21 protein-coding genes and 5 pseudogenes are annotated in these 43,918 nt (G+C 67.8%); 16 read left to right on the forward strand and 10 right to left on the reverse strand.

Features of this window, described 5'->3' with window-relative positions; genetic code table 11:
• The 5 genes and pseudogenes from ACFV3E_RS42025 to ACFV3E_RS42045 all read left to right on the forward strand — a co-directional run.
• Window positions 1–213: pseudogene (locus ACFV3E_RS42025) on the forward strand (glutamate--tRNA ligase); the annotation flags it as partial.
• 145 nt (window positions 214–358) lie between these two features.
• Window positions 359–1,492 carry a macro domain-containing protein gene (locus tag ACFV3E_RS42030; protein WP_500541137.1) on the forward strand — a complete coding sequence of 378 codons (1,134 nt, stop codon included), beginning with the start codon at window positions 359–361 and terminating at the stop codon, window positions 1,490–1,492.
• On the forward strand, window positions 1,489–2,133 hold the full coding sequence (locus tag ACFV3E_RS42035; protein WP_500541139.1) for a hypothetical protein: 645 nt from the start codon (window positions 1,489–1,491) through the stop codon (window positions 2,131–2,133). The genes ACFV3E_RS42030 and ACFV3E_RS42035 overlap by 4 nt, the downstream gene beginning before the upstream one ends.
• A gap of 2 nt (window positions 2,134–2,135) precedes the next feature.
• Window positions 2,136–2,810, forward strand: a complete 675-nt coding sequence (locus tag ACFV3E_RS42040) for an RES family NAD+ phosphorylase (RefSeq protein ID WP_500541141.1) — start codon at window positions 2,136–2,138, stop codon at window positions 2,808–2,810.
• Between the two features lies 1 nt (window position 2,811).
• Window positions 2,812–5,682: a CHAT domain-containing protein gene (locus tag ACFV3E_RS42045; RefSeq protein ID WP_500541143.1), complete on the forward strand. Its 2,871-nt coding sequence runs from the start codon at window positions 2,812–2,814 to the stop codon at window positions 5,680–5,682.
• Window positions 5,683–5,703: 21 nt separating this feature from the next.
• On the opposite strand, the gene ACFV3E_RS42050 is transcribed toward ACFV3E_RS42045, so the two are convergent.
• Window positions 5,704–7,545 (reverse strand): caspase family protein, encoded by a 1,842-nt coding sequence (locus tag ACFV3E_RS42050; RefSeq protein ID WP_500541145.1) that lies wholly within the window; start codon window positions 7,543–7,545, stop codon window positions 5,704–5,706.
• Window positions 7,546–8,135: 590 nt separating this feature from the next.
• Here ACFV3E_RS42050 and ACFV3E_RS42055 point away from each other — a divergent pair.
• From ACFV3E_RS42055 to ACFV3E_RS42065, 3 genes are all read left to right on the forward strand, one after another.
• Window positions 8,136–8,747, forward strand: a complete 612-nt coding sequence (locus tag ACFV3E_RS42055; RefSeq protein ID WP_500541147.1) for a hypothetical protein — start codon at window positions 8,136–8,138, stop codon at window positions 8,745–8,747.
• A gap of 158 nt (window positions 8,748–8,905) precedes the next feature.
• Entirely contained in the window at window positions 8,906–9,868 is a 963-nt protein-coding gene (locus tag ACFV3E_RS42060) for a pentapeptide repeat-containing protein (protein ID WP_500541149.1), read from the forward strand.
• 1,267 nt (window positions 9,869–11,135) lie between these two features.
• Entirely contained in the window at window positions 11,136–13,094 is a 1,959-nt protein-coding gene (locus tag ACFV3E_RS42065; protein WP_500541151.1) for an NACHT domain-containing protein, read from the forward strand.
• A gap of 136 nt (window positions 13,095–13,230) precedes the next feature.
• Here ACFV3E_RS42065 and ACFV3E_RS42070 read toward each other — a convergent pair whose 3' ends face one another.
• Window positions 13,231–14,301 carry an IS110 family RNA-guided transposase gene (locus tag ACFV3E_RS42070; protein ID WP_500541153.1) on the reverse strand — a complete coding sequence of 357 codons (1,071 nt, stop codon included), beginning with the start codon at window positions 14,299–14,301 and terminating at the stop codon, window positions 13,231–13,233.
• Between the two features lie 1,568 nt (window positions 14,302–15,869).
• Here ACFV3E_RS42070 and ACFV3E_RS42075 point away from each other — a divergent pair.
• Complete coding sequence (locus ACFV3E_RS42075) at window positions 15,870–16,856, forward strand: DUF6624 domain-containing protein (RefSeq protein WP_500541155.1); 987 nt, start codon at window positions 15,870–15,872, stop codon at window positions 16,854–16,856.
• A 1,934-nt stretch (window positions 16,857–18,790) separates the two neighbouring features.
• Here the strand turns inward: ACFV3E_RS42075 and ACFV3E_RS42080 are convergent.
• A pseudogene (locus ACFV3E_RS42080) lies at window positions 18,791–19,810 on the reverse strand (IS256 family transposase); the annotation flags it as partial.
• A 67-nt stretch (window positions 19,811–19,877) separates the two neighbouring features.
• On the opposite strand from ACFV3E_RS42080, the gene ACFV3E_RS42085 reads away from it, so the two are divergent.
• On the forward strand, window positions 19,878–21,707 hold the full coding sequence (locus ACFV3E_RS42085; RefSeq protein ID WP_500541157.1) for a transposase: 1,830 nt from the start codon (window positions 19,878–19,880) through the stop codon (window positions 21,705–21,707).
• A 138-nt stretch (window positions 21,708–21,845) separates the two neighbouring features.
• Here ACFV3E_RS42085 and ACFV3E_RS42090 read toward each other — a convergent pair.
• A pseudogene (locus ACFV3E_RS42090) lies at window positions 21,846–22,079 on the reverse strand (transposase); the annotation flags it as partial.
• A gap of 685 nt (window positions 22,080–22,764) precedes the next feature.
• Between ACFV3E_RS42090 and ACFV3E_RS42095 the strand changes: the two are divergent.
• Entirely contained in the window at window positions 22,765–23,967 is a 1,203-nt protein-coding gene (locus ACFV3E_RS42095; protein WP_500541159.1) for an IS110 family RNA-guided transposase, read from the forward strand.
• Between the two features lie 27 nt (window positions 23,968–23,994).
• Here the strand turns inward: ACFV3E_RS42095 and ACFV3E_RS42100 are convergent, their stop codons facing one another.
• The 5 genes from ACFV3E_RS42100 to ACFV3E_RS42120 all read right to left on the reverse strand — a co-directional run bounded on the left by ACFV3E_RS42100 (window position 23,995) and on the right by ACFV3E_RS42120 (window position 34,152).
• Window positions 23,995–24,138, reverse strand: a complete 144-nt coding sequence (locus tag ACFV3E_RS42100) for a CU044_2847 family protein (protein ID WP_500541161.1) — start codon at window positions 24,136–24,138, stop codon at window positions 23,995–23,997.
• Entirely contained in the window at window positions 24,072–24,305 is a 234-nt protein-coding gene (locus ACFV3E_RS42105) for a hypothetical protein (protein WP_500541177.1), read from the reverse strand. Before ACFV3E_RS42105 ends, ACFV3E_RS42100 begins: the two co-directional genes overlap by 67 nt.
• Window positions 24,306–24,479: 174 nt before the next feature.
• Window positions 24,480–25,856, reverse strand: a complete 1,377-nt coding sequence (locus ACFV3E_RS42110; RefSeq protein ID WP_500541163.1) for an IS1380 family transposase — start codon at window positions 25,854–25,856, stop codon at window positions 24,480–24,482.
• Between the two features lie 296 nt (window positions 25,857–26,152).
• On the reverse strand, window positions 26,153–29,023 hold the full coding sequence (locus ACFV3E_RS42115) for an NACHT domain-containing protein (RefSeq protein ID WP_500541165.1): 2,871 nt from the start codon (window positions 29,021–29,023) through the stop codon (window positions 26,153–26,155).
• Between the two features lie 224 nt (window positions 29,024–29,247).
• Window positions 29,248–34,152: a DUF3320 domain-containing protein gene (locus tag ACFV3E_RS42120; protein ID WP_500541167.1), complete on the reverse strand. Its 4,905-nt coding sequence runs from the start codon at window positions 34,150–34,152 to the stop codon at window positions 29,248–29,250.
• Window positions 34,153–34,361: 209 nt separating this feature from the next.
• On the opposite strand from ACFV3E_RS42120, the gene ACFV3E_RS42125 reads away from it, so the two are divergent.
• Entirely contained in the window at window positions 34,362–35,267 is a 906-nt protein-coding gene (locus ACFV3E_RS42125; protein WP_500541169.1) for a PIN domain-containing protein, read from the forward strand.
• An 84-nt stretch (window positions 35,268–35,351) separates the two neighbouring features.
• Here ACFV3E_RS42125 and ACFV3E_RS42130 read toward each other — a convergent pair whose 3' ends face one another.
• Window positions 35,352–35,711 carry a hypothetical protein gene (locus ACFV3E_RS42130; protein WP_500541171.1) on the reverse strand — a complete coding sequence of 120 codons (360 nt, stop codon included), beginning with the start codon at window positions 35,709–35,711 and terminating at the stop codon, window positions 35,352–35,354.
• Between the two features lie 335 nt (window positions 35,712–36,046).
• Between ACFV3E_RS42130 and ACFV3E_RS42135 the strand changes: the two are divergent.
• The 4 genes and pseudogenes from ACFV3E_RS42135 to ACFV3E_RS42150 form a co-directional block, all read left to right on the forward strand.
• A pseudogene (locus tag ACFV3E_RS42135) lies at window positions 36,047–36,301 on the forward strand (transposase); the annotation flags it as partial.
• Window positions 36,300–36,755: pseudogene (locus tag ACFV3E_RS42140) on the forward strand (helix-turn-helix transcriptional regulator); the annotation flags it as partial. The pseudogenes ACFV3E_RS42135 and ACFV3E_RS42140, both read left to right, overlap by 2 nt.
• An 11-nt stretch (window positions 36,756–36,766) precedes the next feature.
• The gene (locus ACFV3E_RS42145) at window positions 36,767–37,837 is read left to right on the forward strand and encodes an ornithine cyclodeaminase family protein (protein ID WP_500541173.1); all 1,071 of its coding nucleotides are present in this window, start codon (window positions 36,767–36,769) and stop codon (window positions 37,835–37,837) included.
• Window positions 37,838–38,294: 457 nt separating this feature from the next.
• Window positions 38,295–43,886: a GH92 family glycosyl hydrolase gene (locus ACFV3E_RS42150; protein ID WP_500541175.1), complete on the forward strand. Its 5,592-nt coding sequence runs from the start codon at window positions 38,295–38,297 to the stop codon at window positions 43,884–43,886.
• Window positions 43,887–43,918: the final 32 nt, after the last annotated feature.

Here is a 43,918-nt window from a genome sequence, read left to right on the forward strand (position 1 = left end):
AAGGCGTTCGCCGAGGCCTGCGGCCCGTGGCTGAAGGCCCCGTTCGCCCCCTGGGCGCCCGAGGCGTTCGACCAGGCCGCCTTCGAGGCGATCGCCCCCCACGCGCAGACCCGTCTGACCGTGCTCTCCGACATCACCGACAACGTCGACTTCCTCTTCCTCGACACACCGGTGGAGGACGAGGCGTCCTGGCAGAAGGCGATGAAGGACCCGGCCCCTGTTGGGTCCGGCGGAATGCGACCTTGCGACGACCTGGAAACGACCACCGATCCGGCACCGCAGCGAGGCTGCACCCCTATAACGTGGGCTGTGGCCAGCGGCCTTGTGAGCAGGGACACAAGCGCACGATCATTGAGCCATGTCGCCTGACACTGCGCACTTCGACATGAAGTCCGTGCTCCAGGAGGTGAAGATGATCCGCGCCGAAGGACTGGTGCGCATCCGCGACCTCCACCTGCCCCTGCTGCGCCGGGCAGCGGCGCAGCGGTCCACCGCTGTGGCGGACGCGTGGCCGCTGGAAGTGGAGATGTTGTTGCGTGCAGCGGTGTCGCTGCTGGGTGGGGGCACTTTGCAGGAGGCTGCCGCGTACACGCTGGGCCTGGCGCCGGGTACGCGTGACCTGCCCGCCGGCGAGCGGCGTGCCCGTGCCGCGAAGGTATACAGCATCAGCGTCGAGCGTTTCCGCAAGAGTCACGAGGAGATGGTCCTGGCCCAGGTGGCCGAGCACATCTGCTGGATCACCGGCAGCAGCGGCACGTCGCACGGGTCCGTGTCCGGGCTCGCCCTGCTGCCGCCACACCTGCAGCACCACCGGCTCCGCGTCGGCACCCTCGACCTGGTCCTCCATGTCCACCCCGTCGAACTGCTACACGACGTCGACGTGATCGTCTCACCGACCAACACACACCTCGGCCTCCCCGCGATGTTCAAATCATCGGTCTCCGCATCACTCCGCCGGGCAGCAGCAATCCGCGACCCCACAGGCGACGTCATCCATGACCCCCTGCACCACTCCCTACACACCTGGCGAACCGACAACGGCATCAAAGGACACCCCGTACCACCCGGAACCGTCGCCCCCACCGAACCAGGCGCCCTCAACACACAAGGCATCCGCCGCATCTACCACGCAGCCATCGCAACCCCGAAACCCGGGACGAACCACTACGACGTCATGCCCGGGGACGTCGCCAGAGCCGCCAGCCGGGCGGTGGCCCTCATGGCCGAGGAGCGCGACAATTTCGCGCCACCGCTGCGGTCGATCTGTTTCACTCTGCTCGGCGCAGGGCGCGGCGGTCTGCGACCGGAGACCAGCCTGATCGCCTTGTGGGGCGCGCTGGCCGCGGGACCCGTCATGGAGCGCCAGGTGCACCTCGTCGTCAGGCGCCCCATGCTTTCGGACCTGGTCATCGACACGCTCGGCGCACAGCGTATGCCACCAGCGCCGTCGACGGGTACGAGCCACGAGAGGAAGGAACCTACCTGCGGATGAACGCGCATCTCACGCTCGCCGCCGCGGCGGCCGAATGGGGACGGCTGTCGCAGCTGCTCGCACCCGACGCACAACGGCTCCTAGGGGAGCGACTCGCGGAGCTGCGGGCCGCCGGAACCTGCGCTGAGCCGCCAGCGAACCACGCGGCACGAACACTTCTGGACGCGTTACCCGTCGATGAGGCCGCACGGTTGGGGCAGCGGGTCGAGGCGGGGCGGTTCACGAACACCCTCCCGGCGACCGTCCACGGGGGTTTTGCTGCGGCAGACCTGTGCATGCTCGTGCTCGACGGCAATCCGATGGTCGGCCCAGTCCTGGGGCCGATCCGGGAACGCCTGCTCTCGGAGCCGGCACTGACTGAGACGTACGACGCCGACCCGCGCCTGATCACGCTCTCCGGCAAAGACGGCCGCAAGCAGATCCCGCTCTTCCAGTTCGAGGCCGGCACCATGCCGTGGCCGATCGTCCTGGAGATCAACTCCCTGCTGAGGGCCGACACTGACCCATGGGGCACAGCAGACTGGTGGCTCGCCCCCACCACATGGTGGGACGGCACACCCGCGTCTGTCCTGGGTCGCGACCGCGACCAGGAACTGCTCGGTGCAGCACGGTCTCTGCTCGTACAGGAAGAGGACAGCTAGCCATGGGCAAGTACCCGCCGCCCTCCGTCTGCCCGGGCGAACCCTCTCGAACTCTGCTGCGCGCCGGAACGCCTGTGTACCGAGTGCATGCCACCCACCGGGAATCGACCGCATACAATTCACGGCCCTCTCATCCGTTCTACTTCGGCGGTCGCTTCGACAGCACTCCTCTTGAGCCCTACGACTACGCGTATGTCGGCTTCAGTGCCGCAGCAGCAGTATGCGAAGTCCTTCTGCGCTCCGTGCCGTTCGACGACGACGGAAGTCCTAGGCTGCTGCCCCGCGCCGTGTTCGAGCAGCGCAGCCTGTCCTTTCTGCGGCTGAGCGAGGACATCGAGGTCGTCTCCCTCATGTCAGGCAAGGATCTCGCGGCAGTGGCGCAGGACACGTGGCTGGTGCACACCGAGGGCGGGGACTATCCGCAGACCCGCGACTGGGGCCACTGGATCCGCCGGCAGACCAGCACCTGGGCGGCGGGCTTCGTCTGGCCGTCAAAACGCGAACCCGCCGACCGCGTCGCGGTGCTCTTCGCCGACGACACAACAGCACCGGCGCTGGAGCAGACCGGTGCGCCTCCGGTTGATTTCGCCACGGAAGACGGCGAGCTCTGGCTGAACGGCGTCCTGACTCCATACCAGGCTCAGGCCGCACCACTACGTCCGGGACGAGGCAGGTGACATGTCGCACCAGCAGTACGACCTGGATGCGCTGATGCGCGAATTCAGCCAGGCCGCGCCACAAGGGACCATCGCGTCCGAGGACCTGCCACGGCTCACCGCGCTGGTCTTGGAGCACCTGGGGTGCACCACGGGTGCCGAGGCGTACGACATGGTGTACGCCGACTGGAAGGCCCTGCCGAGAGGGAGCACGCGGTCTGGTCTGTGGGCGGGACAGATCCTCCTCCTGCTTCAGGTGCTCCGCCTCGACGAGCGTCTGACCGATCCGCGACGCAAAGACGAACTTCTGCGCGAAGCCCGGGCGCATGGCCCGTCCGGACAAGATTGGCAGCACACTGTTCTGATCGCCAGCACTTCCTCAGGGGTGCAACAGATCGAGAGCGTCGAAGAGATGGAGGCGGCCCTTGCCCAACTCGAGCAGGCTCGTTCCAAGGTGGCCGCCGATGGTCCCCAACGCCTCGGGCTGGAACTGAACCGCGCGGGCTTGCGCATCCATCTCGCCCAGATGACCGGAGCGGAGGACGACTTCGACTCCGCGGTGGACGACTACGCCCGTCTTGTCGATTCAGCGTCGTTCCCCGCAGATCAGCGGCTCGCCGCGTCCGGACAACTCGCGGGGTTCCGTGCCCGTCAAGCTGCACGGCGCGAGGACGAGCCTGAACTGGCCCGGCACATCGGCTCGCTCGAGTCGGTACTCGCGCGGCTTCCTGCGGACCACCCCGAACGCCTGTCTCTTCAGTCGTACTTAGACAACACCAGTCACCGTTTAGCGCTGCTCGAGGGGCGCCGCACAGGCCGTCCTCCAAGCCCCCGCCGCACCACAGCGCAACCGACCATGGACGACCTGCGTCAGGCGTTGTCCACCCTGCCACGCGGCCCACGCGCCGACAAACTGTTCGAACAGGGCGTCAGTCGCAGCGGAAACGCGGTGGTGTCGCGAGACTACGCTGCGGCCATCGAGGCACAACAGCTCCTCGAGGAGGCACTGGAGCTGTTCGACCCGGATGACGGGCGGTGGCTCCGCGTCGAATACACCCTTGGCCTCAGTCACTCCAGTCTGGCAACGCTGTCCATCGCCCCGAACGAAATCCGCATGCGTCACCTGGACCAGGGCATCTCCTGGCTCAGGCACGCGCTACGGCTCGCCCAAGGCCCCGAGAACACCGTCTGGGGAGTGACGGCCATGGCCCTGGCCCGTGCCTGCCGGTTCCGCGGGGACGTCCTCCACCCCACCGACCCTCGTGGGAGGCGACGCAACCACGACGAGGCACGGCGCCTCGGGCTCGCGTCCCTCGGGGCCGTCGCATGGACAGTCATGCTCCAGTCAGGTACCACGCACGCCGCGGACACGGCCCGGCGTGCCGGTGAACAGGCAGTTGAGGTCGCCCGCTGGGCTCTGGCCGATAACGCTCTCACCGACGCCGTTCGCGCACTGGACGCGGGTAGGGGTCTCACCCTGCACGCGGCCACGGTAGCGACCACCGTCCCCGACATGCTGACGACGCTCGGACGGCGAGAACTCGCCGACGAATGGCGCAACACCGGTCACCTCGTCATGCGCGAATCCGGTGATGACTTCGGAACAGGTCCGGGACAGGCTCCTCCCAGCCGCTTGCGACGCCAGGTCATGCAGGCCCTGGCCGCCTCACCGCTGCGGCGACGCCTGCTCGACACTCCCGCTCCCGAGCAGATCGCACGGTCGCTGCAAGCCATGGGCACCACAGCCCTGGTCTATCTGATCCCCGCCGATCAGGACCAGCCCAGCCTGGCCGACCGCTTCTTCTTCGGCCGCCCGGTCAACCGCGGAACGGCCGTTCTCGTCCTGTCCAACGGCACCACCAGCGCTCTGGAATTGCCCCAGTTGTCGCTCGACGCGCCCGTGTTGCTGGCGTACAGGACCTGGCGGACCGCGGGCCGCGATGCAGGCGGCCCACCGCTGTCCGACACACCAGAGGCGACCCCCCGCACGGACACCAGCCGCGCCTCCTTGAACCGCCTTTCCCAATGGGCGGGCTCCGCCGTAATGGAACCGCTCCTGAAACATCTCCCGAAGCAGGGCGGCCACCGGCCCTCCATCGCCCTAATCCCCATGGCGGAACTCGCCGCCGTCCCCTGGCACGCCGCGCTCCTGCCGGGACCCCGCGGAACACGCCGCTACGCCTTCCACGAGGCGGACATCTCGTACACACCCTCCTCCCGGTTGCTGTGCGAGGTGGCAGAACGAACCCCAACGGGAATCCACCAAGCACTGGTCATCGGAAACCCGAATCGCGACCTGTACCACGCTGGTGAGGAAGCCGAAGCCATTCACCGCACGTTCCACTCCGCGGGAGAACTCCTCGGGCCGGGCACCGCGACGCCCGGTGCAGTGGCGGAGTGGCTGCTGCGGCAGCGCGGCGGGCTTCTGCATCTCGCGTGCCACGGCGTGGTGGAGCCCGGAGCGCGGCACAGCGCCAGTCTGCACCTGTCCGGAGGACGACTGGCGGCCGAGGAACTGACCGAGGGCACGGCCCGCTACAAGCATCTGGAACTCGTGGTCCTGGCAGCTTGCAGAACCAACGTTTCCGGTCATGGCTACGACGAGGCCTACAGCCTGTCCACAGCTTTCCTCGTCGCGGGTTCTCGCACGGTTATCGGCTCGCTGTGGCCTGTACCGGACGACGCAACATCCCTGCTGATGTACATGACACACCACTTCATCGCCCGCGACCGGCTTGCGCCTGGACAGGCCCTCCGCGCGGCGCAGTCGTGGATGCTCGACGACCGGCGTCAGCCGCCACCGGACATGCCGCTCCACCTTCGCGCACGGGTGGACCACATTCGCGGTGACGACCTGACCGCCTGGGCCGGGTTCATGCACCTCGGATGGTGAATCACCGAGGTGCCCGTCCGATCAGGGCACCTCGGTGCGCACCACCACGTGCGTGGTCCCCCAACGGCCCGGCGCCGCAGCAGGGCCAGGCCCACCCGCGTCCCGGCCGTCCGCCAGCGCGGTGAAGCGCAGCAGCCCGTCTCCCGCATCCCCCAGACCACGTGGCGAAGCGGCCGTATCGGGGGACCAGGGCGGCAGTTTGAACGGAGCCGGGTTCAGTTCGTTCTCCGTCACGATGACCTTGAACCAGTCGCGGGTGTGTGCCCCGCGCGTCACGGTGCGGCCAGGCGGGAGCCTCAGCCAGACGGGCTCGCCGCGACGCGCCATCCCGGCATGGCCGTGCGAAACGAAATCACCCTCGTACAGGTGCGGTGACGATCCATAGCTGTCTGTCAGGTCCAGGAGCATGACCCACAGGTCGCGGCCGGACTGGTTGTGAACCCGCACCATAACCTGCGGCTCCCGGCCGTCCGGTGCGTACTCGCAAACGATCTCGCCGTCCGCGCGGTGGCGGACGCTGCCCACGGCGGTTCCTTCGACGCTCACCCGGATCAGCGCCGACAGCCACGGGTCGGGATTCACCAGGTCTCGAATCCGGTGCCAGCGAACGATATGCGTGAGGCAGTCGACAAGGCGTTCCGTGTCCCTCACCGACCGGAGCGGGAGGTCGGGGAGGGGGTGGCCGCCACCGCCGAGGACACGCGCCCGTCCTCGGGCCGCGGTAACCGAAAGCTGCACGCCGCCCCCAGTACCCGACAGTGCCGGCTCGCCCGCGATCGCGTTCGAGATCAGCTCGACGGAGGCCGGATCGCCGGTGACCGCAACAGACGCCGGCGGGAAAGCCAGCGCAGAGGGTGTCACGGCATACACCTGATCCATGTCGTCGCGCGTGGTACACCAGTCGACCGGTTCCACCCGCGCGGACTCCGGGCGTACTTCTCGCACGACGACCGCTCGTGCGGCGTCACCGTCGTCGAGCACGATGAATTCCGTGCCGGCAGCCTGCAGACCGTGTGCGTAGCCGCAGTTGATCTCCCAGCCAGACGCCGTGTGACGCAGCAGGAAGGGAGACGCCGCGGCCGGTCGTCCATCCAGGAACCGTTCCTGGTCCGCGCCGCGCAGCTCGGGATGCTGCGCCGGATTGAGACTGCGGACCCGTTCCTCGGCGAGGGCATGGACGGCGCTGTACGTGGTCGAGGGATACAGCCGGTCCAAAGCGCCCAGCACCGCGTGGCTGAACAAGCCGCGCATGTGCCCGTCGATGACGTCCTCACGGGCAACTTCCTGGGGCCGGCACGCGGCGAGCAACACGTGCCGGCGCGGTTCGGGGCCCTGCCCGCCGCCGTCGCGTGTGCCGCCCGGGGTGTCCGTTTCCCACCACGGCCGCCACGCCACCTGGCGTGCAGTGGCGACAGGAGCCTCTTCACGCGTCGCACCACCGGAGAAGCAGCAGTCGAGCACGGCAACCACATGGGTTCCCCGCGCCGCAACAGCGTCCAGCAGAGCCCCCAGTTCGCCATCGTGGAGCAGCGCCTGCCCGCCCTCCTCCAGGCTGTCATGGCACACCAGCGCCTGGGACTTCCCGGTGCCCTCACGGGGGTCGGCCGTGGGCCTCGAGCTTCCGTGTCCGCTGAACCACAAGAGGGCGGTGTCCTGCGGCCTTGCCCTCCCGAGGTGGCACTTGACACCGGCGAGCACGGCCGCCCGGGTGGCTTCGGCGTTGTGCAACCTTCTGATCTCGTGCGGGACACCGCTCCTGTCCCGCAACCACTCCTCTGCCGCGCTTACATCTCTGACGCAGCCACTCAGCCGCTGGACTGGATATTCGTCGATGCCCACGAACAGGGCGTGAACGGTTCGCATGGGGTGATCCTGCCACTCCGACTGGGGCGGATTCAGGGCGTCTCCTGGGCGTGTGCCGGGCACATCGCATAAAGCCCGTGTCCCGGAGGCTGCACGCCAGTTGACTGGAGTGGTCAGCGTGTTCACATCAGAAAGGAATCCCCGTGAGCTTCGGCGGTCCCAACCCCTACCAGCAGCCGTGGCCGCCCGCCGCCGGCCATCCGAACCCGCCTCGAGCACCCCATCCGCAGTGGGGACACGTCCCTCCTCAGCCGGCTCAGGCCCCTCAGGTCCCCTACCACTTCCCGCCAGGCCCCCCGCACACACCGCCCCCGCCGCCCGTCTCTCCGTGGCGGCGGCTACGCGACGACGAGTGGCCCACACTGGGCGAGCTGCTACGCGGAAGGCGTCAACGAATTCACGGCTGCGTGTGGGCCCTACTGCTTCTGCCGTGCTTCTGGGGTCTGTCCCTGCCGCTGGTGACGTCCTATCCGCTGGCCCGCACGGCACGCCGTCAGGCTCGTCGGGTCTTCCCCGTGCGCGGCCACCACCGCATCGAGGACCCCGTCGTGACGCGCATACAACGAACACGGGCGTGGACCGCGGCTGTCATGTCGGTACTCATCCTGATGGTGTACGGCAAGCCGGGTGCCATGGCCGAAGCGCAGAATCAGTACTTCATGAGGCTCGCCATCACCCCCTGGCTGCTGCTCCTCACGGCACCCGCCGTGATCGCAGTGCTGTACTACGTCGCCTCACCGGAGACACGTGCGCGCATGCGGCCGCATCTGGGGCCCGCAGGACTTTCGGCCCTCTGGTACTTCGGGGCCTTCACCCTGCTGCCACTGCTCGCCATGGTCGGAGGCGCCACCATGCAACTGTGGGACAAAACGTCCGCCAGTTGGATCTTGATGTTTCCGCTGATCATGTGCGTCGGGTACCTCCCCATGCTGTGGGTGCTGTTCTTCGTCCTGTTCTCAACCGGCCCAGCCATCCGCAGCGCCTTCAACACCGCCAACGTGCACGCGACGCTTCCCGCCCTTCTCACTGGGGTTCTGGTGTGGGAGTTCGCGGCCATCGGTCCAGTCATGGGCGGGCTGCCGCCGGGCCCGTCACTCATCCAGTTCGGCGCCCTCATCTGCGGCCCGTTGTCGGTAACGGCGGTGGCGTGGTGGGAGATCCACCGGCTCCGGTCCCTTCACGGCGTCCGGTTGCGGCATTGACCCGGTACATGTCCAAGTCCAGCACGGGCACGACCTGGCAGCGATCTGAACCCGGGCTCCGCCGTGTGAATCCAAGACGAAATTCACTCAACTCGACTACACATTGCACCACATTCCGACACAGGAAACATCCGACAGGGAAATAGGAAGCAGGCATCATGACCCACACTCATCCTACCGGCACAATTCCGCCTCCAGTATCCGGCACAGGAACGCCACATGCCTCCGGTGCAGCATCGCGGGCCGAGAGAATCACCACCATCTCGACCGTCGTCGGTTCGCTCGCCACTTTCGGAGCACTGCTGTTCACCGGAATGTCGCTACACTACCTCTCCGATCAAACAAAATATGCAGCCGAGCAAGCAGCGGCAACACGAAGGCAAGTACAGCTCGCCCAGGAACAAAACGTTTCCGCGATCACCGGGCAGGCAATTGAACAGCTCGATTCGGACAAAATGGGCATCAGAATCCTGGGAATCAATACTCTTGGCCGAGTCATCAAGCCGTCATCCGCAGACCAAGCGGCCGTTCTCCACGGCCTGGCCGGGTTCTTGCGCGAACAGCGCCACATCCCGAATGTCGGCAGCCCCCAGAGCATGGAGAAGACTTGCGAGACGGCAGCAACCTCTCAGGTACAGGCAGATACGCAAGCGGGACTGACACTCATGAAACGTCTCGGCAACCCGATTGACGATTCACATCTCGATCTATCCCGCTCCTGCCTCACGGGAGCAAATCTACAGGACGCCAGGCTTTCGGGCATCAACATGGAGTTCTCCCGACTGGCTTACTCCAACCTGAAGGGCGCAGATCTCAATAATTCCAACCTGTCGTCCGCATGGTTCTTCGACGCCGACCTTCGAAATGCCGACCTCAGCGGCGAAAATTCCGATTTCACTGCGACAGAATTCAGACACACAGACCTCAGGAAGGCAAATCTTTCCAACGCACCCTACGCGGCGGCCAATTTTGATGACGCGAAAATGGAAGGCACCAATCTCAAAGGGGCGGATCTCAGCCTCGCGGAGAATTTGACCGTCAAGCAACTCAATTCGGCCGTGATCGACTCCAGAACAAAATTGCCCGACTACATGAAGGGTAAGGTGAGGATCGACCAATAAGTTGCCCAACGCACCATCTGCCGGAGTTACAGGGCATGGGACCGGTTCAACGAGAGTTCCGGTCGACGTTGCGCACCGTATGGAGCCGACGCCTGGTCGACACAGCGAACGCCGCCAGCGACGTACGCCATGTCGCAAGAGCCGGGATACCGAGTCTCACACAAGTCCTCAGCCCACAGGCTCCCCGAGGGCGGGGCACCGTTGCCGACCAGGCCGCGATACCGACCCGACCGCGCTTCTTCCCCGGCTTCCGACATGTGCCGTTTGTCCTCACCCACGCCAGCCCGGACGCACTCTCCGCAGCGCCCGCATCAGCGAAACTGCGGGCGATCGCGGTGGCCGATCTTCGGTGCCTTCAGCTCCATTCATGAGCGGCATACCAGCGGGCGCCCGGCAGTTCGTCGCGCTACCGGGATCGAGCATGTCGTCGGCCCAGTTGTCCGCGACAATGACGCAATACCTTCAGCGAGCGGAACGCCGACGCCGCTCACGGCGACACGCGGCGCACTGGCCTGACCGACGGCGATCACACCGCAGAGCAACCCGCTTGGAAACTGACATACCAGATGAACCCCGCGCGGGCGACGATCCGGCAGGTCGCTGCCGATCTGGGGATCAACCCCGAGACCCTGCGCAACTGGGTTCGGGCGGCTGGAGCGAGCCGGCCGCCGGGGCACCGGGCGGAAGTACCGAGGTCCGCGAGTTGGAGGAGAAACGCGAGATCCTGCGGAAAGCGGCCAGCTCAGGCCCCTCGACGGAGTGATGGGCCCCCAGTCAAGGCGTTGGCGACGTTGCGGCTCCCCTCGGGCAGGACGCTGCTCGCCGCGGGCGGCAAAAGCAGCACGGGAAAGGTCTTGGACGCCGAATCGCTGGACGTTGTCACCGTGGTGCACGGGCAGGGCAGGCATTCGCACAGCTCGGGTAGGTCCTGGTGCCGGTAGTTCTGGTACAGCGTGGGCAGGACGCCCTCGATCAGTCTCCGCAACCGCGGTAGATCCACCTGCTCAGCCATCACACGATGATGAGCCAGACCCGGTCCTGGTTCCAGAGAGCTCGGTATTCGACCAAGTGGCGGCTGCTCGTGGTGGTGATCACGACCTGTGCCTTGTCAGGGCGGCATGCTGTGCAGCGTGAGACGCGCGCAGCGAGGTAATGGTGGGCGGCGATCGGCGGGACTACTCGTCATCGCGGGTTGTGTGGCGGTTGCCATCTGGGCTGTGACCGAGCTGATCGGTGGCCGACTGAGACCGGTGACCGGGTGGGCGTGTTGGGTCTGCTGTTCGGTCTATTGCCAGTGGTCGGAGTGGGTGCGAAGCTCCTCAAGCCCTTGGAAGGCATCGATCTAACACAGGCGGCCCAGAAGCTGGCGGAGGCAGAGCAGGCTGACGAACTGGCGCAGCGCACACAGTTGCTCGGTGGGGACAACCAGCCTCTTGACGTAGGCTTTGTCCTATGCCCTGTCCCCTTCCGTATGGCGGCCGGTGCCGGGCTGGCCGGAAACCTGGGTGAAATCACCGATTACTACCTCCGTCTGCAACCGCGGCGGCTGCTGATCACCGGGGCCGCCGGGGCAGGAAAGACTGTGCTGGCGCTGGAACTCCTGCTGGGCCTGCTCGAAAAGCGTGAGGCTGACGACCCGGTGCCCGTGCGTTTGTCTCTGAACAGCTGGGACACGACCCGGCCGCTGGAGGACTGGCTGACCGACGAGATTGCCGAGACCTACCAGCTCAACAGGACGACCGCGAGGCGCCTGGTGGAGCAGCGCCGTGTTCTTCCGATCCTGGACGGGCTGGACGAAATGGACCCTCCTGGCGCTGCGGCGGCCCCCTCCCGCGCTGCCGAGGCGCTGACAGCCCTCAACCGGTATCAGGCTGGCCGCCAGAAGGCAGCCCTGGTGGTCACCTGCCGCACCGCCACCTACGAAGCCCTGGCCACGCAGACCCGGTTGCTGGATGCCGCCCGCATCGAGGTCGCACCCGTCACGCCCGACCAAGCAGTGACCTTCATCAACGCTCGGGCACTTGACCCCGCGCAGTGGCAACCCGTGCTCGATCACGCCGCGCGCAGTCCACGAGCAGCTGTCACGCACATGCTCTCCACCCCCTGGCTGCTCACCTTGGCCCTGATCGTTTACGAGCCCGATGGGAACCCCACTGAACTGCTGGCCTTCGCCGAGCCCGACGCACTGCGCGATCACCTGCTGCACCGCTTCGTACCGGCCGCAACCGCGCTGCACAGCACCCTCGTCAACAACCCTTACCGTCTCGAACAGGTCGAACACTGGCTGACGGTCCTCGCTCGCTACCTCGACGGCAACATCCGTACACCCCGCAATCTGGGTGGCCAACTGCTGTCCGGCACCGACATGGTCCTGCACCGGCTGTGGCCACTGGCCGGAACCCGAACCCGGGTCGTCGATACCCTCGTCAGCAGCACCGGCGCCATCCTCGTGCTTATGTGGGTGGCCTGGATCTCCGTGCAAGATCGCGCGCAGATCCCTTCCGGCGTGGTCCTCGCCCTGCTAGCAATCGCCTGGATCATCGCGGCTGCCAAACTAGCCTGGCCGGTCCCGAAGAGCATCGATCTTTCCCGGATCCGCACCACCGACGGGCGGCGCGCCATCATCGGACCTGCAGCGTTCGGCTGTGTCGCGGCACTGTTCCTTTCACTGGCAGTCGCCCTTCCGAGCGTCGCTCAGTACGACGCGAATCTCGCGACCACCCTTGCGGCGAGTATGGCACTGTTCCTACCCATCGGACTGGTGGGTGGCTTGGCCTTCGGACTGCGGCGCAACCTCGAAACGACCGCCCCCAGTAGCAGAAAACGAGGCCCGACCGACCTCGTCCACGCCGACCTACGGGCAGGCCTGCTGATGGGCTTCAGCGCGGGAGCCCTTGCAAGCCTCGGCCTGACGTTCCCCAACATCATCGATTACGGCTCGGAGGCTGGCCTCTTGAACAACATCGCAGAAGTCTTGCTCGTGGCAGTCCTTTCGGGAGTTGTACTCGCGATCGTCTGCAGCTCGATCTGGGCAGGCGCCTGGCGCCGCTACGTCGCCACCATCCTGTGCACCCGAGGACGTCTCCCATGGCGACTCGGGCGTTTCCTGAGCTGGGCCCACGCCGCAGGCATGCTCCGCATCGCCGGCACTGCCTATCAATTCCGCCATCGAGAGCTGCAAGACCACCTCGCGCACTGCCGCCACCCCGGTCAAACGACCTGTTAGGACCTCTTACCGGTCGGCGTGAGAATGACACGGCCTTTCGTCACTCAAGTCAGCGACAGATGAGCACCATCCGTCAGTGCCAACCACCAGGTCACCGATCATGCAGGGTCTGTCCATTGAACGGCACCTCTCTGTGTCAAGCGGGGGCGATCAGAGAGGTATCCCGGTCGCGGAGCATCGTGCGGTAGACGACATCGGCCAGGCGGCGCTTGAGGCAGCGGAGGGCTTCTTTGTGGCCTTTTCCTTCTGCGCGTTTGCGCTGGTAGTAGGCCTGCCCCGGGGTGGGGTGGCGGATCTGGGTGATAGCCATGACGTGCAGGGCGGAGTTCAGCTGCCGGTCTCCTGCTCGTGAGAGTCGGTGTCGTTTCACGTCTCCGGAGGACACTTCCAGGGGTGCGACGCCGCAGTAGGAGGCGAATGCGGCCTCCGACCGGAAACGGCCGACGCCGGCGGTGCGGGTAAGGATCTTCGCTGCCAGCAGGTCCCCGATGCCGTGGAGTTCGGTGAGGGTGGTGCTGGACTCGGCTACTGCTGCAGTGATCTGCCCGGTGACGGTGGTGATCCGCCGGTCCAGGCGGCGGATCTCGGCGACCAGATCCGTGGCCAGGCCGCGCAGGGTGCGGGCCAGGGACGCCTTCGGCCGGATGCCCCGCAGGGCTGCGGCAGCAGTATCGGCGGTCAGCTTGCGCGGCAGGCCGGCGGGCACGAGCTTGGTCATCAACGCGTGGAGGCGGTTGACGGTCTGGGTGCGGGTCCGGACCAGATCGTCGCGGTGCTCAGTCAGAGTGCGCAGGGCTGCGACGGCCTCGTCGATCTGGGCGGTATGGAGCCTGGTTGCGGTATGGGCGGCGATCCCCACGGACAATGCGTCGGCCTCGTCGCTCTTGCGGCCGTGGCCGGTGGACAGCAGCCGCACCCGGCGGGCGAGCTTGGCCGGCACGTCCGTGGGCGAGATGCCATCGGCGGCCAGCCGAGAGGTCAGCGGGGCACCCAGGCCGCCGGCGCCTTCGATGGCCCATATCGCCTCGGGCCATCTCCGGGCGAAGCGGAGCAGGTCGCGGTAGCCCGCCCGGCTGACCGGGACGCGTAATGCGTCCAGGGGCCGTAGGCGGGCGTCGACGGCGACGGCCGTCCAGGATGCCTTGTGCGGGTCGATAGCGATGACGACCTGGCCTGATGGGGCGTCGGCAGAGCGGCGGGGTGGCATGGTGTCTCCTTCGTGGTCGGCTCCGGGTGACCGACGAGGAGGGCAGACCAACGTTGGGCAGTGCAGACCTCTCTTGAGCCACTCCCGTCGGCGGCTGTGGCCGGGACGCACGCCGTTCGAGGGCCAGCCCGCAGGCGGCAGGTGTAACTTGAGCGACCCCTGCCACAGCCTCGGACATCATGGCTGCAGACCACGATCTCCGAGGCCGATCCAACACGTTGGGATACCTCTCTGATCGCCCCCGCTTGACACAGAGAGGTGCCGTTCTTTTTACAGTCCCTCGCCAGGGAGTGTCCGCGCCGGTGTACGGCTCCAGTGGTTCAAGTCCGGCAGCGCGCATGTCGGCTGCGGCCTGTTGCGGATCTTCGCGGCGGGATGCCGCGGTGCGCTCGTCAGCGCATTTCCGACAGGCGCGTTGGCCGCTGAGGATCCCGCCCAGGGAAGGGGCGATCTCGTGGCCGCGAGCGGTGCACCGGCTAGGCCAGGGGTCTTTGATCCGGCCGGAGTACGGCACCAGCGGCTCCAGACCGGGGCACCCCGCATGATCTCCTGCGCGGTGTCAGGCGCGTACCGGCGCTTGGCAGCCTCATGGGGCGGGCAGTAGGGGCAGACGCGCAATCCGCGGCGGAGGTTGGCGACTCGGATGGTGACCTCTCGCCCGCACTGATCGTGTCGGCACCGCCACAGTGCCGACGGCCCAGGGTAGGGCTCGAGCGGCTCCAGTCCGACAGCGTTGACGTAGTCAGAGGCCTCTTGCTGGTCTCGCCGAGGCTCGGCCATCCTGCGTTTGCAGGCTGCGCTGATGCCCTCTCCGGCTTTCGCCCGGCCGTACGGCTGGCAGCCGCCCTGCTCTCGCTTGATCGAGCCATGGGTGGGGCTGCCAACGGTGCCGCACACGGTGCACCTGCAGCGCCATGGGGTGTCCGTGCCCGGGTACGGCTCGAGCGGCTCCAGGCCTGCGGCCCGCCTGAGGTCGGCTGCCGCCTCAGGATCCACGGGTGCATTCGGCGCGCAGTATCGGCAGGGGCCCCCGCCGCGGCGGATATAGGAATGCCGCACCGAGACCTCACGGCCGCACGCCAGATGCCTGCACCGCCAGGGAGGGGTGGAGCCTGGGTAGGGCTCGAGCGGCTCCAGGCCGGCGGCTCGCATGAGGTCAACAGCGGCCTGGGGGTCCACCGGTGCGTTGGGCGCGCAGTACCGGCATCCGCCCTGCTTCCCCTTCGCGATGTTGCCGTACCGGGGAGTGACCTCGCGACCGCACGTCAAGTACTTGCACCGTCAAGGCGCGGAGACGCCCGGGTACGGCTCGAGCGGCTCCAGGCCCGCCTCCCGCATGACAACGGCCGGGTCGCGCGGATCCTTGCGAGGTCTTCCCGAACGCACCGGTCATCTCCTGCCGTTGCTTTGCTTGTGCGGAACCGCGGGGAAGTCTGACATGAGGCACTGACAGCGACGTCGGCCTCTGGACCTCGGGAGCGGGCCCTCCACGACCGATAGACCCTCGAAGTGGTGGAGGCAGTTGAAAGTCTGGGCGGAGTGCTGCCCAGCTGCGCACAATCGGGTGCGTGAGCGACCTGGTGCACGAGACTGCGTCTGTCATCCTCTTCGCACGATTCGGTACCGGGTGGAGGCTGTGCCTGATCTCCGATCCGCGTACAGGCGGCCAATTCGCCCCTGAGGCCCACGTCGAGGAGGGTGAGCTGCCGCAGACTGCCGGCATTCGAGCGGTGCGGGAGTCGACGGGCCTGTCGGCTCGGCTCCTACTCCCACCGGCCGACTGCCCGCAGCGGGGTGTGCCGGCGGCTTGGCACATCACAGACCTCCCCGCCGCCGCTGACGGCCGGTGTCCTCACCGCCACCGCGAACACATTGTCGTAGGCGTGGCCGATCGACCCTTCAGCTGTGCGACCGATCCTGAGCACGCGGTCCATTGGATCCAGGCCACCGACCTGCAGGACCTCGAAAGCCCTCACAGCACCTTGGCGATGGGTCATGCCCTGTTCCAGGCCATCGAGTCCGCCGCCGCGCTGCAGCACCCGCCGGAGCACCACGAGCAGATCGCGACCGAGCTCCTACAGCGGCAGGACACCGATCAGGCCCTGCGCAAGCTGCCGGCCGCCCGGCGTCCCTGTGACTGGACGGCATCCGTCGACCGAGTGGACGCGGACAACACGGCGCGGCTGCGGGACATTATCGCCGTCCACGGCTGGCCAGGACACGCCCTGGTGGGTCCCCCGGCGGCCGCGGCCGCCTGGTTGATCGCGCAACACGCTGACCGGGACCCGGCGTTCCAGCGCACGTGCCTCGATCTGCTCTCCGCCAGCGTGACCGCAGGCGATGCTGACGCCCGGCACGGCGCTTTGCTGGAAGACCGGGTGCTGATCGCCCAGGGCCAGCCGCAGATCTTCGGTACCCAACTGACGCGAGGCCCCAGTGGCACCCTCACCCCGTATCCCCTGCGTAACCCGGCCGAGGTCGAGGCGCTGCGTGCCGCATGGGGATTTGAACCGCTGGAGACCTACATCGCGCAGGTCGCCGATACCCTCTCGTAGCCCGCTGACGGCAAGGCCTTCACTCAGGAGTGTGCCACGTCCATTGGGGTTCGTCCGTCCAGGCCAGCTGCGGTGCATCAGGGGCAATGCCCCGGCGGCTGGTGTCCCCGACGGATGCCCAGGCCACCAGCCGCCGGGGCTGCAGGGGGGTTCTATTGCACGTTCGGTTGGCAGTCGGGGCAGAGTTCGTGGCGTCCGTCGTCGGTGATGATGGTGCCCCAGCCGCGGCAGGTGTCGCAGTCCCTGGCAAGCGCGGGGTCCGCTCGCGGAGCTGGCTGGGTGTGGGTCTCACGGGTCATGCAGTCGGCACCTCGGCGGTCATCGCATCGTACGGTCGGTAGGCCATCTTGGGTTCGATTCACGTTCGACTGGATCACGCAGAGCACGTCTTCAAGGTTCCCGCCAAGTGGCGTGGACTGTTATCGCGGTCGCAGGATCCGCAACACAGGCAGGCGGGCCGAGAGATCCTCGAACGTTTGTAGGATATACCTGCCTGCGCCTCTTCGCCTATTCCTGCCAGACCACTTGGATCGAGGGCTCGGACAATTCTCGGACAGGCTATTTTCCGAAACTCGCGCTCGCTGAGGCGGTCGGCGTATATGGTCGGGAATGCGCTGCGCGAGAGTGATGTGGCGTCGTTTGTCATGCCTTTTGTGGCGGGCCCCGGGACACCTCCGGGGGCCGCCATGAGAGGCACGCACCGACGTCCTCACGATCGATGGAGGTCCTATGACCGCTTCAGAGAGCAGTCCGCCTCCTGCTCCTGTGACGGAGCAGGAGGCATGCTCGCTATGTCGGTTCAAGCAGCGGTGGCGCCGCCGAGTCGCTCGCCGGCGCACCGCTGACGTGGAACTGCTTGCAGCTGTGCTGACCTTGCTCGCTGCGCTGATGAGCCTGGTCCTGCCCCTGCAGCACCGATGACGCCGTCGGGCTAGGGGCTGAAGCGGCCGCGGCCTGGTGGAGACAGGTCGCGGCCGCCGTCACACGGGCGACACCGATGAGGACGCTGCGGGCTCATTGCCCTCACCCAGCGCAGTCGCACCCAAATGGTGACGCGACCATTGTGAGGGCGACGTCAGCGCAATCTTGCCGCCGCAATGCGACTGTACCGCGCTGGGAACGGTTGGAATGTTCACTTCCCAAGATTGCTCACCCGAATTCGCCACGACCCTTCCTGGCCTGAATTCGCTTCGCGCATCATTCCTGCCAGCAGTGAAATGACATCTGTGATTCGCGGTAGGCGAATCTGGAGAGGTGAAATGACATCTCGCGCTGCCCGGGCTTCGTGCCCCTGAGCAGCAGAGACCTTGGCGCGGAGTGTTGTGTCGCGTCGAGCGAGCCCAAGGCCCCGCCGAGGACACCCGGCTGCGGGTCCGTTGTCGGCGGATGCCCCAGCAGTGGTCGGCCGTGCAGGACGCGCACGCACCCAGACCGCCACCACGGCGCCCACGCTGCCAGGTGGCACAGGTCGAGGGCTCGTCGGCAGAGGTTGCGGCACCCGGGCGGATCCGTGCGAGGGCCAGTGGGGGGAGCAGCAGCTAGCTGAGGTCGTCAACTGACCTTGAGTGCCGCTCCTGCCGAGCCTGTATGCTGCCGAAGCAGGCGGCCACGACCGCCGACCGCTGAAGGGGTCTTCCGCTCACGCCGGGGTCCTCGTTGGTAGGCCAAGCCGTCCGTCGACGCATCGTGCACCTGAATCTGCCTGCCTTCAGAGCGGCGTGTGCGTGGGGCGCGCTGCCGTACGGAGTCAGACATGCCTACGAGCCAGCCCAGGAAGTCGCGGAAGCGCACGCGGGAGATCCGAGAGCAGAGCCGAGCCACGGGTACGCGGTACACCGAGGCCATGCGAAAGAGCGACCGCGCCCGAGCTGCCGGCCAGGTCACGTCCGTTGGAGTGGTGTATCGACGGCCACTCGGTGATCTCTTCTTTGAGGCTATGCGGTGAGTTCGGTGGGCAGGACGGTGTCGTCGGTCTGTGACTCGATCGGGTGGAGGCGGGCTTTGGCCAGCAGGTCGCGGCCCATGTAGCGGCGGGCCTCGGTCCACTCGTCGTTCTGTTCGGCCAGGACGGCGCCGACCAGGCGGATCACGGCGGTGCGGTCGGGGAAGATACCGACCACGTCGGTGCGGCGGCGGATCTCTTTGTTCAGTCGTTCCTGCGGGTTGTTCGACCAGATCTGCCGCCAGATCTCGCGTGGGAAGGCGGTGAAGGCCAGCAGGTCGTGCTGGCCGGCATCCAGGTGTTCGGCGGCCTTGGGAAATTTCGTTTCCAGGGTCTGCAGGACGTGCCGCATCTGGGCCTGGACGGCGTCTGCGTCGGGCTGTTCGAAGACGGTCCGCAGCAGCGTGGCCACCCACGGCTGGGCTGATTTCGGAACCTGGCTGAGCAGGTTGCGGGCGTAGTGGGTGCGGCAGCGCTGCCACGAAGCCCCGGGCAGGGTCGCACCGATCGCGTCGACGAGGCCGGCATGGGCGTCGGAGACGACGAGCTGGACGCCGGCCAGGCCGCGGGCGATGAGCGAGCGCAGGAAGGCCAGCCAGCCGGCGCCGTCTTCGGCGGTGGCGACGTCCAGGCCGAGGATTTCGCGGTGTCCGTCGGCGTTGACGCCGACCGCGATCAGCGCGTGGACGTTGATGATGCGGCCGTTTTCGCGGACCTTCTGGGTCAGTGCGTCGACCCAGACGAAGGCATACGGTCCGGCGTCCAGCGGTCGGTTGCGGAACGCGGCCACTTGTTCGTCCAGGTGCTTGGCCATTGCGCTGACCTGGGACTTGCTCAGCTGGGTGACACCGAGGGACTCGGCGAGCTTCTCGACCCGGCGGGTGGAGACCCCGAGCAGGTAGGCGGTGGCGACCACCGAGATCAGGGCCTGTTCGGCCCGGCGGCGTCGTTCGAGGAGCCAGTGCGGGAAGTAACTGCCGCTGCGGAGCTTGGGGATGGCCAGCTCGACCGTGAGCCTGTTGCGTTTTGGGTGGGGCCCTGGTTGTGGGGACGGATGGGCCGCGGTGTTGGATGGCTGAGTGGCGAAGAGCTTCCGTCCGGTCGATCGAGACCAACAGTTTCTCCTTCCGGTGGACATGCGGCAGTGGCTTCCTGACGACCATGTGGTGTGGGTACTGCTGGAGGTGGTCGGGCAGCTCGACATCAGCGGCCTGGAGGCCCGGTATTCGCTGGGCGGAGTGGGGCGTCGGGCCTACGATCCGCGGATGCTCCTGGCGCTGTTGATCTACGCGTATGCCGACGGGATCCGCTCGTCGCGGCAGATCGAGCGGTTGTGTCGCACCGATGTGGCGATGCGAGTCATCTGCGCCATGCAGGTGCCAGATCACACTGTGATCGCCCGATTCCGGCAGCGGCATCAAGGTTCGGTGCGTGAACTGTTTACTCAAGTACTGCTGGTGTGTGCGAAGGCCGGACTCGGCCGGCTGGGCAGCATCGCCGTTGATGGAACGAAGATCTCCGCGAATGCCTCTCGGCTCGCCACGTGCCGCAGGCAGTGGCTGCAGCAGCAGGTCGACCAGATCGTTGAGCAGGCTGCCGCGGCGGATGCGGCCGAGGAGGCCGCATCCGGAGCCGCCGGACACAGCGTCGACACGCCCGGGCACTTGCGGGGGCGGCGGGACCGTGAAGAACGACTCAAGCGAGCTCTGGCCGAGGTGGTTGCCGAGGAGGCCGAGCGGGGTCTGGACGCGGAGTCTGCGGCTGCGAAAGAGCGCGAGTTCATCGAGCGCACGAGACGCGGCCGCAACGATGTGGGATCCCGTCCGGTTGGGGCGGATGCCGTGGCGATCGCTGAGGCCCGGTTGCAGGCCGCTCAGGATCGGCTGGCGCACGAGATTGCGCTCAAGCGAGAGCGGATCGAGGTCATGCGAGAGCAGGTCCGGCAGTTCGAGGCGGGCGCGGGGCCCAGGCCGCCTGGCCTGGGTCGATTCAGCTTCGACGAGAACAAGGGCCGGGAGGTGGCTCGCGCCAATCGGTGGGTTGTGCGAGCGATCCAGGAGCTGAAAGCGGCCCGGGACGCCCGGGAGCGCGTGCTGACAGAACCTCCTGAGCCCGCAGCGGCAACCGTGCCAGGCGGTGGGAAACGCGGAGCTCGTCGCGAGACGGCAAAGAGTGATCGCCCACAGGTGCGACGCAATGTCACCGACCCCGACAGCCGCCCGATGCAAGGCGCTGACGGCGGCGCCCTGCAGGGCTATAACGCTCAGCTGGCAGTGGGTGGTGACGGTCTGATCCTGAGCTCTGAGTTGGTCCAGGACGGCAACGACCGGCGTCAGGTGCAGCCGATGACCCAGGCGGCCGTGTTGGCAGCAAGCCTGGTCCACCAGGCGCGATGCACTGGTGAATGTCTCACTGCGGCTGGCTGCTGCATCGTGCCTTCGTGGCCTGGAACGAATGACGCTGACATGAGAAACATATCCGTGGACGGCTGCGGGAAGTCCGCCTGCCCGTGTCTGGCGGACTGGGCTGGCACCTTGTTGTTCGACGCGGGCTATTGGAGCGAGGAGAATCTCAATCTCCCCGGCCCGGACCGGCTCATAGCCACCGGCAAGAACCGGGACCTGCCCCGTCCCGGTCATAGCCTCGGACCGCTGCCCGAGGATGCCGATGCCGCCACGCAGATGGCCCACCGCCTGGCCACGGTGGAAGGCTCCGCCCTCTACAAACGGCGAGCCGCCACCGTGGAACCGGTCAACGGCCACCTCAAGGAACGCATCGGCTTACGCCGATTCTCCCGGCGTGGCCTTGCTGCCTGTCAGGCGGAACTGGATTTCGCCGCAATGGTGTTGAACCTCGGTAAGTTCTTGCGCCTGGAGCCTGCCCGGCGCTCGGTCGCTCTGTCCACCTGACCAGCCGCAACACCCTCGGCACCACCTGGCCGTGGACGCCCCTGCCGCTTGCCTACTTCGAGGCCGACCGGACCCGCGACCTGACCAACCACCGCACTCGAGGTCCGCAAACACCTGCGTCCTCACCTCTACCCAAAAGGCAACAGCCTCCGTGCCGGCCCTGGTGTCCCACTCGCGCGGGCGATATCCGTTGCGGTGGTTGACGCGTTCGTCGCTGACCTGCCCGTATTCGGCGTTGCAGAGGGCATCGGCCTCGGCGGACATGAGCGCGTCGGCGAACGTTTTGACCATCGCTCGCAGTAGATCGGGACTCGCCGCGGCAAGGTTGTCGTCGGCGAGGGCGTGCAGGGGCAGACTGTTGGGTGCGGTCATCGTGCTGATCTCCTTCGAGGCTTCGACACTTCGAAGATCAGCCGGTGGCCGTTTGTCTATGCGGGCACCAACCCGGACGCCAGAGCAAACCCCCGCATCAGGTCCAACCCGTTACACCACTTCCAAGGACGCAACCGCCGGCCCAGCAGCCGCCGCCGAACCGCATCCCCACCCGCACCCTGCTGCTGCCGCTCGTGCAAGACGCCCTGCCCGGCCTGTTCAATCTGGGCGGGCTGCTCATGAGGCTCCGAACGGACATGGTCCTAGACCATGAGGGGGAGCTGATGGGTTACCGAGACAGCGGGGGGATGCCGATCCCCGGCGCGCCGCTCGAGGAGGTCGAAGACGCGTACTGGCGGGTGCGTAACGCGATGCCCGAGGGCACGGAGGAGTTCGCCGACGGGATGATGGAGGAGTACCCCCCGTTATGTTTTTGGCGGTCCTGCAATGGGGCCGCTGGCCTCTGGGCCCGGTATGACTGTTGCCCCCTGTCGACTGCATGACCTGGGGGGGTGGTGTCACCGGGCCCGAGGGGTGCCGTCGGAGACGCTGATCAGAGGCCCGACCACCGCCCGGCCTGGCGCAATGCCCGGCCAATTGTGGGCGGCAGGTCTGCATAACGTGGATGCGCGCGAACGGCCCCGCCCCGCAGGTCAGCACTGCATCGAGACAGGTGGGGGCTCGGTTGATCGACATCGGCAAGGTGGACGTCTTCCTCGGTCTGGACGTCGGCAAGAGCACGCATCACGGGCATGGGCTGACCCCGGCCGGCAAGAAGGTCTTCGACAAGCCCCTGCCGAACAGCGAGCCGAAACTGCGGGCCGTGTTCGACAAGCTCCGGGACAAGTTCGGCACCGTCCTGGTGATCGTGGACCAGCCCGCCTCGATCGGCGCCCTGCCGCTGACCGTCGCCCGAAGTGCGGGCTGTCAGGTCGCCTACCTGCCGGGCCTTGCGATGCGCCGGATCGCCGACCTCTACCCCGGCGAGGCGAAGACCGACGCGAAGGACGCGGCCGTGATCGCGGACGCCGCCCGCACGATGCCGCACACCCTGCGCTCGCTGGAGCTGACCGACGCCATCACCGCCGAGCTCACCGTCCTCGTGGGCTTCGACCAGGACCTCGCCGCCGAGGCCACCCGCACCTCCAACCGAATACGGGGCCTGCTCACCCAGTTCCACCCCAGCTTGGAACGCGTCCTCGGGCCCCGGCTCGACCACCAGGCCGTCACCTGGCTGCTGGAACGCTACGGCTCCCCGGCCGCCCTGCGGAAAGCCGGCCGCCGCAGGCTCGTCGACGTGATCCGGCCCAAAGCCCCGCGCATGGCCACCCGGCTGATCGAGGACGTCTTCGACGCACTCGACGAACAGACCGTCATCGTCCCAGGGACCGGCACCCTCGACATCGTCGTGCCCTCGCTGGCCAGGTCACTGACGGCCGTCCACGAACAACGACGCGCCCTGGAAACCCAGATCGAGAACCTGCTGGAGGCCCACCCTCTTTCCCAGGTCCTGACGTCGCTGCCCGGCGTCGGCGTCAGGACCGCCGCAGTCCTCCTGGTCACCATCGGCGACGGCAGCTCCTTCCCGAGCGCCGCCCACCTCGCCTCCTACGCCGGCCTGGCCCCCACCACCAAACAGTCCGGCACCTCGATCCACGGCGAACACGCACCCCGAGGCGGGAACCGGCAACTGAAACAGGCGATGTTCCTGTCCGCGTTCGCAGCCCTCCACGACCCCGCTTCACGCGCCTACTACGACCGCTGCCGAGCCCGCGGCAAAACCCACACTCAAGCCCTCCTCCGCCTCGCCCGCCACCGCATCAGCGTCCTGTTCGCCATGCTCCGCGACGGAACCTTCTACCAACCCCGAACCCCCCGCCTCACTTGACGAAAGACATAGAGGCACCCCCCGGGGTCAGGGAGCGTCTGCGCTGGATGCGCGGTGCCCGGTCACCGTTACCCTCAGGTGACAGCCGGCCTCGCTCTTGGCGATCACTGCGCCAGCCTGGGCCGCCAGGTCGACCCCAAACTCGATTTCGACCTCGGGCCAGCCTTCCACAGCTGGTCCATCTCGGTGACCGGACCGAGCGCCTCTTGCAGAGACTGTGGCAGCTCGTGGATCGCATCGCTGACTCGTCCGGCCTTCACTGGACCGTCGGATATCTCGGGGGCCTCGAACATGATCGAACCCCCACCCTCCAGCGGACGACGCGCAAGAATGCGCATCGGACCCTCCCCCTAACCTCGATGTTTCGTGACGGTCCGTCGGTTCTTCTGGCGGGCCGTTTCGGTGTTCGGGTTGGTTGTGGGCAGGCGGTGGGCCCGGCTGTCGCGCTGGGTGGGCGCCGGGTTCCACGGCTCCGGTCGGTGGTGCTGTTCGTAGGGGCGGGAAGTTGCTGGTCAGCCTGGGTTCGGCAGGGCTGCGAGCCGGTGTAGGGCTTGGTTGATCAGGTCTGTCCAGGGCCAGTGGGCCGCGAGGCGGAGGATGCGGCAGCGGCCGGTGGTGACCAGTTGCGCGGCGGTGGAGAACAGCCGGAGCCGCAGCCGGCGGGGTTCCCAGCACCTGGCGGGGCCGGTGAGGGCGAGCATCGGCATCCACGCGAGCAGGTCCAGGGCGATCTGGACGATCTCCAGCCAGATCTGGTTCTGGGCGGTGTCGTGGAGGGGGAGGTTGCGCAGGCCGGTGGCCCGTGCGGCACGGATGCGGTCTTCGGCGCGTGCCCGCCGACGGTGCCGCAGCTCGAGCTTGGCGATCGGGACGTCAGCGGTGTTGGTGGCGAAGCAGGTCAGCCGCATGCCGTCGGCGTCGGTGATCCGCAACTGGGCGCCTGGGTGAGGTCGTTCCTTGCGGACGACCAGCCGCATCCCCTTCGGCCAGCCGGTCAGGATGTTCCCGGTGAGCTCGGCGATCCAGGCGCCGTCGCGGATCTCGCCGTCCGGTTCGACGGCCGGTGTCCAGGCCGAGGCCGGCACCTTGAGGACGGCCTGGTGAATCTGCTCGGTGATGGTCATGCCGACCGAATACGACAACCACCGTCCCGGCTGGGCGAGCCAGGCCACGAACTCGTGGGTGCCGCCGCCGGAATCGGTGCGGATCACGGTCTTGCGTCCGCGCCGGAAAACCTTCGGCAGCTGGGCCAGGGCGAGTCGGGCGGCTTCGATGTGGTCGGCGGCGGTGTTGGAGCCTGCGTTCCCCGGTCGCAGCAGACCGGCGACGGGCTCTCCGGAGCCGCCCGGTCCGTGGTCGACGAAGCCCATCAGCGGGTGGTGCCCGAAGGTCTTCTTCCACGTCGGCGTCGCGTCCTGCTTGTCGGAGTGTGCGATGACGAGCACGCCGTCCAGGTCCACGGTCACCTGGCCGTCCGCGTCCGGTGCCGCAGGGCCGGCCAGTTGCCAGACGTGTTCACGCACGGTGGCGCGGGCCGTGCGGATCGCGGCCAGAGCGCGTTCGCCGCCTGCTGCGAGGGTGTCGAGCAGGCGGGACACCGTTGGGTCGGAGGCCACCGGCCCGAATACCGCGGGCTCGGCCCGCAGCATGCCGACGTCGGCCAGGCAGTCCCCGCCCAGGGCCACCGCGAGCGCGACATCCAGCAGGATCTTCCCCGGGTCGTGCACCGCCCGCGGCTTGCGCCACGGCATCAACGCTGTCGATATCGCCTGATCCAGACCGGTCTTGCGGACCGTCTCGACCAGCAACACACCACCGGCTTGGGAGGCCACCCCACGACCGCCGCCCTCGACACGGACACGCGGGTACGACCCGATACTCTTCTTCACCTGAGGAGTGCAGCTTTCCGACGACGAACAGGACCCTAGACAAGTCCATCGTCCCAGGTCAGCAGCACTCCTCGCTTATTTGATCAAGCCTCGGACACCCGCACTCGTGAAAGCCCGAGGCTAAAGATCAGGCCGTATTCGCGCATCCAGGACCCGTTGGAGCGGACCAGGCCATCCACGTCCCGTCATTGAGTGACTGCGGCCGCACTTTGCTGCGGGTGGAGTGAAGCGGTGAGGACGTCGAAGGGCGCGCACGTCGCGCCCGGCAAACACGCCGTTCCGCTTCGGTCGGTCGGCTACCTGGTTGCGGCGAGTTGTTCCTGCAGTCGCGCGTGTCGGAATTGGTACACGGCCCCGGCCTGGCGGAGGACGCCCCTGCGGTGGGCGTCGTCGAGGAAGGCCATAAGCCGCCAGGGCAGCCGGCCCGTCAGGCACAGCCACAGCCGGGTGGTGAGGAGCCATCCCCAGGCACTGAGGCTGATCGTGAGGGGGCCGACCGGGGCCCAGACAACCGCCAAGGCGGCGAATTGGGGGGCTTCGGCCACGAGATCGAGTAGCCATGCCAGCAGCAGGGTGATGCCGGCTCCGAGCGCGGTCAAGGAGAAGCCTCGGGTGATCACGGTTGCGCGGTCGGCCTTGAGGCTGGCTAGCGGGCTGGAGGTGCGCGCGGTGTCGGCTGACGACACCAGCCAGTAGAAGAGTCCTGCCGCGATGCTGCTAATTACACCGAGGCCGAATCCGGCTTGCAGGCCGAAGGCGGCCGCCTTGGTGAAGAGTCGCTCGGGCGTGGCGGTGTTGAGCCAGACGCCGAGGCGTGGAGGCACAGAGAAGTTCCAATCGCCTTCGGCGAAGACACCACTGGGCAGTTTGACGCTTGTGGGGTTATGCGTGTCCTGGTGGAATTCGACCGGTCCATAGAAGGTGCTGCAGTGTGTCCCCTTCGTACCGCACTGCTCGGAGAACTCGGCCAGGGAGCCTGGTGTTGCGTAGGGTTCGTAGCCGGGGTCCTCGATAACGACGCCGTGGACTGGGCCAGGAGTGCGCAGATATTTGCCGCCATTGGGAAGCCGACCGAGTAGCCAGCCGTTCGCAGCGGTGGCATAACCCGTGCCGTCGGGCCGTTCGTGCAGTTCCACAGCGGGCGGAAACTCCTGGTCGGCCCTGACCGCAAGGGTGGTCCCCTGAGCCAGGCCGAAGGCGGCGCCCAGGCAGATACCCGCGAGCAAGCCAGTTGCCAGCCCTCGGACCAGCGTCCAGCGGGAGGGTCGAATGTGCCGGGCTGCCTCGCCGCGCCCCTGTGCCGCGACAGGGATCCTCCATAGCAACCGCAGGAGCAGCAGGCCAGCCACTCCGGCAACGCCCCAAGCGGCCAGTTCCTGGAGCAGCGCTCGGTGAAATGCGATGAGGCTGAGCAAGAAGTACACCACGAATACGGCGACTAGTGCGGCTGCCACCGTCATCACACGGAAGAGGAGAAGGCCAGCCCCCCTGACCCAACGGGAAGGCGCCGCGGGCAAGGGATCTCTCGTGACGCCGAGAACGTCAAGTACAGACGCGACGGCCAGCCCACCTGCCACCGCGATCGCCAGCGCGCCCGGGCCTGACCAACTCCGCCCGGCTGCGAGCGGATCTTCGGAGGTGAGCAGCGTGCCGACGGCGCCCACAACGACACCCGCGGGCGTCGCCAGCGCTGCCAGCGTCATCACCCGCGCCACCGGCCTTCGCCCTGGCCACCTCGGAGGCGTGGCGGATCTGCTGCCCTGGGACAACACCGAGTATCCGATGCAGACACCGGCAACGGCGGCTCCCAGCATTGCCGGTACTCCCGCTGCCGCTTCGAGGCCAGCGGTTGCCGCTGCGGAAACCGCTACTATCACGCAGCCCAGCAACAGGATCGGCGCCAAGCGGCGCAGCGGCCACGGAAGTAGTAGGCGCAGTTGCCACCAGGCGAGGTCGCGGGTCTGGTGTCGTTGCAGGTGGTGGGCGAGGAAGCCGAGCCAGCGCCGGGCGTCGTCGCCCTTCGCACCAGAGGCGTCGCGGAAGGCGGCGTGCACGAAAGCGTCCAGGAGGTGCTGTTCCAGAACGGTGGAGTCATGAAAGCGGGGGGCGAGGAGTTCGGCGGGATCGGCTCCGGTCTCGTCGTAGTTTGTGCGGGCCATCGCCACCATCAGCGGGCTGCCGAGGACGTGGCCCAGCGACCGGGCCGCTGGGTCATCGGGAGTGGAGCGCAGTTTGTCGAGCACCGGTGCCCACCGGGTAGTACGCCGCCCGCTGGGGCTTCTGGTGGGGCGGGCGGTGCGCTCGAGGTAGGAGCTGGCGTCCGCGATGGAGAGGGGTCGCAGTTCGACCACTGCGGCCGCGGTGAAGACGTCCCCGTGTTCGACAACGTCGGCATATTCCTCGGTGCGGCAGGTCAGCAGGACTGGCGCATCGGCGTCGAGTTCGGCGTTAAGCCGACGTACGGCATCTGCCTGCATGGGTGCGGGGATCTCATCGAGGCCGTCGAGGACCGGGAGAATGCGGCCTGCGGCCAGTAGCTCGCGGCCCCAGGTCGTCCCGGGGTAGGTGGCGGACAGCGAGGCTGCCATCCACTCCTGGAGGCCTTGGTGATCCGGCTGCCAGTTGGACAGCTGGAAGAGGACGGGCACAGCGTCCTCGGCCTGGCGGCGCTCGAGTAGGTCCAGGGTGAACCGGAGCGACAGGACGGTCTTGCCGCTTCCTGGCTTGCCCAGCACGACTAGTCTGCGTGAGGGTACTTGGGCGAAGACCTCGGTGATCTGCTCCAGCCGGGCGCTTAGATCGTCCGGGCCGCCGATGTTCTCCTGATGATCGGCTAGCCACGGGTCGGCCGATGCCCAGCGCACCTGAAGAGGGGCAGGGTCCTGCAGCCGTCGCAGCCGCCACTCCGCCTGCCACTGCTCCTGCACCACACCAGCCAGTTGCGCGGTGAGTAGGTCGATCCGCTCTTGGGCCGACGGCCTGCCCGCTTCCGTTGCGCCTTCACGCAGCAAACTCGCGGCCAAGCCCACCACGGACAGCCCGAACCCGAGCACCGACGTCAGCGGGCCGGTTTCGCCAAGGTCCCCCTTGCTGCCAGCCACGACGAAGACCACGCCCGTGACGAGGACCGCCGCTACCCAGATGCCATGCCGCCAGTACCGCATCATGCGGCCCCCCGCCCCCCAAGTACGACCATCCGGAACATATGCTGAGCCATCGGCCCCATCCCTGGGAAGGCACAGACGCCCAGCCGACGGGGGCGTGCCGTTGCGTCCACGCCAGCCGCTTCCTCAGCTTCCCCCCGCCGCGAGCCGCCTCTCCGCCGCCGGCAGCGGGCGACATCCTGGGGATGTCACGACGGGCCCGTTGTGCCAGGCAAGTTGCGGGCGTGTCAGCGCACCGCGGTGATACGCCCCTCCGAGCCCACAAACTTTCCCTGCCCGTAGAGGTCTGCGATGTCGCCTTCGAGGCAACTGCGGATGTCACGCCCTGCCCGCCGCCAGCCGAAGAACTCGCACGTCACTCGGACGAGCTCATCGCGAGACATGCCAGGACATTCCGCAGACAGCTCGTACAGTGCGAGTTGTCGCTCTGCAGGGGCAATGTGCAGGGCTTTGCGCGGCGCTTCCTCGCCGTCGGGGTAGCGGGCTTTGGGGTCCTCGCGGCCGGTAAGGTTCAGGAAGCCGGCCCGGACGGAGATCCTCCCGGTGCGTGCCAGGACGCGGACGACTTCGCGGACGTTGTCACGGATGCGGTTTCCGGCTCGTGCCACGCCCCAGGCTTCACGGGCGCGCTGTACCAGTAGGTCCTCGTGGATGGGACCCTCGGTTTCGACGATCGTGCGTAGTAGCTGGTTGAGTTCGGGCCGGGCTTCTGGTGTGTGGAGCTCGTGCAGTGAGCTCACGGTCATGTCGCACACCTCGTAAGGGGCGCTCCAGGGGCGTTCTGGGTCGGGCCGGACTGGCACCCGTTCTGGCTCGGCTGCGACGACAGAGGTCCGGGTTGGTACAGGTGGGCTCGCCTGGTGTCCGGGTTCGCCGGATGTCGTGGCGGGTGTCGTCGTTGTCCTGGTGGAGGAGACCGTGAGGGGACCTTGGACTACGGCTTGTTCGACGGCTGCGCGCAGTCGTTGTTCGGCGGCGGGTCGTCCTCGGTACCAGTCGGTGCCCCAGATGCGGTAGAGGCGCCAGCCCAGCCCGGTGAGGACTTGTTCGCGGAGGCGGTCGCGGTCGCGGGCGGCTTTCGAGGAGTGGTACATGGCGCCGTCGCATTCGATGCCCAGCGCGTAGGAGCCGGGCCTGTCGGGGTGGCGCAGTCCGAGGTCGATGCGGAAGCCGGCGACGCCGACCTGGGGTTGGACGGTGTAGCCCCAGCTGCGCAGGACCTGCAGGACGGACTCTTCGAAGGGGCTTTCGGTTTCCTCGGGTCCTTGGACGACGTCCTGGGCGAGGACGGCGGGCCCGTTCTCGGCGTACTCCAGGTAGCGCTTGAGGTGCTGGACGCTCTCGTTGGGGCTGTCGGCGAGTGCGGTGCCGTGGAAGGAGGCGACGACCTCCATGCGGTAGCGGGCGCGGGTGATGGCGACGTTGAGGCGGCGCCATCCGCGGTCTCGGTTGATGGGGCCGAAGTGGGTCGTCAGTTTGCCGTGTGCGTCGGGGCCGTAGCCGATGGACATGATCATCACGTCGCGTTCGTCGCCCTGTACCGATTCGAGGTTCTTGACGAAGAAGCCGTCGAGGCGGTCCTCGGTGAAGCAGTCGTCCAGATCGGGCCGGGACAGCCGGGCCTGCTGGACGGCCAGGTCGATGGCGGATGCCTGGGCCTGGGACAGTGCGACCACGCCGAGGGTGCGGCCGGGGCGGGTGTCGAAGTGATGGATGACGCGTTCCGCGACGAACGCCGCTTCGATGTGGTTGTCGTGGCGGCCGCCGCGGTCGTAGACGCCCGCTGCGTTGAAGTAGGCAACGCCGACGTCGTTGCCTTCGTCGAGGGCACCGGGGAAGGTGATCATGCGTGGGTCGTAGAAGGACCGGTTGCTGAAGGTGATCAGGTCCTCGTGGCGGCTGCGGTAGTGCCAGCGCAGGGGCAGCTCGCGCAGGGCGCCGGCCTTGCAGGCGTCGAGCAGTGATTCGAATTTGTCCGGGACGTTCTGGTCGTATTCGTCGGAGTCGTCTTCGACGGCGGAGTCGAAGAACGTGGTGGGCGGCAACTGCTTGGAGTCACCAGCCACGATCAGGGAGCTGCCCCGGTAGATGCAGTTGATTGCGTCGCTGGGGCGGACCTGGGACGCCTCGTCGAAAATGACCACGTCGAAGTGGAAGACGGGGGGCAAGAACTGGCTGACGCTGAGTGGGCTCATCATGAAGCAAGGCTTGATGGCCTGGACGACGTCGCGGGTGCGGCCCAGCAGATCACGCACCGGCATGTGGCGCCTGGTGATCTGTGCCTGATGGGTGATCACCGCAGCGTCCCCACTGGCGATGCGGCGTGGGCGGCGACGGTTGCAGGCCTCGATCACCGCTCCGGCCGCTGCGGCGACAAGGCGTCGGTCGGCCTCCCGGAATGAGACGACCCGGGCGTCGAGGTCGGCGGAGCGCGTGGTGCGCAGCCGGGGGTCGCAGGCGAGGATGGTGTCGGCCCAGGCTCTGAGGATTGACTGTTCGACGACGGCTGGGAACTGCTGTGCAGACACGGCGCGTTCGGCGGCGCGGGCGGGAAGGTCGGCGGCTCCTTGGCGGGCGAGAACGGCGAGGGCATCGCGGTAGGTCTGCCACTCTTCGGGTCCGCGGGGGTCGGCGAGGAAAGCGTCGATGGCTTGCCGGGCCTGGTCGAGTGTGCCCAGCAGCGCTGGGGCGAGCTGGCCTCGGCGGGGGGCGTCAAAGAGTTGCAGCAGGTTGGTGTCCGCCGTGGACCAGTGGGTGGCCCGCTGGTCGGCTGCATCGCACCAGTCGGACAGTGCGTTGCGGGCTTTGTGGGCGAGCAGGCCGGGCAGCCGGTCGGGGGCTGCGTCGTCCGCTAGCCGCGAGGCGAGCAGGTCGTGGCTGTCGGCGTTCCGGGTGACCTCGGCGATGCGGCCGGCGATGTCGAGGGCCTGGGCCAGGGCGCCCAGGTCGCCGAGCGCGCGCGGGGTGTAGCGGTCCAGCAGTCCTTGATGGTTGCCGGCAAGTCGGGCGGTCTCGACGGTGGCACGCTGCCAGGCCAGGGCCTGTTCCAACCGCCCGGTAAGAACCTTGTCCCATGCCCCGCTGTGGGTGAGGGCCGCCACCATCGCGCGATCAGACTTGTACTGGGCAGAGAAGCGGGTCAGCATCCCGCGGTGTTGTTCGGCAAAGCGGGAGACCACGGCAGGGAGGTCTACGGCGGTGAGGACCTGCTCGCCGAAAACGTCCTCGACAGCTCGGCGTGCCTCGGCCTCAGCGGTGAGCGCGGTCCGCAACTCGGCTGCCGCCGTCTGGGCCTGCGTGAGGGCCCCCGGGGCGAACCATTGCCGTGGTGGGCGGGATGGGGCGTCGGTGAGGTCGGCCAGTTCGAAGAGAGCGAAAGCGTCATCGGGCGTGGTCGGCTTGGGCATGCCGAACAGGTCCGCGAGCTCGGCCAGGGTGACTGACAGGTCTTCGGGAAGGGCCACGCCCGGCACGGCGGAGCGGGCAGGCAGCGCGGCGCGCAGGGTCCGAACCAGCCGGGTGACGTCGTGGAGGGCGCGTGGCGGGGCGATGGCGGTAGCGAAGGGTCGGCGGTCGATGGCTGCCTGCAGCGCCTGCAAAGCGTCGGCAGCCCCCTCAGCCCGGGTGAGTGCGGAGTCGCCTGTCAGACCGCGCCACGCGAAGGCCTCCCCGTCGGCGGCAGGCCGCCAGGCGCGGCTGACCGCTTCGGCGGCATTCGTCAGGTCCTGCAGTGCCGCAGCGCTGAGGGTGCCGGTGATGTCGGTGTTCCTGCCGTCCACAGGAAGCAGCGGCGTGCCGGCCTGCTCCAGCAGGACCAGCCGTCCGAGCACGTCGTGCAGGCTGCGCTGCAGCGGCTCCCGGGTTTGGTTCATCGCGGCCGCGTAGGCGGACAGCTCCTCGCGCAGCCGGCGCGCCTGGTCAAGTTCGTGTTCCGCAGCACCGGTGACACGGGCCTCGGTGGTCAGCACCCGGGCAAGTTCGGTGGCCACGGCCTTCTTCGTGGTGTTACCGCTGTGCAGCGCCATGACGAAGTCGCCAAGGCCGACGCCGATCAGTCGGTTGCGGACGACATCGAGCGCCGCGGCCTTCTCACTGACGAACAAGACGCTGCGCCCGGCGTGCATCAGTGCAGCAATCATGTTGGTGATGGTCTGGCTCTTGCCGGTGCCCGGGGGGCCGCTGACGACGAAGGAGCGGCCGTCCAGTGCGGCAGCGATGCACTGCCGCTGCGAGGCATCCGCGTCCAGGACCAGCGGTGTGCGCTCAGGGAGCTGAAGCTCGTCGATGCGGTCAAGGTCCGCCGGCTCGAAGTCGATCAGGTCATCGGGCAGACCTGCTTCTGGCCCGATGCCGACCGCACGCACCAGCGGGTGGGCGAGGATCCGCTCCTCGTTCTGCTGCAGATCCTGATACATGGCCTCCTTATAGGAGGCGAACAGGCCCAGGACGACGCGCTCGCTGACCGACCAGCCCTTCCGTTCGGCTGCGACATCGTGAGCCGCGGCCAGCACAGCGCTGAAGTCGCCGACGTCGCACGCTGTCAAGGCGCTCCCGTCGACGCCCAGCCGTTCGAGCTTGACCGCAAGCGCTGGGTTGAGGATGCGCTCCTGGTCCTCAACGACGTGGAGCCGGGTTCGATCGCGGCCGTCGCGGCGCAGGTCGACCGGCACGAGCAGCAGGGGCGCCGCGCTGCTCTCGTGGGCACCGGGCTCGCGCCAGTCGAGCATGCCAACGCCAAGCCACAGCACCCACAGGCCGTAGTCGTTGTACATCTGATGCGACTTCAGGCGCAGCTGGTTCAGCGCGGCATCCAGCCCTGCCTGCGTGGCCTTCTGGGTGACCAGCCCTAGCCTGGGGGCAGGGCGACGAACGGGCGGGCTGGCGGCGGAGTCTTCCTCTTCGTCGACCGGTGCGAAGTCCAGGCCGCGGGGCAGGCCCGCCAGGAGAGTGGAAGCGTTCGGGCTGGTCAGCTCCAGCGTGGCTGTCCTGGTGTGCCGGAAGTTCAGCAGCCGATTGCGTCCGCCGATGTCAATGAGCGCGTCCCGCCATCCGCTCAGGGCGGCCTTCAGCCGGCTCAGACCGGGATCATCGCTGCTGGAGCCAACAGTGCCGGTCGACGGCCGGTGTGACATACGGGCGGTACCCCCTCAGACGGATCGAACCGGGGGAATCACGACGTCCCCCGCCGCATTCAATAGCAGTCAGATGCGTCCTACCGAAAGAGACAGCGGGATGCGATGCGTATTTGTTGTCCATGCGCGGGGTTCTCCGGGCGTGCCTGACGTGCCGTCCGATGAAGGGGTGCTCTGCCAGGTCTGGGAAAGGACCCTCTCGTCCGCGCTTGTTCGGCATCATCGACAGCATGGCCCACAAGCAGCCCGCCCCACCCTCGTACGCAGACCGCCTTGTCGGCGAGCTCGAAACGATAGCCACCGACTACCAGGCAATCCTGGCGGACTCCTCTATCCGCCCGCGGAACCTGGAGAGCGCGGGCATGATCGTGATGACAGCGAACCGATGGGCGTGGGAGACCAGCACTGCTGACGGCGAGGCGCGCAGAATGGCACTGCTGCAACGGCTGCGCGCCTGGGGACCCCGGTTCCGCCTGTTGTTCCCCCACCCGACTCCACAGGTGCAGCACAGCCTCGATGACGGCCTCGGACTCTTGGAGGACTGGCTGGTGCGCGCCAACAGGGCCAAGCATCACGCTCCACGGGACATGTCCACCGCGACGCAGAAGGTGGCCGCCGCTGTCGCGAAGCTCCAGGCGCTCGCTGACTTGCTGCCCGCCGACGACTGGCATGTACGGGTTGTGGTGGATACGAACACGCTGCTCGACGACCCCGACGTGACGCTTTACCAGGGCGAACTCGGCCCTCGGTACATGGTTCACCTATTGCCGGTCGTGCTGCGTGAGATCGACGACAAGAAGCGAGACGGCCGAACGCAAGACCTGCGCGAGGCGGCCAAGCAAGCTGATCGCCGGCTGAAGGGACTGCGGCACAACGGCGACGTGCTCGTGGGGGTTCGAGTCGCCGGCGAAGTTCATGCCGTCTTTGAGCACATCGAGCCACAGGGAGACGGCCTGCCGGATTGGCTCGACCTCACCGTTCCCGACGACCGCTTCCTCGCCTCCACACTCCTGCTGCAGTCGCGCCATCCTGGGGCACGGGTGTACGTGGCTACCAGCGACATCAATCTGCAGACCAAGCTAGCTGCGGTGGGCTTGCCGTTCGTCGAGCCCTGAAGGACCTGTAGCCCTCGCGCCCGGAGAGGTCTGCGGCGGCAGAGCAGGTAGCGCCAATAGGCTCAAGCAGCAACGTTGCGCTGCTCAGTCCAAGGGCAGGTGCCCCAGGGGTCGCGCATCGTCGGCCTGTATCGCGAGAGCGGCCGCGACCTCTGCGTCGGTGAAGCATGGCCCTCGCCAGGCGTCCGGGCGTGCCACGGCCTCCATCGTGACGTTGGTGCCGTATCGGCGAGCCGCTTCGAAGAGCCGGGACAGAATGTTCAGGGCTCGCGGATCGAGCTGCCCGATCAGTGTGCTCCAGGTGCGGGTGGTTTGGTCGAATGCCGCGACGGACTGGAGCAAGGCGCGCTGCTGCTCGAAGGCCGCGGCATCCAGCGAAGCCGAGGTGGCGGTGACCCTGAGTACCCACGTCGGCGTCGTTTGGTCGGTGCCGGGAATCGTCATGTAATCGACCGTAGCCGCCGCCGCTGACAGGCGGCGTGCGTGGGATACGGCAGCGGGCCTTCAGGTCGTGGATGCCCCTATCGCTTCTGACGTCTGCCAATCCTGTGGCCACGTCTTGAGTACTTCGTGGTTGCCTGCGGTGTCCTTCACCAGTTGGATGAAGACGTCCGGTCCGTCGCCGTACAGCCCGACCCAGTCACGAAAGGTGTCGAACGCTGTCTTCGGCTTGGTCCACTCCCCCGTGACCATGCCACCGCCGGGCCTAACTGATCGTTTCAGAATGAGGTCGGCGTGTTTGTTGGCAATCGATGATCTTCGTCGGCAGGGTCGGCGGGGTGACTGATGATCTTGTCCCCGATGACCTGTGGGAGCGCATAGCCCCACTGCTGCCGCCGCAGCCTGAGCGAAGGTACCGGCGCCCGGGCCGACTTCGGGTGCCTGACCGTATTGCCCTGGCGGGCATCGTCTACGTACTGCGTAAGGGTGTGGCCTGGCGGGATGTACCCGCTGCTGTGGTGGGCTGCTCGGGCGTGACCGCCTGGCGCCGCCTGCGGGACTGGACCGACGCCGACGTCTGGCCCCGGCTGCACACGGATGGGCCTGGCCCGCATCGCGGATCCGCAGTACCCGAGCGTGATCCAGAACTACCCCAACCAGTTTCCCGACGGTCGGCCGGTGAAGAGCACGTCGATCGGCATCAAGAACGCCGCGGGCCAGTACATCGCGGCCCTGTGCCTGAACCTTGACGTGTCCGTCCTGTCGCCGGTGACGCTGGCGTTGTCGAACCTCGTGGCCACCGATGTCGAGCACCGCGAGCACCCGCTGGAGAATTTGCGGGACCGCAACGCGCGCGAGCTGCGCCGAACTGTGGAGGCGCTGGCCGCAGAGCGCGGTGCCACCCCCCGGTCGCTGAGTCGGGACGACAAGAAGGCGCTCGTGCGGCAGCTGCAGGGCGAGGGCTACTTCGAGGGGCGCGACGCCGCGCAGACCATCGCGGACCTGCTGGGCGTGTCCCGGGCCACGGTCTACAACTACGCTAAGTGAAGGGGCCGTACATGATCGACGCCGGACCGGCCGCGCACACCGCACCTGCTGCTCCGCCCAGTTCCGGCCCGCCGTCGGACACGGGCCGTGGCCTGCTGTTCATCTCGGAGGAACAGACGGCTGCGCTCGTGGACGAGGAGCTGGCTCTGGAAGCGGCACGCGCGGCCTTCGCCGCGACGGTGAAGGGCGTGGTCTTCCCTTCCCTGGCCGTGCACGGCTCCGATCCGCGCAACCGGTTCACGCTCAAGCCGTCCGCGTCCGCGACGCATGCCGGGGTGAAGATCGGCACCTACTGGCCGGACAACCTGAGACGTAGGCTCCCGCGTCACCACTCCACTTTGCTGCTGCTCGACCAGAGGATCGGCCGGATCGCCGCCGTCCTGGAACTCGGTGCCGCGAACGCCTACCGAACCGCCGCGGCCAACGCGCTCGCCGTCGACCTGCTCGCCCCCACCGGCGCCGCCACCCTTGCGGTCTTCGGCACCGGCCATCAGGCCGCCTATGAGGCGCGGGCCGTCGCCCGGGTCCGGCCGATCGGCGAGATCCTGATCGTGGGACGCGACAAGGCCCGCGAAGCGACCGTGGCTGCCGCACTCACCGCAGAGGGACACACAGCACGTGCGGCCGGTGCCGAGGAAGCCTGCGCGAGCGCCGACGTGATCGTCACCGCCACCACCGCACGGGCCGAAGACCCTCCCCTGTTCGAGGCCGAGTGGGTCCGCCCCGGCACGCACCTGTCCTGCATGGGCGCCGACGCCCCCGGAAAGCGGGAGCTGCCCCCCGCCCTGTTCGCCCGCGCACGGGTCTTCTGCGACCTGCCCGAACAGGCACGCCGCATGGGCGAAAGCCAGCACGCACCCGAGGACACCGTCCTCATCCCCCTCGGCGAAGTCCTCACCCAGCGCGCCCCAGGACGCACCGACCACCGTGACATCACAGTCTTCGACAGTTCCGGGATCGGACTGCAAGACCTCTACCTGGCTCTGGCCCTCCTGAAGCTGCTCGCCACCGGCACGTACGCCGCCGTCGCGGGCGGCATCCCCAGGGGCGAGCTCAACGCACTGATGCTCCCGCAGGCCTGAAGCGCGGGGCCTCACGGCGGCACCCCGGCGGGACGGGACGGGCCCCGGTTCGCCCGCCCGGTCACGGCCGGGCGAACCGGGAAGGAAAACGGGCTATTTCACGGGGGTTACGCGCTCCACTCTTGACAACGTTGTCTGGAAAGGAACACGCTAACCGCGATCTACGGCAGGCGTGCCCTTTTACGAGTCCCCCATCCCTTTACGGAGCTTCCGCGTGATCCAGGACCTTCGCCCCAACACATGTGTGGGGCCGAGGCGGTTGTCGCCGCCCCGCGTCGGCGATCGTGGCACTGCTTCGTACTGACCTGTTCTGACCTGTACTGACCTGTTCCCCGGGTCGAACCGCCTCCTGGCGCCGTCCAGGACCGAGCCGCGGCGAGCCCCGACGTGATGCTCCCGACCTCCAATGACGAAAGGTCCCTCCGTGTCACCTTCCCCCTCTGCCCGCCATTTGTCCTTGCGAAGATGGGCCGGCGCGGCGATAGCCCTGTCGTTGCCCGTGGGGCTGCTGGTCGTCGCACCCTCGGTGGGTGCCGCGGCGCCGCCGCCCGGCAACTTCAGTTCCTCCTTCGAGTCGGCCGACCCGCAGGCCGCGGCGAGCACCGTCGAGGTCGACGGCAGCGGCAAGCCGGTCCAGGAGAACCTGAGCGGATCGAGCTCCACCGGACTGCCCGGCAGCCTGCTCGACCAGGTCAGCGCGGTGACCGCCAGCGCCGACAACCCGCCCGGGGAAATCGCCTCCAACGTCAAGGACGCCAATCCGTCGACCAAGTGGCTGGCGTTCGCCAGGACCGGCTGGGTGACGTACCGGCTGGCCAAGCCCGCGGCGGTGGTGAAGTACTCGCTGACCTCCGCGAACGACGCGGCGGGCCGCGACCCCAAGGACTTCACCGTTCAGGGGTCGAACGACGGCAGCGCGTGGACCGACCTGGACACGCGGACGGGTGTGAGCTTCAGCGGGCGGTTCGCCACCAACACCTACAGCTTCAGCAACACGACGGCCTACGCGTACTACCGGCTGAACGTCACGGCGAACTCCGGTGACTCGATCCTCCAGCTCGCGGACTGGAACATCAGCGACGGCTCGAACGTCCTGCCGCCGGCCACCCCGATGGTCAGTGTCGCCGGCGCGGGACCGGTCAGCGGCTACAACATGAAGCCGGGGGCCGGGTTCTCCGGCGTGGCCTCGCTGCGGTACTCGGGCGGCGCACGGGCCGACGGCCGCTCGTACGCGACCAACAAGCTCTTCGACGTCGACATCCCGGTCGGGCCCAAGACCCGGCTGTCGTACAAGATCTTCCCCGAGTTCACCGCCAAGGACACCCAGTACCCGTCCACCTACGCGGCCGTCGACCTGCACTTCACCGACGGCACCTACCTGAGCGGCCTCTCACCCGTCGACCAGCACGGCTACGCGCTCACCGCGGCCGGGCAGGGTGCGTCGAAGGTGCTCTACGCCGACCAGTGGAACGCGGTGCAGTCCGAGATCGGGGCGGTCGCAGGCGGCAAGACGATCGACCGCGTCCTGCTCTCCTACGACGACCCCAAGGCCACCGCCTCGACGCGTTTCCAGGGCTGGCTCGACGCCGTCACCGTGTCGGGCACCCCGACGCCGGTGGACGGCTCCAGCCTGACCAACTTCGTCGACACCCGGCGCGGCACCAACGCCTCCGGCGGGTTCTCGCGCGGCAACAACCTGCCGATCTCGGCGATGCCGAACGGCTTCAACTTCTTCACGCCGGTCACCAACGCCGCGTCCAACTCCTGGGAGTACGACTACCAGGCGGGCAACAACGCGGCCAACCTGGCGACGCTGCAGGGACTCGCGATCTCGCACGAGCCCAGCCCGTGGATGGGTGACCGCAACCAGATGTCGGTCATGCCGGTGCCGGCCGGGGGCTCGCTCACCGGAGCGCCCAGCGGACGCGCACTCGCCTTCAGCCACGACGACGAGATCGCGCGGCCGGACTTCTACCAGGTCACCACGCAGAACGGCCTGAAGGCGCAGATGTCGCCCACCGACCACGGTGGCATCATGCAGTTCACCTTCCCGTCCGGGCAGACCACCGGAAGCCTGGTCTTCTACAACGGCACGTTCACCATCGGCACGGACGGCACCTTCACCGGCTGGGTGGACAACGGAAGCGGTCTGTCGGCCGGTCGCAGCCGGATGTTCGTTTCCGGCACCTTCGACCGGGCGCCGACGGCGACCTCCGCCGCTTCCGCCACCTTCGACACCTCCGCGAGCCGGCAGGTGACGCTGCGGATCGCGACCTCGTTCCTCTCGGTCGGCCAGGCGGGCAAGAACCTCGGCCTGGAGGTCACCGGGCAGAGCTTCGACCAGATCCACGACGCGGCCACCGCGGCGTGGAAGGACCGGCTCGGCCGGATCGAGGTGCAGGGCGCGAACGAGACGCAGAAGGTCACGCTCTACTCGAACCTCTACCGGTTGAACCTGTACCCGAACTCGCAGTCGGAGAACACCGGCACCGCAGCCGCGCCGCGCTGGCAGTACGCGAGCCCGGTGTCGGCACCGACCGGCACGTCGACCGCCACGCAGACCGGCGCCAAGGTCGTGGACGGCCAGATCTACGTCAACAACGGGTTCTGGGACACCTACCGCACCGTGTGGCCCGCGTACTCGCTGCTGTACCCGGACGTCGCGGCCAAGATCGCCGACGGCTTCGTCCAGCAGTACCGCGACGGCGGGTGGATAGCCCGCTGGTCCTCACCCGGCTACGCCGACCTGATGACCGGCACCAGCGCCAACGTGGCACTGGCCGAGGCCTACCTCAACGGTGTCGACGTGCCCGACCCGCTCGGCGCGTACGAGGCGGCGGTCAAGGACGCCACCGTCGCGTCCGGCCGCAGTGAGGTCGGCCGCAAGGGCATCGAAAACGGGCTGTTCCTCGGCTACACGCCCACCTCCACCGGCGAGTCCGTGTCGTGGGCGCTGGAAGGCTTCATCAACGACTACGGCATCGGCAACATGGGCGCGGCCCTGGCCGACGACAAGTCGGTGCCGAAGGACGACCGCAAGCGGATCAAGGAGGAGTCGGCGTACTTCCTCCAGCGGGCCCGCAACTACGTCAACCTCTTCGACAAGGACAGCGAGTTCTTCGAGGGACGCCAGGCCAACGGCACGTTCCTCACCGGCAACCCGCTCGACTGGGGCGGCGCCTACACCGAGACGAACGGCTGGAACTTCGCGTTCACCGCGCAGCAGGACGGCCAGGGCCTGGCCAACCTCTACGGCGGCCAGAAGCAGCTGGAGCAGAAGCTCGACCAGTTCTTCTCCACCCCGGAGAACGCCGACCACCCCGGTGGGTACAACGGCACGATCCACGAGATGCTCGAGGCGCAGGCGGTGCGCCTGGGCCAGCTCGGCATGAGCAACCAGCCCTCGCACCACATCCCGTACATGTACGACTACGCCGGTGCGCCGTCCAAGACGCAGGCGATCGTGCGGGAGATCCTGCAGCGCCTCTACGTTGGCGACGAGATCGGCCAGGGCTACCCGGGTGACGAGGACAACGGCGAGATGTCGTCGTGGTACATCCTCAGCTCGCTGGGCATCTACCCGCTGCAGGCCGGCTCCTCCAACTGGGCCATAGGCTCGCCGCAGTTCACCAAGATGACCGTCCACCGCACGAGCGGCGACATCGTTGTCAACGCGCCGGACAACAGCACCAAGAACATCTACGTGCAGGGTGTGAAGGTCAACGGCAAGACCCAGCGCGCAGTGTCCGTCGACTCGGCCGAGCTCGTCCACGGCGGCACGATCGACTTCGCGATGGGCTCGCAGCCGTCGTCCTGGGGCACCGGCAAGAAGGACGCGCCGCCGTCGCTGACCAAGGGCACAGACGTCCCCAAGCCCTTGCAGGACACCACGGGTCCGGGCCTCGGCACCGCGACCACCAGCGACGGGCAGGACGCGTCGAAGCTGTTCGACGACTCGTCGACCACGCAGATGACCTTCGCCACCGACGAGCCCCAGATCGACTGGGTCTACCGCGGCGGCAAGCAGACACCGTCGTACTACACCCTCACCTCCGGTGCGGGTGCGGGCGACCCGACGGACTGGAAGCTGCAGGCCTCCAACGACGGGATCACCTGGACCACGCTCGACTCGCGTCACCGCGAGGTGTTCCCGTCGCGCAACCAGACCCGGGCGTTCAAGATCGGCAATCCAGGGAAGTTCGCACGGTTCCGCCTGGTCGTGAAGGAGACCGCCGGCGCCGCGCAGACCAGCCTCGCCGAGGTCGAACTGCTCGCGGGCGGCGACGTCCAGCTCGGTGGCGGCGACCTCACGGTCGCCGGCGTGAGCAGCGGGCTGCACGCGACGTCCGGCGTCGCGGTCTCGGCACCCCTGGCCACCGTCACCGGGGGCACCGCGAGCGGCTACCAGGCCACGATCGACTGGGGTGACGGCTCGCCGGTCACCACGGGCACCACGGCTCTGAGCTCGCGGGGCGTGTACAGCGTCAGCGGTACGCACACCTACGCCAAGCCCGGTTACTACCAGGCGAACGTCACGGTGACCGACGGCACCGTCCAGGGCTCGGGCACGGTCGGGGCCGACGTGGCGTACGCGCCGAGCTCCAGCCTCACCGCCGCCTTCGACACCGTCTGCATCGGGGACGAGGGCGCGCTCGCCGCGAACTGCGACAGCAAGTCGTGGGCGTACTCGCGTGCCGCTCTCAAGGCGGCCGGCGTGACCCAGGGCCAGCAGCACGACGTGCCCGGCACGGCACTGCACTTCACGCTTCCGGAGACCCCGGCGGGCCAGCCGGACAACGCGACGGGCAACGGCAACACGCTCGTGCTCAACCTGCCGGCCGACGCGAAGAGCATCTCGTTCATCGGCGCCGGCACGCAGGGCAACCAGAACACCACCGGCACGGCGACGTTCAGCGACGGCAGCACCGCCACCGTCCCGATCCAGATGAGCGACTGGACGCTGGGCGGCAACGCAGGCGGCACGCCGTCCTTCGGCAACATCGTCGTCGCCAAGTCCGCCTACCGACTGCTCGGCACGAGCCGGGACAGCGCCCAGCCGTTCCTGTTCGCCACCACGCCGTTCCAGATCCCGGCGGGCAAGACGCTGGTGTCGGTGACCCTGCCCAAGCAGACCGGCGACGCCGGTTCCGCCGGCCGGATCCACGTGTTCGCCGTCGCCCACGACGGCACGCCGGCGCCCGCTCTGGTGACCACCACTCCCAAGGACCGGACGGCCACCCCGGGGAAGGCCCTCGCGGCGGACCTCGGTTCGGTGACCGGCGGCGTTCCCCGCCCGACGGGCTACCAGGCCCGCGTCCAGTGGGGTGACGGCACGGTTCCGTCCGACGCCACGGTCGACGCGTCCGGTGCGATCAACGGAGAGCACACGTACGTGCAGCAGGGCACGTACACCGTGCACGTCACCACGTGGGACACGCTGTCCAGCAGGACCGAGACGTTCACCGTGACCGTGGGGAAGGCGGCGCTGCAGCCGTCGATCTCGGCGTCGGCATCCACCACCGTCGAGGCCGGTGACGCGATCACCGTCAACGGCAGCGGGTTCGCCGCCGGCGAGCGCGTGACCGTCAAGCTGGGCACCAGCCCGGCGCGCAGCGTGACGGTCGAGGCCTCTGCGACGGGTGCGGTCCACGCGTCCGTGGCGGCGTCCGATGACGCGCAGCCCGGCCGGTACGCCATCACCGCGGCCGGCGCGTCCTCGCGGACTCCGGCGACGGCCACCGTCCGGGTGACCGATGAACCGCAGGCGCGGACGTACCGACCGGACGTGCTGTTGTCGACGACGTCGGGGCCGCGCGCCACGGCGATCGTCGTCAACGCCAGCGGGTTCGCGCCGAACGAGGCCGTGAGGATCGGCTTCGGTGACGGTCTCGCCTTCATCACCGTGCACGCGAACGCCGACGGTGTGATCCACGGCGCAACCATCAGCGTCCCGGGGACGGCCAAGCCGGGTCCGACCGGTGTCACACTGGCCGGCGCCGATTCGGCGACCCATGTTCGGCTGCACTTCGAGGTCACCGACCACAACTGACCCGAACTGAGCTGGACTGAGCTGAACCAATC

Source organism: Streptomyces sp. NPDC059718 (assembly GCF_042733315.1).
Lineage (GTDB): Bacteria > Actinomycetota > Actinomycetes > Streptomycetales > Streptomycetaceae > Actinacidiphila.

What these genes read in the sequence shown, in the direction of transcription:
- ACFV3E_RS42060 (WP_500541149.1), top strand. Translation starts at nt 8,906, where the DNA reads ATGACCCACACTCATCCTACCGGCACAATTCCGCCTCCAGTATCCGGC.
- ACFV3E_RS42040 (WP_500541141.1), top strand. Translation starts at nt 2,136, where the DNA reads ATGGGCAAGTACCCGCCGCCCTCCGTCTGCCCGGGCGAACCCTCTCGA.
- ACFV3E_RS42105 (WP_500541177.1), bottom strand. Translation starts at nt 24,305, where the DNA reads ATGCGCATTCTTGCGCGTCGTCCGCTGGAGGGTGGGGGTTCGATCATG.
- ACFV3E_RS42050 (WP_500541145.1), bottom strand. Translation starts at nt 7,545, where the DNA reads ATGCGAACCGTTCACGCCCTGTTCGTGGGCATCGACGAATATCCAGTC.
- ACFV3E_RS42120 (WP_500541167.1), bottom strand. Translation starts at nt 34,152, where the DNA reads ATGTCACACCGGCCGTCGACCGGCACTGTTGGCTCCAGCAGCGATGAT.
- ACFV3E_RS42030 (WP_500541137.1), top strand. Translation starts at nt 359, where the DNA reads ATGTCGCCTGACACTGCGCACTTCGACATGAAGTCCGTGCTCCAGGAG.
- ACFV3E_RS42055 (WP_500541147.1), top strand. Translation starts at nt 8,136, where the DNA reads ATGTCGGTACTCATCCTGATGGTGTACGGCAAGCCGGGTGCCATGGCC.
- ACFV3E_RS42130 (WP_500541171.1), bottom strand. Translation starts at nt 35,711, where the DNA reads ATGACGATTCCCGGCACCGACCAAACGACGCCGACGTGGGTACTCAGG.
- ACFV3E_RS42070 (WP_500541153.1), bottom strand. Translation starts at nt 14,301, where the DNA reads ATGCCACCCCGCCGCTCTGCCGACGCCCCATCAGGCCAGGTCGTCATC.
- ACFV3E_RS42045 (WP_500541143.1), top strand. Translation starts at nt 2,812, where the DNA reads ATGTCGCACCAGCAGTACGACCTGGATGCGCTGATGCGCGAATTCAGC.
- ACFV3E_RS42115 (WP_500541165.1), bottom strand. Translation starts at nt 29,023, where the DNA reads ATGATGCGGTACTGGCGGCATGGCATCTGGGTAGCGGCGGTCCTCGTC.
- ACFV3E_RS42145 (WP_500541173.1), top strand. Translation starts at nt 36,767, where the DNA reads ATGATCGACGCCGGACCGGCCGCGCACACCGCACCTGCTGCTCCGCCC.
- ACFV3E_RS42035 (WP_500541139.1), top strand. Translation starts at nt 1,489, where the DNA reads ATGAACGCGCATCTCACGCTCGCCGCCGCGGCGGCCGAATGGGGACGG.